Annotated in this window: 51 protein-coding genes (1 of these 51 running past the window's edge); 23 read left to right on the top strand and 28 right to left on the bottom strand. The window is 65.0% G+C overall.

Annotated elements, in window-relative coordinates; translation table 11 throughout:
• The 8 genes from B0E47_RS08735 to B0E47_RS08705 form a co-directional block, all read left to right on the top strand.
• Positions 1 to 371: the end of a type II toxin-antitoxin system death-on-curing family toxin gene (locus B0E47_RS08735; protein ID WP_077513722.1), read on the top strand. 514 nt of this gene lie to the left of the window's left edge; the window shows 371 of its 885 coding nt (coding positions 515-885); the start codon falls outside the window, past its left edge; its stop codon occupies positions 369 to 371.
• A gap of 71 nt (positions 372 to 442) precedes the next feature.
• A complete protein-coding gene (locus B0E47_RS16815) occupies positions 443 to 1096 on the top strand; it encodes a hypothetical protein (RefSeq protein WP_139351400.1) in 654 nt (217 codons plus the stop codon).
• The gene (locus tag B0E47_RS16810) at positions 1097 to 1858 is read left to right on the top strand and encodes a hypothetical protein (RefSeq protein WP_139351399.1); all 762 of its coding nucleotides are present in this window, start codon (positions 1097 to 1099) and stop codon (positions 1856 to 1858) included.
• Between the two features lie 98 nt (positions 1859 to 1956).
• On the top strand, positions 1957 to 2640 hold the full coding sequence (locus B0E47_RS16805) for a hypothetical protein (protein ID WP_139351398.1): 684 nt from the start codon (positions 1957 to 1959) through the stop codon (positions 2638 to 2640).
• An 811-nt stretch (positions 2641 to 3451) separates the two neighbouring features.
• On the top strand, positions 3452 to 3595 hold the full coding sequence (locus B0E47_RS17230) for a hypothetical protein (RefSeq protein ID WP_254422871.1): 144 nt from the start codon (positions 3452 to 3454) through the stop codon (positions 3593 to 3595).
• Entirely contained in the window at positions 3588 to 3941 is a 354-nt protein-coding gene (locus tag B0E47_RS08715; protein ID WP_254422870.1) for a hypothetical protein, read from the top strand. Before B0E47_RS17230 ends, B0E47_RS08715 begins: the two co-directional genes overlap by 8 nt.
• 182 nt (positions 3942 to 4123) lie before the next feature.
• A complete protein-coding gene (locus tag B0E47_RS08710) occupies positions 4124 to 4393 on the top strand; it encodes a YlcI/YnfO family protein (protein WP_077513714.1) in 270 nt (89 codons plus the stop codon).
• Positions 4390 to 4698, top strand: coding sequence for a type II toxin-antitoxin system RelE/ParE family toxin (locus B0E47_RS08705; protein WP_077513713.1), 309 nt, complete (start codon positions 4390 to 4392; stop codon positions 4696 to 4698). Before B0E47_RS08710 ends, B0E47_RS08705 begins: the two co-directional genes overlap by 4 nt.
• An 83-nt stretch (positions 4699 to 4781) precedes the next feature.
• On the opposite strand, the gene B0E47_RS08700 is transcribed toward B0E47_RS08705, so the two are convergent.
• Together B0E47_RS08700 and B0E47_RS08695 are read right to left on the bottom strand one after the other, a co-directional pair.
• Positions 4782 to 5141 (bottom strand): DoxX family protein, encoded by a 360-nt coding sequence (locus tag B0E47_RS08700; protein WP_077513711.1) that lies wholly within the window; start codon positions 5139 to 5141, stop codon positions 4782 to 4784.
• 124 nt (positions 5142 to 5265) lie between these two features.
• Entirely contained in the window at positions 5266 to 6138 is an 873-nt protein-coding gene (locus B0E47_RS08695; protein ID WP_077513709.1) for an NmrA family NAD(P)-binding protein, read from the bottom strand.
• Positions 6139 to 6274: 136 nt separating this feature from the next.
• Between B0E47_RS08695 and B0E47_RS08690 the strand changes: the two genes are divergently transcribed.
• Both B0E47_RS08690 and B0E47_RS08685 read left to right on the top strand, forming a co-directional pair.
• Positions 6275 to 6739: a helix-turn-helix domain-containing protein gene (locus B0E47_RS08690; protein ID WP_077513707.1), complete on the top strand. Its 465-nt coding sequence runs from the start codon at positions 6275 to 6277 to the stop codon at positions 6737 to 6739.
• Between the two features lie 307 nt (positions 6740 to 7046).
• Positions 7047 to 7994: an alpha/beta hydrolase gene (locus tag B0E47_RS08685; protein ID WP_077513706.1), complete on the top strand. Its 948-nt coding sequence runs from the start codon at positions 7047 to 7049 to the stop codon at positions 7992 to 7994.
• Between the two features lie 56 nt (positions 7995 to 8050).
• On the opposite strand, the gene B0E47_RS08680 is transcribed toward B0E47_RS08685, so the two are convergent.
• Entirely contained in the window at positions 8051 to 8518 is a 468-nt protein-coding gene (locus B0E47_RS08680; RefSeq protein ID WP_077513704.1) for a MarR family transcriptional regulator, read from the bottom strand.
• Positions 8519 to 8924: 406 nt separating this feature from the next.
• Here B0E47_RS08680 and B0E47_RS08675 point away from each other — a divergent pair, with 406 nt between their 5' ends.
• Positions 8925 to 10454, top strand: a complete 1530-nt coding sequence (locus B0E47_RS08675; RefSeq protein ID WP_077513702.1) for a DHA2 family efflux MFS transporter permease subunit — start codon at positions 8925 to 8927, stop codon at positions 10452 to 10454.
• 130 nt (positions 10455 to 10584) lie between these two features.
• Here B0E47_RS08675 and B0E47_RS08670 read toward each other — a convergent pair whose 3' ends face one another.
• Complete coding sequence (locus tag B0E47_RS08670) at positions 10585 to 11136, bottom strand: hypothetical protein (protein ID WP_077513700.1); 552 nt, start codon at positions 11134 to 11136, stop codon at positions 10585 to 10587.
• A 469-nt stretch (positions 11137 to 11605) separates the two neighbouring features.
• A complete protein-coding gene (locus tag B0E47_RS08665) occupies positions 11606 to 12472 on the bottom strand; it encodes a pirin family protein (RefSeq protein ID WP_077513698.1) in 867 nt (288 codons plus the stop codon).
• Positions 12473 to 12599: 127 nt separating this feature from the next.
• Here B0E47_RS08665 and B0E47_RS08660 point away from each other — a divergent pair, with 127 nt between their 5' ends.
• Positions 12600 to 13532, top strand: coding sequence for a LysR family transcriptional regulator (locus B0E47_RS08660; RefSeq protein ID WP_077513696.1), 933 nt, complete (start codon positions 12600 to 12602; stop codon positions 13530 to 13532).
• Here B0E47_RS08660 and B0E47_RS08655 read toward each other — a convergent pair.
• On the bottom strand, positions 13517 to 14413 hold the full coding sequence (locus B0E47_RS08655) for a LysR family transcriptional regulator (protein WP_077513785.1): 897 nt from the start codon (positions 14411 to 14413) through the stop codon (positions 13517 to 13519). The genes B0E47_RS08660 and B0E47_RS08655 overlap by 16 nt on opposite strands.
• Before the next feature lie 116 nt (positions 14414 to 14529).
• Between B0E47_RS08655 and B0E47_RS08650 the strand changes: the two genes are divergently transcribed.
• From B0E47_RS08650 to B0E47_RS08635, 4 genes are read left to right on the top strand one after another with little or no spacing between them, the layout of a single operon-like run.
• Positions 14530 to 15525: an aldo/keto reductase gene (locus B0E47_RS08650; RefSeq protein ID WP_077513694.1), complete on the top strand. Its 996-nt coding sequence runs from the start codon at positions 14530 to 14532 to the stop codon at positions 15523 to 15525.
• A gap of 24 nt (positions 15526 to 15549) precedes the next feature.
• Positions 15550 to 16533: an aldo/keto reductase gene (locus B0E47_RS08645; RefSeq protein WP_077513692.1), complete on the top strand. Its 984-nt coding sequence runs from the start codon at positions 15550 to 15552 to the stop codon at positions 16531 to 16533.
• Positions 16534 to 16576: 43 nt separating this feature from the next.
• Positions 16577 to 16984: a cupin domain-containing protein gene (locus tag B0E47_RS08640; protein ID WP_077513690.1), complete on the top strand. Its 408-nt coding sequence runs from the start codon at positions 16577 to 16579 to the stop codon at positions 16982 to 16984.
• Between the two features lie 34 nt (positions 16985 to 17018).
• Complete coding sequence (locus tag B0E47_RS08635; protein WP_077513688.1) at positions 17019 to 18071, top strand: NAD(P)-dependent alcohol dehydrogenase; 1053 nt, start codon at positions 17019 to 17021, stop codon at positions 18069 to 18071.
• A gap of 151 nt (positions 18072 to 18222) precedes the next feature.
• On the opposite strand, the gene B0E47_RS08630 is transcribed toward B0E47_RS08635, so the two are convergent.
• Complete coding sequence (locus tag B0E47_RS08630; protein ID WP_077513687.1) at positions 18223 to 19722, bottom strand: catalase; 1500 nt, start codon at positions 19720 to 19722, stop codon at positions 18223 to 18225.
• 361 nt (positions 19723 to 20083) lie between these two features.
• Entirely contained in the window at positions 20084 to 20578 is a 495-nt protein-coding gene (locus B0E47_RS08625) for a PepSY domain-containing protein (RefSeq protein ID WP_077513685.1), read from the bottom strand.
• A 467-nt stretch (positions 20579 to 21045) separates the two neighbouring features.
• Here B0E47_RS08625 and B0E47_RS08620 point away from each other — a divergent pair, with 467 nt between their 5' ends.
• Positions 21046 to 23565 (top strand): zinc-dependent metalloprotease, encoded by a 2520-nt coding sequence (locus B0E47_RS08620; RefSeq protein ID WP_077513683.1) that lies wholly within the window; start codon positions 21046 to 21048, stop codon positions 23563 to 23565.
• A 369-nt stretch (positions 23566 to 23934) separates the two neighbouring features.
• Entirely contained in the window at positions 23935 to 25320 is a 1386-nt protein-coding gene (locus B0E47_RS08615) for an FAD-binding oxidoreductase (protein ID WP_168171035.1), read from the top strand.
• 73 nt (positions 25321 to 25393) lie between these two features.
• On the opposite strand, the gene B0E47_RS08610 is transcribed toward B0E47_RS08615, so the two are convergent.
• Entirely contained in the window at positions 25394 to 27832 is a 2439-nt protein-coding gene (locus tag B0E47_RS08610; protein ID WP_168171034.1) for a winged helix-turn-helix domain-containing protein, read from the bottom strand.
• A 195-nt stretch (positions 27833 to 28027) separates the two neighbouring features.
• On the opposite strand from B0E47_RS08610, the gene B0E47_RS08605 reads away from it, so the two are divergent.
• Positions 28028 to 29269 carry a ScyD/ScyE family protein gene (locus B0E47_RS08605; RefSeq protein WP_139351397.1) on the top strand — a complete coding sequence of 414 codons (1242 nt, stop codon included), beginning with the start codon at positions 28028 to 28030 and terminating at the stop codon, positions 29267 to 29269.
• 187 nt (positions 29270 to 29456) lie between these two features.
• On the opposite strand, the gene B0E47_RS08600 is transcribed toward B0E47_RS08605, so the two are convergent.
• The 7 genes from B0E47_RS08600 to B0E47_RS08570 all read right to left on the bottom strand — a co-directional run bounded on the left by B0E47_RS08600 (position 29457) and on the right by B0E47_RS08570 (position 36367).
• Positions 29457 to 29885: a type II toxin-antitoxin system death-on-curing family toxin gene (locus B0E47_RS08600; RefSeq protein ID WP_077513677.1), complete on the bottom strand. Its 429-nt coding sequence runs from the start codon at positions 29883 to 29885 to the stop codon at positions 29457 to 29459.
• Between the two features lie 9 nt (positions 29886 to 29894).
• A complete protein-coding gene (locus tag B0E47_RS08595) occupies positions 29895 to 30116 on the bottom strand; it encodes an AbrB/MazE/SpoVT family DNA-binding domain-containing protein (protein WP_077513675.1) in 222 nt (73 codons plus the stop codon).
• A 234-nt stretch (positions 30117 to 30350) separates the two neighbouring features.
• Positions 30351 to 32123, bottom strand: coding sequence for an ABC transporter transmembrane domain-containing protein (locus tag B0E47_RS08590; RefSeq protein WP_077513673.1), 1773 nt, complete (start codon positions 32121 to 32123; stop codon positions 30351 to 30353).
• Positions 32124 to 32234: 111 nt separating this feature from the next.
• A complete protein-coding gene (locus B0E47_RS08585) occupies positions 32235 to 32831 on the bottom strand; it encodes a YigZ family protein (protein ID WP_077513671.1) in 597 nt (198 codons plus the stop codon).
• Entirely contained in the window at positions 32828 to 33832 is a 1005-nt protein-coding gene (locus B0E47_RS08580; protein WP_077513670.1) for a hypothetical protein, read from the bottom strand. The genes B0E47_RS08585 and B0E47_RS08580 overlap by 4 nt, the downstream gene beginning before the upstream one ends.
• Entirely contained in the window at positions 33829 to 34383 is a 555-nt protein-coding gene (locus B0E47_RS08575; protein WP_077513668.1) for an RNA polymerase sigma factor, read from the bottom strand. The genes B0E47_RS08580 and B0E47_RS08575 overlap by 4 nt, the downstream gene beginning before the upstream one ends.
• 166 nt (positions 34384 to 34549) lie before the next feature.
• Positions 34550 to 36367, bottom strand: a complete 1818-nt coding sequence (locus tag B0E47_RS08570) for a VWA domain-containing protein (protein ID WP_077513666.1) — start codon at positions 36365 to 36367, stop codon at positions 34550 to 34552.
• A gap of 114 nt (positions 36368 to 36481) precedes the next feature.
• On the opposite strand from B0E47_RS08570, the gene B0E47_RS08565 reads away from it, so the two are divergent.
• Entirely contained in the window at positions 36482 to 36955 is a 474-nt protein-coding gene (locus tag B0E47_RS08565) for a DUF1456 family protein (protein ID WP_077513783.1), read from the top strand.
• A 287-nt stretch (positions 36956 to 37242) separates the two neighbouring features.
• Positions 37243 to 37968, top strand: coding sequence for a hypothetical protein (locus B0E47_RS16800; protein WP_139351396.1), 726 nt, complete (start codon positions 37243 to 37245; stop codon positions 37966 to 37968).
• Positions 37969 to 38160: 192 nt separating this feature from the next.
• Here the strand turns inward: B0E47_RS16800 and B0E47_RS08560 are convergent, their stop codons facing one another.
• Positions 38161 to 41586 (bottom strand): glycosyltransferase, encoded by a 3426-nt coding sequence (locus tag B0E47_RS08560; RefSeq protein ID WP_077513664.1) that lies wholly within the window; start codon positions 41584 to 41586, stop codon positions 38161 to 38163.
• A gap of 96 nt (positions 41587 to 41682) precedes the next feature.
• Positions 41683 to 43116, bottom strand: a complete 1434-nt coding sequence (locus B0E47_RS08555) for a phospholipase (RefSeq protein ID WP_077513662.1) — start codon at positions 43114 to 43116, stop codon at positions 41683 to 41685.
• 83 nt (positions 43117 to 43199) lie between these two features.
• On the opposite strand from B0E47_RS08555, the gene B0E47_RS08550 reads away from it, so the two are divergent.
• Positions 43200 to 44102, top strand: a complete 903-nt coding sequence (locus B0E47_RS08550) for a YdcF family protein (RefSeq protein WP_254422869.1) — start codon at positions 43200 to 43202, stop codon at positions 44100 to 44102.
• Here B0E47_RS08550 and B0E47_RS08545 read toward each other — a convergent pair.
• The 3 genes from B0E47_RS08545 to B0E47_RS08535 all read right to left on the bottom strand — a co-directional run bounded on the left by B0E47_RS08545 (position 44089) and on the right by B0E47_RS08535 (position 48499).
• Complete coding sequence (locus tag B0E47_RS08545) at positions 44089 to 45525, bottom strand: aldehyde dehydrogenase family protein (RefSeq protein ID WP_077513779.1); 1437 nt, start codon at positions 45523 to 45525, stop codon at positions 44089 to 44091. The two genes, B0E47_RS08550 and B0E47_RS08545, sit on opposite strands and share 14 nt — an antisense overlap.
• 65 nt (positions 45526 to 45590) lie before the next feature.
• A complete protein-coding gene (xseA, locus tag B0E47_RS08540) occupies positions 45591 to 46940 on the bottom strand; it encodes an exodeoxyribonuclease VII large subunit (RefSeq protein WP_077513660.1) in 1350 nt (449 codons plus the stop codon).
• Positions 46941 to 47038: 98 nt separating this feature from the next.
• Entirely contained in the window at positions 47039 to 48499 is a 1461-nt protein-coding gene (locus B0E47_RS08535) for a phospholipase D-like domain-containing protein (protein WP_077513658.1), read from the bottom strand.
• A gap of 53 nt (positions 48500 to 48552) precedes the next feature.
• Between B0E47_RS08535 and B0E47_RS08530 the strand changes: the two genes are divergently transcribed.
• The gene (locus tag B0E47_RS08530; RefSeq protein ID WP_077513657.1) at positions 48553 to 50535 is read left to right on the top strand and encodes an acetyl-CoA hydrolase/transferase C-terminal domain-containing protein; all 1983 of its coding nucleotides are present in this window, start codon (positions 48553 to 48555) and stop codon (positions 50533 to 50535) included.
• On the opposite strand, the gene ccoS is transcribed toward B0E47_RS08530, so the two are convergent.
• The 7 genes from ccoS to ccoN are packed head-to-tail and all read right to left on the bottom strand — an operon-like array spanning position 50514 to position 56439.
• On the bottom strand, positions 50514 to 50729 hold the full coding sequence (ccoS, locus tag B0E47_RS08525) for a cbb3-type cytochrome oxidase assembly protein CcoS (RefSeq protein ID WP_077513655.1): 216 nt from the start codon (positions 50727 to 50729) through the stop codon (positions 50514 to 50516). The two genes, B0E47_RS08530 and ccoS, sit on opposite strands and share 22 nt — an antisense overlap.
• Complete coding sequence (locus B0E47_RS08520) at positions 50726 to 52984, bottom strand: heavy metal translocating P-type ATPase (protein ID WP_077513653.1); 2259 nt, start codon at positions 52982 to 52984, stop codon at positions 50726 to 50728. The genes ccoS and B0E47_RS08520 overlap by 4 nt, the downstream gene beginning before the upstream one ends.
• Positions 52981 to 53220 (bottom strand): hypothetical protein, encoded by a 240-nt coding sequence (locus tag B0E47_RS08515; protein WP_077513652.1) that lies wholly within the window; start codon positions 53218 to 53220, stop codon positions 52981 to 52983. Before B0E47_RS08515 ends, B0E47_RS08520 begins: the two co-directional genes overlap by 4 nt.
• Positions 53204 to 54112 carry a cytochrome-c oxidase, cbb3-type subunit III gene (ccoP, locus tag B0E47_RS08510; RefSeq protein WP_077513650.1) on the bottom strand — a complete coding sequence of 303 codons (909 nt, stop codon included), beginning with the start codon at positions 54110 to 54112 and terminating at the stop codon, positions 53204 to 53206. The genes B0E47_RS08515 and ccoP overlap by 17 nt, the downstream gene beginning before the upstream one ends.
• Positions 54109 to 54282 carry a cbb3-type cytochrome c oxidase subunit 3 gene (locus B0E47_RS08505; protein WP_305775351.1) on the bottom strand — a complete coding sequence of 58 codons (174 nt, stop codon included), beginning with the start codon at positions 54280 to 54282 and terminating at the stop codon, positions 54109 to 54111. The genes ccoP and B0E47_RS08505 overlap by 4 nt, the downstream gene beginning before the upstream one ends.
• Before the next feature lie 5 nt (positions 54283 to 54287).
• Positions 54288 to 54962: a cytochrome-c oxidase, cbb3-type subunit II gene (gene ccoO, locus B0E47_RS08500; protein WP_077513648.1), complete on the bottom strand. Its 675-nt coding sequence runs from the start codon at positions 54960 to 54962 to the stop codon at positions 54288 to 54290.
• 10 nt (positions 54963 to 54972) lie between these two features.
• Positions 54973 to 56439 carry a cytochrome-c oxidase, cbb3-type subunit I gene (ccoN, locus tag B0E47_RS08495; RefSeq protein ID WP_077513646.1) on the bottom strand — a complete coding sequence of 489 codons (1467 nt, stop codon included), beginning with the start codon at positions 56437 to 56439 and terminating at the stop codon, positions 54973 to 54975.
• Between the last annotated feature and the right edge of the window lie 132 nt (positions 56440 to 56571).

Genomic DNA, 56571 nt, shown 5'->3' with positions numbered 1-56571 from the left:
AGCGAAATTCAAGGGAGCGCGATAGTCGCTATTACACAATTACCTATCATGAATTAGATCGTCGCCTGCGTGATTTCGACCATTGCCTGTCCAATCCGCATAAGAATTTTATCGATGTATGCCGTATTCATCGCGTTCGTGAGTTTGGTTTATTTGGTAAGCGCATTGAGAAACTTGTTACAGTAGCGCAGATCGGATTCCCTGGATGGAAGAGCCAAGTCGGAAAAGGCGCCATTGCTACAGTCCGTCGGCAAACGCGACTCACGCCGGAGCATGGCGTAGACTCTGCTATGTTTTATCGTGGGGCAGATCCGCTAAATGCGTTGATTGCGCAATATGAAGGGCCGCTACAACGGTTAGCCTTCAGATAAGCGAAAACAACTCGTTCAAAGCGGACGGGTGCGCCGCCGCCTAACTGCAGGTGGGGTTACAAGGAGTTCTGTTGCACATCAATTTTCACAGGGGACATGTTATGGCTGGACCGGCAAAGATTCGGGTAGAGCTTGCGACGGGGACTATCGAGGTAGAGGCAGACGCATCGAACATCGATGCGATCTTTGACCGCCTTGACGCGTTCATTCCTCGCCTGTCTGAAGCGTATGGGCGTCCCACAACAGAGGGCAACGCTCCCTCATCTCCTGGAGGATCCGCGCAGACTAAGCAGAACTCAGATCATTCAGCGGATGAGTCACCTGTAAACGTGGTTGAACAAAAGAATGACGTCCGCAAGGCGGGCAAGAGTTCCAAGGGAAAAGAAGTCTATAGCGTTGTCGATCTTGGTTTGAGTGAAGAACAAAGGCAGCAATTGCGTGATTTCTACACGTCTAAGCAACCGCAGACCCAGAACGAAAAGATTGCGGTCCTGATGGACTGGTTGAAACGTGAGGGCAACAAGCTAACCGCAACTTGGAATGACATCTTCACGGCATTTCGCACGGTAGCTGTGAAATCTCCCGCCAAGATTAGCTCGGTGCTCGGCAATATGGTCGGACTGAGTTGGGTTAAGAATGTTGGCGGCGGGCAGTACGACCTGATCCACGTCGGTGAGGATTACGTGAAGTTCGATCTGCCAAAGGCACCGAAAAAGGCCAAGTAAATGGAAGCACTTAGCGCTGATGACTTCGTCCATTCGGTAAATGGCTTCGGAGACCTAGATTTGCCACTGCAGTGTGACTTGCTTGCTTACTACCTGCTCAATCACGCTCAAGTCGACAACGTTACCGGCACGAGCATCTGCTCGCTGAGAAGCGCTCTTCATTTAACACCGTACGCAAGAGCGGCTGCTTATCTTTCGGAGAATGCGTTCAAATCAAGGACTAAACCTCACCCCAAGTACGTAAAACTCTCAAGCGGCTATGCACTTGAACGCTCGTACGCATCATCATTGGCTGCAGAATATTTGGGTAGACCTGGGGCTAGACAGGTAGCCGCTGGTCTTCGTGCAACCCTGGCTGTGACCTCAGACCCAGCTATCACCGCTTACCTTGAGGAAGCAGTTTCATGCTTTGAGTTCAAGCAGTACAGATCAAGCCTCATCATGTCTTGGTGCGTGGCATATGGACTATTTCGCGCGTGGATCTATCGAAATCACCTCGCAGCCATGAACTCCGAGATATCGACTTGGAAGTCCCCAAAGAAAATCCAATCGCTTGATGATTTCCAAGAATTGACTGAAGGCACTGTCATCGAGACAGCGCGCAAGGCGGGAATGGTCACGAAGGAACAGTTCAAGCTGCTCAAACGCCTCTTGGATGATCGGAATTCCTTTGCCCATCCAACTACACGAACAATGACGCCCGCCATGGCTGAAGCATACGTTGAATCTGTCCTTAAAGAAGTCATTCCTTTTTTTGGGTAGCTAGTTACGGTGGGGTCGCCACCTACAATTCGTCCGAGTGGACGCACGAAAAGCTGCGCGCCGCTTAACTTAAGCGTTAGAACCCTTTGGAGTGGTTCGTGGTTGACGTAAGCACACGACATACGACAGCTCTAGGCCATCACTTGCGCCAAGGCATGGCGTGGCTCGCCGTAAGCGAGGGTGGTGAGAATAGTGCCGCAATTTCTTATGCTGCATTGGAGTTGAGATTTGCAGTAGAGCGCTTGGCGATCCACTACTGGGCAGCGCTGCTCGACCGTGAGCTCGAAGAAAAAGACCTTCGAGACATCAGGTCTTTCAAAAATATTGAGAATCGAATATACGAACTCGGCGGACACCAAAAGGAAATAGATGGCCACTTTGAGTTCATGCGCATCGTCAACGACGCGTTGAAGATCGATGCACCTTTTGAAACCCCCAAGATGGGAAAGCTATCTAATAACTGGCATTCATGCAGCGAGTATTGTCACGTGGCTTGGCCTTTGGCGTCAATGGCGCCAGAGGCTAGGAATGGCGCTTTTGCAGACCTCACTGAAATCTCAAGCTCACTGTCGCGTCACATTAAAAGTCTGGGCTGGCCCATTGTTAAGGACGCCGCCTTCGCAGACCTTAGGAACAAGTTTGTAAACGGCGAGATTTCGTCTCACGAGGTAATCCAATATCTTAGTAAGATCGGGATCTATGCAGTTGAGACTCCACCAGGCGGCGCACCGGCTAAATTTGTTGGCACTGTATTGCCACCACAATCGGAAGTAGGTCAATGATTCGTACGCAGGGGTCCAACAGTTAATCCGCCGTGAAAAGGTGTCAGGGACAATTTCTCAACTATCGGGGTCAGGTTCACTTACTACCGTGAGAAAATGAACCTGACCCCGATCTTTCTACACATGATTTCAAGGGACACCCATGACGCTCGCTGACAAAATTGCACTTTGGAGTGCTATCGGAACATGGGTCGCAGGCCTCGCAACCACGGGTGCAGTCATCTTCTCTCTGTACCTGCTACGACGCTCGGAGAAGGTGAGGCTTTCCGTTCATGCCGGTATGCGCATTCTGCTCGGGGATGGTCAGCCGCAGCGGGACGTCATGGTCATCGAGGTAACTAACTTGGGGGATCGGACCGTCACAGTGAACTCAGTGGGCTGGTCATTCGGAACAAAAAGGGATCGACGGTTCTGTCTTCAAATGCTTTCGTCGGACTCCCTGCAGTACCCGGCTGTACTCGCGCATGGACAGACAGGATTCTTTCAATATTCAGTGACCGATCACCCCAGAAGCATTGCAGAAATTCATTACCGGCTTTCTCCGCAGCAACCTAGCGGACTTGCCCACGCTACGCGCTCAGGTGCACACGTCGGTTAATCAGACCATCGATGCAAAGCCGGAAGAAAATTTGTTGGAGCGAATCCGAAATGTCGCCGCCACGGACTATCGGGGTTAGGTTCACTTACTACCGTGAGAAAGTGAACCTGACCCCGATCTTTGTGAGAGGTTCGAAGCCACACGGTCGGGTGAGACGGGCCAGTAGCCTGCGCGGGCCGGCAACCGGCCGGCTTGTCAGGGAAGGATGTTTGCATGACTAAGAATCTGGTCGATCTCGATTACACCGCCGATGCGCTCGCTGTCATCGCCGCCGCCCTTACCGCGCTGGAGGCTGGCTTCGCCGGTCTGCTGGCGCTGACGCCGGATCAGCGTCAGCGGTTCACCAAAGATGGGTGACAAGTCCGAGGCGTTCTGCCGCAAGGCGGACGCGGTGTTTGGCGAGAACCTCGGCATCCTGCCCGCGAATTTCGACCTGGCGGCCTACCGTCGCGATCTGGCCACGCTGGATGCACTGCGTCCGCGCCTGGCGCGGCTGTCCAAGTTGAGCCAGCGCGGGGACGACACGCAGATGGCAGTGGGCAGTGACCTGATGACCAATGCGCTGGAGGGTTACGCCGTGCTCAAGGTCACCGGCAAAGGGCAGGGCGTGGACGACCTGCGCAAGATGCTCGCCACCCGCTTCGCCCGCGGCCCACGCGCTCCCTCGACGCCGGTCATGCCGACCGAACCCGCGATCGCCTGATCGCTGGTCGCTTCCGTCGATACGTTGCAGAAAGCCCCGCATCGCGGGGCTTTCTCTTTCGCGCGTGGCCTGATTGACCTTGCGCTGCATCCAGGCGTCGTCCCGACATCTCCTCCGGTGATTTGCCGCTGTCGTTGGATGGTGCCAAAATGAATCGCAATTGCATCGCATTCGGAGTTTCCATGAAAACCGCAACCATCCCTTCGCTGCGTGTTGAACCGGTTCTGCGCCGTGCCGCAGAGGAAGTCTTGCGTGACGGGGAAAGTCTGTCCGGCTTTGTCGAGTACGCGGTGCGAGCACAAATTCAGCAGCGCCAGGAACAGGCCGCCTTCATCGCCCGTGGGTTGGCTTCGCGTGATCAGGCCAAGGCTACCGGCGTGTACTTTTCGTCGGCTGCCGTGCTGAAAAAGCTTGAAGCGCGATTGGCCAAGGCAAAGAAAGCTTCGGCATGACCTTCAAGATCCGCTTCACGGAGGAAGCGTTGGCCGACCTTGAACGGTTGTACGACTTCGCCTTGGTACGTGACGACGGCGACTGGACCACGGCCGAGCGTGCGCTGGACGCCATCCGCAATGGCCTGGGCTTGCTGGCGAATTCACCGTTCAGCTGCAGGAAGGCCGCGCCTGACAACACGTTTCTGCGCGAATTGATCATCGCCTTCGGTGCATCCGGTTATGTGGCGCTGTTTGAAATCGACGATGCGAAAACCGTCACTGTGCTGGCGGTGCGCCACCAACGCGAAGACGATTACCACTGAGCTTGGGAAAGCAGAGTCACGTTCAATGGCTTGCCGAAAAGGGGGCGAAGTGAGCTGACCCCGTTCCACTGTTCCTCTGTCAATCACGCTGAAACGGCCATCCGCTTGCGCCAGCTTATCCAACCGACCACGAGTGACAATGTCGCCGCGACGAGTGGTGGCACAGCGTGCCCGTATTCGCCGTGGATGATCACGGTCGCGAGGGCGGCAAACATGACGGTGCAGCCGAGCGCCGCGCCCAATAGGCGACTCGGCGCGCGGAAAAGCAGAATGGCAGCGGTGAGTTCCAGCGATCCGGTCACGAAATGGAACCAGTGCGGGTACCCCCACTTCAGGTATTCCTGGTAGATGGATCCCGGGGCGATGATATTGCTGAGTGAACCCACGACGAAGAACGCGGCGAGTGCGAAGGGCAAGATTTGGCGCCAGGAGATTTTAGACATGGGTCTGACCTTGGATTATGAGTTTGCTGCGGAGGAACGGTGTGACTACCCGAATCAGAATCACGATGGGAGGCGACCTCCGGAGCAGATTCCGAAACTCGTATCCCATCGCTGATCCGTGGGCCTACGCCGTGGCAGCCTTCTGGGCCGCCGCGAAGACATCGCGGGCGGATGTCGTGCCCGGGACGTGCTCCGTACCTTTGACCCCGAGGTCCATCCAGCCTGAGTTGACGGCGTCAAACATCGCCTCGGCCGGTCCCGTCTGGCCCTTCGGAATGCCGAACTGCTCGAACGCCGCCGGCCACCCGGCCCGCGGGACAGCAAACGCTTTGACGTCGACCTTCAGGACTTCACCCAGTTGTGTCGCTACGTCATCCGCGCTGACCATCGAACCGAGTTCGATGACCCGATGCCCCGACCATGCCGGCCCGGTCAGAAGCGATGCGATTTCGGCGCCGATGTCATGGGTCGCGACCATGGTCGATTTCCGATCTGTCGGGTTGTAGTAGACGGGGAGCGTGCCACCCTGGGCAACATGCAAGCCGTAGAGGAAGTTTTCGAAAAACCCGCCGGCGCGCACATAGGCGATCGGCAATGCCAGGTCGCGAAATCCTTGTTCCAGAAGCGACAGAGCCGTGATCATCCCCAGCCCGCTGGTTCGGTTCGCACCCATTGACGAGAGTGCTACCACCCGCGGCGGTGCTGCCTGGGCAAGCGCACTGACGTAGTTCGTAATCACGGCCTTTGCTTCTTTGTAATCAGGCGAAGGCGCCCATACCGCTGGCAACATGACAAACGCGCCTTCGACACCTCTAAGCGCCGTCTCAATGGCTGCCGAATCATTCCAGTCGCCGTCTACCAGCTGCACGCCTTCGTCGGCCCATTTCGCCGCCTTTCCACGATCCCGGACGAGGGCGCGTACTTCTTTGCCTTGCGCCAACAGATGTTTGGCCGTTGCGCCGCCAACTTTTCCGGTGATTCCCATGACTAAAAACATGAACGTTCTCCTGATCTGTGAGGTTTCTGTATGTAAAGGCCAACCAACAGGCCTGGGGTAGGTCTACTATAGAGACCACCTCCGCGTGCCGTAAGGAGGCAGTTTTTTGTAACCACCAGATCGCGAGGAATTCCGCATGAGCAACGCGTTGAGCGCCATCGAAAGATTCAGCCGATATCCGTTGGGCGAGTCGCAGTCCGTGCACTGCCCGGTGCGCGACGTGCTCGACCGTATCGGCGACAAATGGAGCATGCTGATGATCATGGCTCTGGCGATGCGACCGCACCGCTTCAGCGAGCTTCACCGTGCTGTCCATGACATTTCCAAGCGCATGCTCACCCAGACCTTGCGCGATCTGGAGCGCGATGGACTGATCACCCGCCATGTCTTCCCGACCAAGCCGCCGAGCGTTGAATATCGGTTGGCCCCGCTAGGCCAATCGCTGCTGGACCCGATGGCGGGCCTCATCGATTGGGCGGACCGTTGCCATGGCGACATCCATGCCGCACGCGCCCGCTTTGACGCCACGCACGGTGATGTCCCACGTCAGGTTTTTCCTGCTCGATCGAAGGTACCGCCTGTTCACAAGAAGATGGCGTGAGGCTTGGTTGGCCCATTTTTGCGTCCGTTAGCGCTCGAGCGCATTGGTCGAAGCTGGTTTTATCAGCAAATCGAACATCGCCTTGGCTTCGAAGCTGAAGTATCCGTGCAGAACACGTTGATCGTTCGGCTCAAACTCCTTCGTTTTTAGTCAAAGGGGGCGATCGACTGCAGCAGGCTTGCCCGAAGAAATCCACGGAAGCGGCAGCAGCAGGCCCGATGCGGCGTGCAGCATCGGGAAGTTGCAGCAGACCTGATTTCCTGCCTTGATCGCACAACTTTGGCGAGCGCCAAAACGGAGGAGCGTCATGAAGCTTTGGGCGATTGCCCTGTGTCTGCTGGCCACATGCGCAAGCGCGCACGCAACGACGGCGGTTTGGCAACCCGCAGCTGGAAACACGCAAATACCGATCTGGCCGGGAGCGGCGCCTGGTGCGCAACAGGTTCCTGGCTCGGAAACTGCGAAGGTGAGCGACAAGTTGTTGGCCGGCAAGCCGGTGACCGCGGTGACCAATGTGACCCAGCCCACGATGACGGTGTATGCGCCCACCGGGGAAAATACCGGGGCCGCCGTTGTCGTGATTCCGGGTGGCGGGTTCGAGATACTGGCCATCGATCTGGAGGGCACCGAGGCCTGCGACTGGCTGACGTCCAATGGCATCACCTGCGTGTTGTTGAAGTATCGGGTGCCTAGCAAGCCCTACGATTGGAAGTGCGATTGCCGCCCACACAACTTTGCCCTATCGGTGCCATCGCTGCAGGACGTGCAGCGAACGATGCGGCTGGTGCGCTCTCATGCGGCGCAGTGGCATGTCGATCCACACAAGGTAGGCGTGCTGGGATTTTCGGCGGGCGGATTCCTGGTGGCTGAGATCAGCACGAACTTCGATCGACACCTGTATGCGCCGGTGGATGCGGCTGACAAGGAGAGTGCGCGTCCGGATTTCGCCATGCCGATCTATCCGGGGCATCTCACCAAGGGTGACGGCAAGTTGAATCCAAACGTGCCGGTCTCCGGCAAGACGCCACCCACCTTTCTGGTACAGGCGGAAGACGACTACGTCGATGGCGTGAACCAGTCGCTGGTCTATTACAACGCGCTGGCGAAGGCACGTGTGCCAGCGGAAATGCACCTGTATGCACACGGCGGACATGCGTTCGGGCTGAGGTCAACGTCGAATCCGATCACAGGCTGGCCAGCCCTGGCCAAGACATGGATGAGCACCATCGGGATGATTCCCACGGCAGGCCCGTAGTCCGTTCGGGCCCATCGAGCGTGCTGCGCATCGACTGCAGACCCCGCATGCCCGTGTCACTTGTTGCCGGCACGCTCCTGCGCCACGTATCGGCGGGCCTGCTCTTCGAACCGCTGCAGGACACGGGTCGCCGTCTCGATATCCTGCCTGGGGATGTCTTTCAGGAAGGCGGCACGCAAGGCTTTCACCTGGGTCTCCAACACACCGGAGAGTCGGCGCCCTTCGGGCAGCAGATGGATCGCCCGCTGGCGCCGGTTGCCGGGTACGACGCGGCGCTCCAGCAAGCCGGCCTTTTCGGCCTGGTCGAGTTGGCGCACCAGTGCCGCCGGGTGGACACCGATCCGCTCGGCCAGTACGTGTTGCAGCACGCCGTCGCCCATGCGTGACACCAGCAGTACCGGCATTGCCACGGACATCGACAGGCCCGAGGCCGACAGCGCCGAACCCACGGCGAGCTGCCATGCTTTTCTTGTCGGCTGAAGTTGACCGGTCAGCGCGTAGTAGGCGTTGTGCGGAAGGGGCATGGCGGGGGCTCTCGGGTGGCTGGGCTCGGGTCACTGTATCCGACGAGCTGGCATCCATCGCCCAGCCAACTCCGCCGTCCGGCAGCCGCTGGTGACAGGGATCGTCAGCGCTGAAACTATGCAAATGCAACTATTGCATTGACAAAAATAGACATGGTAGCCAAAATCCCGCGGCCATGGATGCCACCCGCTGCCGCACTCCGCGGGCAACGTCTCCGGACGAGCTTCGGGGCGCGGGGCTCACCGCAAACATCCACTCGGCACCGTCGCAGAACACAGGCAATCACAGAAACAAGGCCACGCGACAGATGCCGTTTCCCATCCCCCCGTTTCCTCCTGGCCGAAGCCGGCAGGCCGCGTGGCACCAGCCCCACGCGGCGATTTTCCCGGTGCCGAAGGCATGGCCATGAGCAGCCAGTTCCGGCCGCCCAACCTGGCACTGTCCACCATCGGCCTGTCGCTGGCGATCTTCATGCAGGTGCTGGATTCGACCATCGCCAACGTGTCGTTGCCGACCATCGCCGGCAACCTCGGCGTCAGCAACGACCAGAGCACCTGGATCATCACCTCGTTCGCGGTGAGCATGGCGATCTCGCTGCCGCTCACCGGCTTCCTCACCCGCCGCCTTGGCGAGGTGAAGCTGTTCATCGGCTGCACCCTGCTGTTCGTGATGTCCTCGTTCCTCTGCGGTATCTCGCAGAGTATGGGCATGCTGATCCTGTTCCGCGCGGTGCAGGGCGCGGTGGCCGGCCCGATGTACCCGGTCACGCAGAGCCTGATGATCGGCATCTACCCGTCACACAAGCGCGGCATGGCATTGGCGCTGCTGTCGATGGTGGCGGTGGTCGCGCCGATCGCCGGGCCGATCCTCGGCGGCTGGATCACCGACAACTATTCGTGGCCGTGGATCTTCTTCATCAACGTGCCGATCGGCATCTTCGCCAGCGTGGTGGTGAGCCGGCAGATGAAGGAGCGGGTCGAGAAGATCGTCCGCTCGAAGATGGACTACGTCGGACTGATCACCCTGGTCATCGGCGTGGGCGCGCTGCAGATCATGCTGGACAAGGGCAACGACGAGGACTGGTTCAATTCCAGCTTCATTGTGGTCACCTGCATCGTGTCGGCGATCAGCCTGGCCGTGTTCCTGATCTGGGAGCTGACCGACAAGGACCCGATCATCGACCTGCGGCTGTTCCGCCACCACAACTTCAAGTTCGGCACGCTGGCGCTGGTGCTGTCCTTCGCCGCCTACTTCGCGATCAACCTGCTGTTGCCGCAGTGGCTGCAGCGCAACCTGGACTACACCGCCACCTGGGCCGGCTTCGCGGCGTCACCGCTGGGCATCGCGCCGTTGCTGCTGACCTTCATCGTCGGCCGCTACGCGATGCGCTTCAACCTGCGCCTGCTTGCTTCGGTGGCCTTCGTGATCATGGGCGTCACCTGTTTCCTGCGCTCCGATTTCTATATCGGCATCGACTTCTACCACGTGGCCATGATGCAGCTGATGATGGGCCTCGGCGTGGCGTTGTTCTTCATGCCGGTCACGGTGATGCTGCTGTCGGACCTGGAGCAGAACGAGATCGCCGCCGGTTCCGGACTGGCCACCTTTCTGCGCACGCTGGCCGGCAGTTTCGCCGCCTCGATCACCACCTTGCTGTGGGATCGCCGCGCGAGCGTGCATCACGCACAGCTCGCCGAAAGCATCAACGCCTACAACCCGATCGCGCAGCACGCGATCGCCCAGCTGGGCAACGGCGATCCGCAAACCGGCGCCAGCCTGATCAACAACATGATCACCCAGCAGTCCTACCAGATGGGCTTCAACGAACTGTTCCATGCACTGGGCTGGATCTTCATCCTGCTGATCCCGGTGATCTGGCTGACCCGGCCGCCGTTCACGGCAAAATCCAGCACGGCGGCCGCGGGCGGGCATTGAGGCCTGAACGGGGTCACCACTTCGCCGTCCGTAGTCAAGAGACGTGCACCTGCTCTTCCACGGCCACGCCGGGGAACATGTGCCTGTCTCGCCGCTGATCACCCGCCGCTGCGTTCAATGCGGCTTTGGGTTACTGAATGGACGAGGTCGCGTGCAAGCAGTCCATGACGGTGTCGGAGTATGAGGAATCCACTCCCGGCTTCGAATAATATTTGGCCGTCGTGGTGGCTCCGGTGGCGAGGATATCCACCAATGCGACCATCTTGCCGCCTGCACCATCGCCGAGCTGGATGCTCGTTCCGCCGAGCAGCGGAACAACGTTCACGGGTAGCGGCTTCTTCGACCAGTCGGAGGAGACGCAGGCAGCGGCATCTTCGACGCTTGTGTCACCCACGTAGTAGCCGGTTGCAACCGTGTCGCGCAGGCTTTGCGCCTGGGTGCAGGCGGTGAGCAGGCCGGCAAGTGCGATGCAAGCCAGATATCGTCGTGTGCTTCGCATACGGGTCGTGTCCGCAGTTACGTCGAATAGAGGCGTCGCGCGGAAAATGCCGGAACCCTCCGCCTCCATTCCCTTTGCCACCTTGCCGGCAGTACGAGCCCTGGTGCCCGCGCGAACGTCGTCTGCGCGGCGATGAAAAAAGATGACGGCCGCGAAGGCGGCCCACAGTGAATGACGCATCATGAACAGTCCTTGCGGGTAGACGCCGCCGAGTGCTGACGGAAGGGGCGCAGATAGTTCAGCACATCATTGCCCCGTTTGCATGTCGATTGACTACCTGCAGCGCGCGCCGGTCAGCTGTAGGGGCCCCTCGATACCGGCGTGCGGATGCGTCCGGTCACCGATACCGCGCTGACTGTGGTGGCGGTAATGGTCGATGAAGACAAACGGTCCCGGCGCCGCGCGCTGCCGCAGGAGCAGCGCACGGCGACAGGTGCATGTCGCCGTCGTCGATGGGGTCTTGCGCAGGAATGATCTGTGTGACGTTGCGATCCAGGTAGATACTCCTTCAGAAGTGTATTCAACGGAGGTTTCGGTTCCACGTGCAGAAAAGCGCGGCTCAATCTCGATCGTAGGAAAGCTGGATGCCCATGGTGCCGCCGATTCCATGGCCAAGCTGACGGCTCCCGCCCGAAGGCGGGAGCCACCCGATTCACTGCGCCATCCGACCGAACTTGCCGCTGTTGAAGTCGGTGAACGCCTGCTGGATTTCTTCCTGGCTGTTCATCACGAACGGGCCATAGCCGACCACCGGCTCGTCGATCGGTTCGCCGCTGAGCAGCAGCACGGTCGCGTCGCTGTTCGCCTCCAGCGAGATCTCGTCGCCGGCGCGATCGAACGTCACCATCTGCGCGTCGCGGGCCACCTGGCTGCCGTTCACCTGCACGGTGCCGCGCAGCACGATCAACGCCACCGTACGACCTTCCGGCACCACGAAATCCACCGCGTGATCCTGCTTCAGGCGCACGTCCCACACGTCGATCGGAGTGAACGTGTGCGCCGGACCGCGATGGCCGTTGTACTCGCCGGCGATCACGCGCAGCTTGCCGGCGCCGTCGGGCAGGTCGACCGCCGGAATGTCGGCATCGAGCAGGTTCTGGTAGCCCGGCGCGGCCATCTTGTCGCTGGCCGGCAGGTTCACCCACAGCTGCACCATCTCCAGCGTGCCGCCGTTGCGGGTGAACTCGTGCGAATGGAACTCCTCATGCAGGATGCCGGACGCCGCCGTCATCCACTGCACGTCGCCGGGGCCGATCTTGCCGCCGGCGCCGGTGGAGTCGCGATGCTCGACCTCGCCTTCGTAGACGATGGTGACGGTCTCGAAACCGCGATGCGGATGCTGGCCGACGCCGCGCGGACGCGCCGCCGGCTGGAACGCCATCGGGCCGGCATAGTCCAGCAGCAGAAACGGGCTGAGATGCTGGCCGTGGCTGTTGTACGAGAACATCGAACGCACCGGAAAACCGTCACCCACCCAATGCTGTTGCGGGGCGGTGTACACGCCAAGAATCTTTTTCATGGGATCTCCTTCGCTGCGAGCCGGAGTGGCTGCAGACATGGCCGCCATGGTGAACCCGGGTCACTGCCGTCGGTAGCCGGCGTGGCTTATCCTCAGTGTCCTATTCGTGGAACACCGGAACACTGCCATGCAGGATCTCAACGACCTGTACTATTTCGTTCAGGTGGTGGAGCATCAAGGCTTCGCCCCGGCCGGGCGCGCGCTGGGCATTCCCAAATCCAAGCTAAGTCGGCGCGTGGCGATGCTGGAGGAGCGTCTTGGCGTGCGCCTGGTGCAGCGTTCCACCCGGCGCTTTTCGGTCACCGAGCTGGGCCAGAACTATTACCGCCACTGCAAGGCGATGCTGGTCGAGGCCGAGGCGGCGCAGGAGCTGATCGACCTCACGCGCGCCGAGCCGCAAGGCATCGTGCGCGTGGCCTGTCCGGTAGCACTGCTACATTTTCAGATCGGCGCCATGCTGGCCCGGTTCATGGCCCGTCATCCACGCGTGCAGTTACGGCTGGAAGCCATCAATCGCCGCGTGGACGTGATCCAGGAGGGATTCGACATCGCCCTGCGCGTGCGCTTTCCGCCGCTGGAGGACAGCGATCTGGTGATGAAGGTGCTGGGCGAAAGCCCGCAATGTCTGGTCGCCAGTCCTGCGCTGCTGGAGCAATACCCGCCACTGCGCGTTCCTGCCGATCTGCATGGCGTACCCAGCATCAGTCTCGGCCTCGATCTGGCGCGCACACGTAGCGAACATGTGTGGCAGCTCAACGGCCCGGACGGCCGCAGCGTCGTGGCGACGCACACGCCGCGCCTGGTCACCGACGACATGATGGCGCTGCGGCTGGCGGCACTCGCCGGCGTGGGCATCGTGCAACTGCCCACCATGACGATCCGCGACGAATTCCGCGCCGGAACCCTGCAGCGCGTGCTGCCGGACTGGGCGCCGCAGAGCGGCATCGTCCATGCCATCTTCCCGTCGCGCCGCGGGCTGCTGCCGGCGGTGCGTCAGTTGATCGATTACCTGGCTGGGGAGTTCGAACAGCTGGCGAGCGAGGATCAGCCGCCCCGATAGCGCAAGGCTTCGAGCAGCAGCGAAAACGCCGGCGAAGGTTGCCGCCGGCTCGGGTAGTAGAGGTGGTAGCCGGGGAAGGGCGGGCACCAGTCGGCGAGCAGGCGCTGCAGCTTGCCGCTGGCGATGTCGGCCTTGACGATGTCCTCAGGCACGCAGGCCAGGCCGAAGCCGTCGCGCGCCGCGGCAATGATGTGGCGGGTGTTGTTGAAGGTCAGCCTGCCCTCCACGCGCACGTTCAGCGCGCGGCCCTTCTTCTCGAATTCCCACGCGTACAGGCCGCCGCGGGTGAGGAAGCGCAGGTTGATGCAGTCGTGGCCGGTGAGGTCGCGCGGTGTTTTCAGTCTGGGGTGCGACGCCAGATAGTCCGGCGAGCCGACCACGGCCATGCGCATCGGCGGCCCGATCGGCAGGGCGATCATGTCGTTGGCCACCTGTTCGCCGAGGCGGATGCCGGCGTCGAAGCGCTCGGCCACGATGTCGGTGAGGCTGGAGTCGCTGATCACCTCGACGCGGATGTCCGGGTACTGCGGCAGCAGCTTGCGCAGCACTGGCCACAGGATCGTGCTGGCGGCGTGTTCGCCGGTGGTGATGCGCAGGTTGCCGCTGGGCTTGTCGCGCAGTTCGCTGAGGTTGGCCAGGGCCGTGTCGATGTCCTCGAAGTTCGGCGCCAGCTCGTTGGCCAGCCGCTCGCCCGCTTCGGTGGGCGCCACGTTGCGCGTGGTGCGGGTGAGCAGGCGCAGGCCGAGTCGTGCTTCCAGCCCGCGGATGGTGTGGCTGAGTGCGGATTGCGACACGCCGAGTTGCGCGGCAGCGCGCGTGAAGCTGCGCTCGCGCGTCACCGCGAGGAAAGCGAGCAGATCGTTGTAGTTCTCGCGTGCCATGGCCATGAACTCATTGATGAGCATGGATCATAAGTGCATTCGGATTGCGGGGCCTAATCAAATCAAACCGCGACGCTCAGACTAGGCGCATTCCCACTCCCCATCAGAGCAACACGATGCAAACCCGGATACTTGGAAACAGCGGTCTCGAAGTCTCCGCCATCGGCTTCGGCTGCATGGGCATGACCTCCGCGTATGGGCAGCCGGGCGACCGGCAGGACATGATCGCGCTCACGCGAGCCGCCGTGGAACGCGGCGTCACCTTCTTCGACACGGCCGAAGTGTATGGCCCGTTTGCCAACGAGGAGCTGGTGGGCGAGGCGCTTGCGCCGATGCGCGACCGGGTCGTGATCGCGACCAAGTTCGGCTTCGACATCGACCTGCAAACCGGTGAACGGCGCGGCGGCGTCAACAGCCGCCCGGAGCACATCAAGGCAGTCGCCGAGGCGTCGCTGAAGCGGCTCAGGACCGACCGCATCGACCTGTTCTATCAGCACCGCGTCGACCCCAGTGTGCCGATGGAAGAGGTGGCCGGGGTGGTCAGGGATCTGATCGCGGAAGGCAAGGTCAGGCACTTCGGTCTGTCCGAAGCGAGTGCCGGCAGCATTCGCCGCGCCCACGCGGTACAGCCGGTGGCTGCTGTCCAGAGTGAGTATTCGTTGTGGTGGCGTGGGGTGGAGGACGAGATCCTGCCGACCTTGGAAGAACTGGGCATCGGCTTTGTGCCGTTCAGCCCGCTGGGTGCCGGCTTCCTCACCGGCAAGATCGATGAGAGTACCCGGTTCGAGAGCACCGACTTCCGCAACGCGGTTCCCCGGTTCTCGTCGGAAGCACTGAAGGCGAACATGGCGCTGGTCGATCTCGTGCGCGGCGTGGCCACGCGCAAGGGCGCCACGCCTGCCCAGGTCGCCATCGCCTGGCTGCTGGCGCAGAAGCCATGGATCGTACCGATTCCCGGCACCACGAAACGGCATCGGCTCGACGAAAACCTTGGCGCGCTGGCCGTCGAGCTCACTGCCGGCGATCTTCGCGAGATCGACGAAGCCGCTTCGAAAATCACGCTGCAGGGAGCCCGCCTGCCCGAGAGCGTATTGAAAATGACCGGACTGTAATCCTGGACCATCGGAGTCAATGAAATGCAAAAACGCACATTGGGAAACAGCCAGCTCGAAGTCTCCGCGCTCGGCTTTGGCTGCATGGGACTGAACCACGCCTATGGCGTTGCGATGGAGAAACAGGACGCGATCGCCCTGCTGCGGCAGGCGGTCGAAGTCGGCGTGACTTTCTTCGATACCGCCGAGGCCTATGGCCCGTTCACCAACGAGGAACTGGTTGGCGAGGCGTTGGCGCCGTTCCGCGACAAGGTGGTCATCGCGACCAAGTTCGGTTTCAAGAATGGCGATTCGAAGACCGGCGTGGACAGCCGACCAGAGCGGATTCGCGCGGTGGCTGAAGCTTCGCTCAAGCGACTGAAGACCGACCACATCGACCTGTTCTACCAGCATCGCGTCGATCCGAACGTACCGATGGAAGACGTCGCTGGCACGGTCAGGGAGCTGATCGCGGAAGGCAAGGTGAAACACTTCGGCCTGTCGGAAGCCGGCGTGCAGTCGATCCGTCGCGCGCATGCGGTGCAGCCGGTCGCCGTGCTGCAAAGCGAGTATTCGCTGTGGTGGCGCGAACCGGAGCAGGTAGTGCTGCCGACCTGCGCGGAACTGGGTATCGGCTTCGTGCCATTCAGTCCGCTGGGCAGGGGTTTCCTCGCGGGAAAGATCGACGCAAGCACCTCGTTCGCCAAGGACGATTTCCGCAACAACGTGCCACGCTTCTCACCCGAGGCGCGCCAGGCCAATCAGACGCTGGTCGACCTGCTGGGGCGCATCGCGGCCGGCAAGCAGGCCACACCGGCGCAGATCGCGCTGGCGTGGCTGCTGGCGCAGCAGCCGTGGATCGTGCCGATTCCTGGCACCACGAACCTGCATCGGCTGAAGGAGAACATCGGCGCCGCGGATATCGCGCTGAGTGCGGATGATCTTCGGCAGATCGCCGAATCATTGGCACAGATCCGGGTGCAGGGTGACCGCTACCCGGCGCACTTGGCAGCGCAGGCGGGCAAGTGATAGGCATCGATCGGCCTTTCGATCAATAACAGGAACGTTGACCATGGAAATCATACGCAACGGCTCGCAACCCTCCGTCACCGGTCCGGCCGAATACTTCACCGGCAAGGTGCGCATCGATGCGCCGTTCAAGGGCATCGGTGGCGCGAATGTGTCCGGCGCCATCGTGACCTTCGAGCCGGGCGCGCGCAGTGCCTGGCATACCCATCCGCTGGGGCAGGTGCTGATCGTCACCGCCGGCAAGGGCTGGACCCAGTGCGAAGGTGGCCCGGTCGTGGAGATCAACGCCGGCGACATCCTCTGCTGCCCGTCCAACCACCGGCACTGGCACGGCGCCACGCCGACCACCGCGATGACCCACATCGCCGTGCAGGAGGCGAAGGACGGCAAGGTTGTCGAGTGGATGGAGAAGGTGACCGATGAGGAATATCTTGTAGGACCGGCACACTGACCCCATCCCTTCAATCCCCAGCAAGGAAAACCCCATGACCACCAAAGCCTACGGCGCACATGCCGCCGACAAGCCGCTGCAATCCATCGACATCGAGCGCCGCGCACCCGGCCCGCAGGATGTGCAGATCGAGATCGCCTATTGCGGCGTCTGCCATTCCGACCTGCATACCGTGCGTTCGGAATGGGGCGGCACGTTATTCCCCTGCGTCCCGGGCCACGAGATCGTCGGCCACATCAGTGCCATTGGCAGCGGCGTGACCGGCTTCAAGGTCGGCGACACCGTGGGCGTGGGCTGTCTGGTCGGCAGCTGCCAGCATTGCGCGGCCTGCGACGAGGGGCTGGAGCAGTACTGCGAGAACGGCTTCGTCGGCACCTACAACGGCCCGACCAAGGACGCGCCCGGGCACACGCTGGGCGGCTATTCGCAGCGCATCGTGGTCGACAGGAAGTTCGTGCTGAAGATTCGCCACCCCGAATCACAACTCGCCGCGGTCGCGCCGTTGCTGTGCGCGGGCATTACCACCTACTCACCGTTGCGACACTGGAAGGTCGGCCCCGGCAGCAAGGTCGGCGTGGTCGGCATCGGCGGCCTGGGCCACATGGGCGTGAAGCTCGCCCATGCGATGGGCGCGCACGTGGTGGCGTTCACCACCTCGGACAGCAAGCGCCAGGCGGCGCTGGACCTCGGCGCGAACGAGGTAGTGGTGTCGCGCAACGCCGACGAGATGAAGGCGCATGCCAACAGCTTCGATTTCATCCTCAACACCGTGGCCGCCAGCCACTCGCTGGATGCCTTCACCAGCCTGCTCAAGCGCGACGGCACCATGGTGCTGGTCGGTGTGCCGGAGCATCCGCATCCGTCGCCGAACATCGCCAACCTGATCTTCAAGCGCCGCGCGATCGCCGGCTCGCTGATCGGCGGCATCGCCGAGACCCAGGAGATGCTGGATTTCTGCGCCGACAAGGGCATCGTCTCCGACATCGAGATGATCCCGGCGCAGAAGATCGACGAGGCCTACGACCGCATGGTGAAGGGTGACGTGAAGTATCGCTTCGTCATCGACAACGCGACGCTAGCCAGCTGATCACTCGTGTAGGAGCCCGCTCGCGGGCGATGCTCTTCCGAATTCCGAACTCCGTGAAAAAGCATCGCCCGCGAGCGGGCTCCTACGCGAGGTTTGTTCGATGCGGTGGGGTTGACCGCGGTTTCTCCGCCGCGGCCAATCTGCATTCGCGTCAACCTTCGCCCATGCCCTCTGCCGGCTCCGCTGCTTTGCCGGCGCGCACCCTGTCCTCGATCTGCTGGCCGACCGTGGCATCCACGCTTTTCCAGTACGCAAAGGCGCGTTCCAGCACCGGGCTGCGCACGCCGCCGAGCAGGCTGCCGGCGACCTGGTCGACGAACTGCGCGCGCTGGGCGTCGTTCCACACCTTGCGCACCAGGGTGCCGGCCTGGCCGAAGTCATCGTCTTCCGCGTGCAGGGTGTAGGCGCTGCGCACCATCGCGCCATCGGTTTCCCAGCCATCGGCGACCGCGCCGGTCTGGTCGGACCAGGGGCGGCCGCCGCTGTTGGGCGCGTGCACCGGCGCGTTGCCGCTGTGGTGGTAGGCCATCTGACCATCGAACATGTACGTGTTCACCGGTACCTTGGGTTGGTTCACCGGCAGCTGGTGGAAGTTGGTGCCGATGCGATTGCGCTGCGCGTCGGCATAGGCGAACGCGCGACCCAGCAGCATCTTGTCCGGCGACAGGCCGATGCCCGGCACGGTGTTGCCGGGCGAGAACGCGGCCTGCTCGATCTGCGCGAAGAAGTTCTCGGGATTGCGGTTCAGCGTCATCGTGCCGACCTTGATCAGCGGGTAGTCCTTGTGCGACCAGGTCTTGGTGAGGTCGAACGGGTTGAAGCGGTAATCCTTCGCCTCTGCATACGGCATCAGCTGCACCGACAGATCCCACACGGGGTAGTCACCGCGCCTGATCGCGTCGAACAGGTCGGCGCGATGGAAGTCGGCGTTCTCGCCGGCCATCGCCGCCGCCTCGGCGTTGTTGAAGAAGGCCATGCCCTGGCGGGTATGGAAGTGGTACTTCACCCAGAACTTCTCGCCGGCGGCATTGATCCACATGTAGGTGTGCGAGCCGTAGCCGTTCATGTGGCGCCAAGTGCGCGGCAGGCCGCGCTCGCCCATGACATAGGTGACCTGGTGCGCGGTTTCCGGGTTGCTGGTCCAGAAGTCCCACTGCATATGGTTGTCGCGCAGGCCGGAGTCTGGCAGGCGCTTCTGGCTGCGGATGAAGTGCGGAAACTTCATCGGGTCACGCAGGAAAAACACCGGCGTGTTGTTGCCGACCAGGTCGTAGTTGCCTTCGTCGGTATAGAACTTCAGCGAGAAGCCGCGCACGTCGCGCCAGGTATCCGGACTGCCGGATTCGCCGGCCACGGTGGAGAAGCGCGCCAGCATGTCGGTGCTCGCGCCTTTGCGGAACAGGGCGGCTTTGGTATAGCGGGAGACATCTTCGGTAACCTGCAGCACGCCGAACGCGCCGGCGCCCTTGGCATGCGGCTGGCGCTCCGGCACCTTCTCGCGGTTGAAGTGCGCCATCTGTTCCAGGAAGTGCACGTCGTGCAGAAGAATCGGGCCGTCGGCACCGATGGTCAGCGAGTTGCGATCGCTGATGGCGGGTGCGCCGGAGCCGGTGGTCGAGCCGCCGCTTGGCTTGTTCGTGGAATCTGACATGGCTGGTTTCCTCGTGGGGTGGCTGGCGGGGGAGGTCGCCTGGATTGATCGAGTCTGCCCGCAAGGCGACGCACAAGCCATTCGGTTTTTCCAATCGCCGCGATAGGCGGTGCCTCGGGCGTGTTGGTTGCAGGTATTCGGTGCGCATGGTCCGGTTGCCCGGATGCCTGGCACGGCGTGCGAGCCTCGGCGGCGGCGAACAAGATTGCAGCACGACGATGTGGCGGGCTATTGCACGAAAGTGTCGCTTTTTGCGCCTTTCGTTCCGTAACCTCAAAGAGAGCGGGCGTGGAATGAACCAAACCAGGGACCCGGTGCATTTTTGCGCGGGCCCCTGCCGATCAGGATCGATCTGGAACGGTCAGTCGTGCGATTTCGCCACCACGGCGCCATTGTTCGGATCGACCAGCAGGTCGACATCGGTGCCGTACGGCGTCTTGGCTTCGGCGCTCCACAAGCCACGGTCGAATTCCACGCCCTTGATGTTCTGGTAGCCGGCGGCCGCCAGCTTGGCATTGACTTCATTCTTGTTGAGCCTGGACGGTGCATCGGCCGGATACACCACGCCGTTGACCGGCCCGACTGCGAGCTTGACCCACTTGTGGTTGCCGCCGCGTGCCTTGCTGCGCCACACACCGTTCTTGAATTTCAGGCCCTTCACTTCCTTGTAGCCGGCGTTGGCAATCGCGGTCTTGATGGCATCTTCGCTCAGCGCACCGGCGGGTGCCTGGGTGGTCGAGGTGGTCGTGGTTTGGACGGCACGAGCAGTGGACGTGCTGGTGGTTGGAACCACCTGCGCCGCGACGGCAGCGCACACCGACAGACCGATCAACAGGGGAAGCATGCGCTTGATCATCGTGAACTCCTCACAGTGCGGATACGAACGGATGTGAGCCGGTGATGTGAACCGGCAAGGGCTGCGGGTCTCCACTCAGGCTGTTCCGATGGGAGCACGGCGCTGCGGACGAGCGCGTGAAATCACCTGTCACTCGCCGGTTCGAGTGGAGTGCGGTTCAGCAATGTCGACAATGTGTCGACTCGGCCCTGGTTCGGGCCCCCGCGACGCAAGCCGCCGGATTTGCGGTGCTGTCCCCCTCAAGTGGCACTGGAGAAGTGTCGGCGTGCCATGCGCCTGACGAGGTCGGGAAGTTTTGGGCGCTCCGTCCGGGGTTGGCACGCCAGTCTCTTGAGGGTCGCCATCGCCTGCCGGCGTGGAAATCCCCTAGTATTTGTCCGATAGGGGAGCAGGGGCGAAGGCGTTCGGTGACGACACCGCCTTCGGCGAATTTCCAGTCGTGCATCAACAGTCCGGGGACATCATCCATGTGTCGATCTGCCGCCAGGTTCATCGCCGTGTCATTGCTGGCCACCGCGCTGTTCGCCGGTTCGCCCGGGCTGGACGCCACCGCCGCCACGGCGCAGAAGAGCGAGGTTGCCGGGGCCAAGGTCTTCCAGCACACAACGGCAATGAACGGACTGCTGTCGGTGCATGTGGACCGGCACGACGGGCGCATTCTCGTCACCTTGCCGGCGGCGCAGGCCGATGGTGTTTCGGCGCGATTCCTCTATGCCACGGCCTTGCGTACGGGCCTCGGCGCCGCGCCGACATTTCTCGACCGTGGCCGGATCGGCACGACGCAGCTGATCGCGTTTCGGCGCTACGGCAACAAGGTCGCCGCCGTGTTCGAGAACCCCCGCTTCCGGGGCGCCGGCAGCACCGCGTCGACGAGTCCGGATTTCGTGACCTCGATCGTGTGGATGGGCGATATCGCGGCCACCCTGCCTGACGGTGAGATGGTGGTGGACCTGTCCGGCTTTCTCGCCACCGACACCCTCGGCATCGCCAATTCGCTCGACCAGAGTGGCGATACCTTCGGCGTGGGTGGTGCGCAGGGGGCTGGCAAGGGCTTTGCGCTCGATCCCAAGCTGAGTGCTGCCGACCCCGCATCGGTGAAGCTGTTTCCGGACAACCTGGAAGTCGACGCGGTGCAGACCTACCGCTCGAAGTCGCCGGGTGCCGAGGTCTCCAACATCGCGCCGGATGCGGAGCAGGTCAGCTTCACCGTGCATCACAGTTTCGTGCGTTTGCCGGCGCCGGGTTTTCACCCACGCCGCTTCGATCCGCGCGTCGGCGGCTTCTCCACCCAGGTGGTGGAATTCGGCACGCCGCTCGGTGGCGACGTGGTGCGCGACTATGCCAATCGGTTCCGGCTGGACAAGATCGACCCCGCCGCGACGCGCTCGAAGGTGCGCAAGCCGATCGTGTTCTACGTCGATCGCAACGCGCCCGAACCGATCCGTTCGGCACTGATCGAGGGCATCGGCTGGTGGAGCAGGGCGTTCGATGCCGCCGGCTATATCGACGCGTTCCAGGTGAAGCTGCTGCCGACGGACGTCGACCCGATGGACGTGCGCTACAACGTGGTGAACTGGGTCGATCGCGCGACGCGTGGCTGGTCCTACGGGCAGGAGATCGTCGATCCACGCACCGGTGAGATCGTCAAGGGCATGGTGGTGATCGGCTCGCTGCGGGTGCGCCAGGACATCCAGATCTTCGAAGGGCTGGTCGGTGCCGACAGGGTCGGCAAGGGCGGCCCGAACGATCCTGCACAGGTCGCGCTGGAACGCATTCGGCAGCTCGGTGCACACGAGGTGGGACACACGCTGGGCTTTGCGCACAACTTCGCCGCCAGCACCCAGCAGCGCGCCTCCGTGATGGATTACCCGCCGCCGCGCATCGGCCTGGTCGATGGTCGCCCGGATCTCACCGGTGCCTACGCGAGCGGCATCGGTCGCTGGGACATGGCCACGGTGGATTGGCTGTACGGCGAACCGGCGCCCGAGCACGATGCCGGGCAGGCGGCACGCGCCAAGGCCGACGAGATCGTGGCGTCGGGCCTGCGCTACGTCGCCGACCACGACGCCCGCGCCGACGATACGGCGCAGCCTTGGGCATCGCTGTGGGACGACGGCGCCGACCCGACCGCCGAACTGGTGCGCCTGATGGGTGTGCGTCGGGTCGCGATCGACCGCTTCGGCCTCGACGCGCTGGCTCCCGGCGAGCCGATGGCCGACCTGCGCCGACGTTTCGTGCCGATCTGGCTGCTGCATCGCTACCAGATGGTCGCTGCGGCGAAGGCGATCGGCGGCGTCGATTCTCGCTATGCCGTCAACGGCGGTGGCCGCGAAGTGTCGGCGCCGGTGTCGCCAGCGGTTCAGCGTGCTGCACTCGACGCCGTACTGGGTACCTTGTCGCCCGACCAATTGCGTGTGCCACCAAAGCTGTTGCCGCTGCTGTCGGCGGCGCGCAACGGCAGCGCGAACCGGCAATACAGCATCGAACTGTTCGCCGGTGCCGGCGGCACCGTGTTCGATCCGCTGGTGGCCGCCGACGGCGCCGCGACGCTGACCCTGGATACCGTGCTGGCGCCCGCACGGCTGGCCCGGCTGGACGCCCAGCACGCGGTTGATCCCAAGGCGCTCGGCGTTGATGAAGTGCTCGACCGCCTGATCGCGGCCACGCTGCCCGACGACACCGATGCACTGACCCGGCGTATCGGTTATCGAACCCTGATCACCCTCGCCCAAGTGGCGCACAACCCCGCCACCACGCCAGGCGTGGCCGCATTGCTGGATGAACGTGTGCATGAGACCGCGCTTGCGCTGGCCCGGCGCCATGGCAGCGCCGCAGACCGCACCTGGGCCAGCAGCCTGTCGCGCCAGCTGCTCGACCCCCGGCAGCTCGACAAACTGCTGGCCACGCATGCGCGAAGCGTCGTGGTGCCGCCGGGCGCTCCCATCGGCAGCGAGGCTGACTGGATGGGGATGCCGGGAGAGCCCTGAGCCGGGGTGTCCTGTCAGTCGGGATCGGAGGCGATGTCGGGGACATGCTCAATGTGCCCAAGCGGCAGACGTGGGCAGCTTGAAACCGCCTGCAAGCCAAGCGCTGCCGGTGGCGAAAACGCGCGGACAGCCACCATCCGGCGGCACTGGCTCGGCGATCAGGCGAAAGCGCATGCTTGCGTCGGAACCAGCCCATTATCGAATCCTCACCATACGCTCATGAAACGAAGTCGGTGGTGAGGTCATAGTGAGCACAGGACCGCACCAGGTGTGTGCAGGTGAATGCGGCGGGCGACCTCTGTCGAGTCCTGTTTCCAGCATGGACCTCGTTGCAGGAATGCGGTTTGCGACGTCAAGTGGAGGGCGCTGATGGGCATCGAATCGAGTCAAGCCACATCGCACGCGTGGCAGCGACTGGCTGCGGCCATGCGCGGTGCCCTGTTGCTTCCCGGCCATCCGGACTATGAGGAACGTCGGCATGTCTGGAACGGCGCCATTGACCGCCGGCCGTCCGGCATTGCGCGTTGCGCCGACGCCGAAGACGTCAGCATTGCGGTCAAGTTCGCGGCCAGCGAACACCATCCGCTCACCGTGCGCGGCGGTGGCCACAATGTGGCGGGGCTGGCGGTGCGCGACGACAGCCTGATGCTGGATCTTGGCGCGCTGAATCGCGTCGAGGTGGATGCGCAGGCGCGCATCGTGCGGGTCGAAGGCGGCGCCTTGTGGCGCGAGGTGGATGCCGCGACACAGCCGCACGGTCTTGCCACCACCGGCGGTTTCGTTTCGAGCACCGGCGTCGGAGGTTTGACCCTGGGTGGCGGTGTCGGCTGGCTGATGCGGCGTTGCGGTCTGGCGATCGACAATTTGATCGCCGCCGACGTCGTCCTGGCGGATGGCCGTTGTGTCGTTGCCAGCGCCGACCAGCATGCCGACTTGTTCTGGGCATTGCGTGGCGGCGCCGGCGGTTTCGGCGTGGTGACGAGGTTTGCCTTTCGCCTGCATGCGATCGGCGAGGTGCTGGCCGGAGCCGTATTCCATCCGGTCGAGGCGGCGCCCGCGCTGCTGCGCGCCTTTCGTGCATTCACCCCGTTGGCACCGGAGCAGGGCACGCTCATGCTGGTGTTCACGACGGCGCCGCCCGCGCCGTTCCTGCCGGCACAGGTGCATGGTCAACGTGTCGTGGCGTTGGCCTACTGCTGGAGTGGCGACCCCGCGCATGGCGAGCAGGCACTCGCGCCGCTCACCGGTTTCGGCGAGCCGCTGGGCCGGGTCGGCGGCGTCATGCCGTACGCCGCCTGGCAGCAGTCCTTCGACGCGCATGCCCCTGCCGGCGATCACTACTACTGGACGACCTCGATCTTCGACGCGCTCGATGACGCCCTGATCGATGCGCTCGTCCCGGATGCCGCCGCGCCACCCGATCCCATGTGCGAAGTGCATGTGCACCATCTGGGCGGTGCGGTCGCTGCGATGCCGGCCGATGCCAGCGCGTTCGTGCATCGTGATGCGCCCTTTTTCATCAACGCGATCGGCCGTACGCAGGCAGCGGGCAAATTCACCGAGGTACGCGCGTGGGCGCGGGGACTGCGGTCTTCGCTGGCGCCTTGGGCGCGTGAGGGAATGCAGCCGAATTTCGCCGGTGAAGTCAGCGATTGGCATGCCAAAGCGCATGATGCGCTCACGAGCAAGCGCTTGGAGAGCCTGCGCCGGAAGTACGATCCGGCCGGATTATTTCTGCCCGTACGCAACGATTAGCAGAGTGTTGTAGACACCCTGCTGATGCGGGCCACGGATGGCTCGCCACGAATCAGGCACGCCTAGCAGCCTGTCAGGCGGCGAGTTCGGTCAATAACAGGCGCGCCTGCTCGACTACATCCTCGAGCCGCGTAGTGGCACCCTGTTGCCGGGCGGCCTCGAACGCCATGCCGAGCATTTCACGCGCACTGGCTTCGGCTTCGGCGTGAGCAGAGATCCATTGCGGGAACAGCGGCGCAGCGGTCAGCTCGCGCCCGCGCGCGGCAGCGGCGAGCAGCCGCGCTGCGCAGTCGGCATCGCCTTGCCTGAGCGCAAGATAAGCTGCGCCTTCGACACAACCAGCGATGCCGCGCCGGCTCTGCAACCCGATGCACACGTCCAGATTGCGCAGCCAGTCCTGCGCTGCACCGCGTACATCATCGAGCTGGAACCTCTGCAAGGCACGATTGATCAACACGTAACCGTGCTGGAAGACATCGTCACCAGGCGATGAGGTCAGTTCGGCGGCTTCGCTCATCCACGCCTCTGCGTCACGATGCTGACCACGCATCGCGCACCCAATGCCCCGGCTCAGCAGCGCCACCGACCGCAGCCAGCCTGAAGCACGCTCCCTGGCCACGGACAGGGCCGATTCCACACACTGTTCCGAGCCGTCGAAGTCACCGCAGCCCGCAAGCACGAACGCAAGCATGCCTTGGCCTGACGCGGCGAGCACATCGTCGCCGAGCTGCACGGCGAGGCTGATGCCCTCCTGCAGTAACACGATGGCGCGTTGGTGCATCGAGCGATGGTGATAGGCGATGCCATTGGCGATGAGCGCACGCGCACGATGCAAGGTTGGTGCGTGCGATGCCTCAAGCGCCGAGTCCAGCCAATGGCTTGCCTGGTAGTACTCGCCTTGTACCCTGAAGTACCAGCACAGATTGGCGCAGAGCATGAGCGCGCCCTCGGCGAGATCCGCCTGCGCCAGTGCGTAGTCGAATGCCGCCTGCAGGTTCGCCTGCTCCCGCAGCACCCGCTCGTTCCAGAGTTGCTGGCGTTCACCACGTATTTCTGCATCCACGCGTGTCGTGAAATCGATGCAATGCGCCACGTGCGCCCGCCTGACGCGCGCCTCGTCGTCGCTTTTGCCGAGGTGCGCCAGTGCAAACAGGCGCACGCTGTCGAGCAGGTTGTAACGCGGTGGATTGATGCCGGCATCGACCACAACCAGCGATTTGTCGACGAGTCCGCCCAGCAGGTCCAGCGTCTGTTCACCGTCGAGTTCGAAAGCTGCACCGATGGCCATGGCACCATCCAGCGTCCATCCGCCAGCGAACACGCCCAGGGCGTACAGCAACGCCTGCTCCCGCTCTGACAACAGCGCGAAACTCCACTCGATCAGTGCACCCAGTGTTTGGTGGTGGGCCGTTCGTCCGGTTGGCGCATCCGCCAGCCACCGGAAACGATCTTGCATGCGCAGCAGCAATTGCTCGGGACTCAACAGGCGCAGGCGCGCCGCGGCCAGTTCCAGCGCGAGCGGCAAACCATCCAGGCGGCGGCACACCTCGGCTACGGCGCCGGCATTCGTCGGCGTCAGCGTGAGTCCTGAAGCCAGCGAACGCGACCGTTCCAGCAACAGTTGCACGGCAGGCACCATGGCCAGACGCGCGACTTTTTCGGCGGTGGCCCAGGCTCCCGATGCGGGCGCTTCCAAAGGAGGCAGCGAATAAATTGTTTCACCGGTGCAATGCAAACACTGCTGACTGGTTACCAGCACGCGCAGCTCAGCGCACAGGGATAGCAAAGGCGCGACGAGGTGACTGAGCGGTTCGGCCACCCGCTCACAGTTGTCGAGCAGCAGCAGAACACGGCGCGTCCGCAGTACCTCGGCCAGTCTTTCGAGGAGATTGTCCTCGTCAGGCGCTTCACGGATGCCGAAAGCATCGGCCAGTGTGCGTGCCAGCCTTTCGCCACCTGTGTGCAGGGTGTAGTCGAACAACCAGACCCCATCCGGAAATGCCTGCGCGCACACACGCGCCGTTTCCAGCGCGGCTTGCGTCTTGCCGATGCCGCCGGGTCCGGTGACCGTCACCAGCCGCACACTGCCGAGCAACCCCCTGAGCTCGACGATCACTCGCTCACGCCCGATCAGCGTGCCGGTACGCTCAGGCAAACGAGCGTGCGCGGGCGGAGCAAAACTCAACACGGGTGGTGCTGCGCCCGACGTGCTGGTCAGTGGCGCGATGAAGCGGTAACCCAGGCCGCGCACGGTCTGGATGTAGCGTGGCGACTTGATGTCGTCGTCTAGCGCGCGTCGTATCTGGACAATGAGGCGATTGAGCGTTGCCTCGGTGACATAGGTATGGCCCCAGACCGCATCGAGCAGCTGGTCGCGGTTGAGCATCTGGTCCGGATGAACCAGAAATTCGAGCAGCACCGCGAAAGCCTTGGGCTCGAGACCAACTTCTGTCCCGGCGCGAGTCAAACGATGCGCACCGACATCCACCTGCACGTCGGCGAAGGAGAACACGCCAACTGCAGTCGCAAGTCCTGTAGGTCTGCCGGTGCCCATCGCTGCATTATCACCCCGATCAGCGACACGCGATCACGTGAGGTTGGCGCGATTTCTCACGATTTCCCTATCGCTCCCTCATGAATCCAGGTTCGGTGAATAGCATGCTCCTACGCGAGCCGCTGCGGACTGGCGGTCGGATCGTCCTCGACGTTGTCGGGCGGTTTGTTACTGCGAGGCGACGCGGCACCGCCCGATCTGCCGCATTCTCCCTGGAGGGGATTTCCCATGATTGCTCACAAGCTTCTCCTCGCCAGTGCCTTGGCGCTTGGCCTCAACCTTGCGGTATCGCCGACCATTGCCGCCGCTGCGCAGACGGCGCCGCCCAATGCGAACGATATCGCCAGTCTGGTGCAGACCCATACCGGCTATCCGGTCAAGATGTCGATCTACGCCACCGGCCTCGATGACCCGCGTGGCTTGAAATTTGGCCCCGACGGTGACTTGTACGTCGCTGAAGGTGGCGGCGGCGGCACCCTCTCGACCACGCCGATGCAATGCGCACAGGTGCCGAATGTCGGCCCGTACACGGGCAGCCGCACGGGCGGGCGGATCTCGCGGATCGACCATCACGGCCACCGCATCACCGTCACCGACAAGTTCCCGTCCAGCCAGACCAACGCGCAGCAAGGTTCGCTGATCAGCGGTGTGGCCGATGTCGCCTTCATCGACGATACCTTGTACGCAATTACCGCTGGAGCCGGCTGTTCCCACGGCGTTGCCGGCACGTTCAACGGCGTGGCGCGGATCGGCCATGACGGCTCGATCCACTGGATCGCCAACCTCAGCGAATACCAAATGCACCACCCCGTGCAGAATCCCAATGCGGGCGATTTCGAGCCGGACGGCACCTGGTATTCCATGGTGGCGGTGCGAGGCAATCTCTACGCGGTGGAGCCCAATCATGGCGAAATGGTGAAGATCACGCCCTACGGCGAGATCCGACGCATCGTGGATATCTCGGCCCTGGAGGGACACATCGTGCCGACCGCACTGGCGCATCACGGGCAGTTTTTTATCGGCAATCTCAACACATTCCCGATCGTGTCCGGGTCGTCCAAGGTGCTCCAGCTCACATGGAACAGGCAACTCTGGCAGGTGGCAGGGCAGTTGACCACGGTGGTCGGCATCGCCTTCGACAAGTGGGGGCGGATGTATGTGCTGGAGAACACCACCGGCCAGGGCAACTTGTTCCCGACGCCGGGCACAGGCGACGTGGTGCGCATCGAATCGTCGGGCGCGCGCAAGACCATCATCAGCGGCCTCGTGCTGCCCACCGCCATGACCTTCGGGCCGGACGGCGCGCTGTATGTCTCCAATGGCGGGTTCGGCTTGCCGCCCGGCATGGGCCAGGTATTGCGATTCGACCTTGACGGCTGGCGCCATGCGCCGTAGCCGATGAAGGCAGGGCGACCCGCAGTCCGCGGCGGGTCCGTCCCCCGGGAGCGCACGGCGCCGCCCGGTTCACCCGCCGGTGAGGCGAACAACGGTTGCGGGTTGTCGGGAAAGGTGCCGGGGACAATTTCCGGCACGTTGTCATTGGCGGTCCCGGGAATGAGCGGAAGCATCGCCGTGCACGGCTTCAGCGCCGGTAGCGTGCGCGCGGCTCGTTCACCCGCTTGCTGCTGTCCAGGCTGATGTGCTGGCGCAGCCAGTCGGCGAACTCGGCTTCGGACAGGCTGCCTTCGGCTAGGGCGAGATACCGCAGATACAGTTCGGGGTCGTCGGCGTTGAGTGTGCCGCCGTTGAGCATGATGAAGGCTTCGCATGCCACGGCTGCCGTGCGCTTGTTGCCGTCGACGAAGGGGTGGTTGCGTGCCAGGCCGAAGGCGAGGCTGGCGGCGAGGTCGGCAAGATCGGGCGGCGGATCGCCGTAGGCGTGCAGCTGTTGCGGGCGGGCCAGCGCTGAATCCAGCAGGCTTTCGTCACGCACGCCGCTGCCGCCGCCGTGCTCGGCCAGCTGGCGTTCGTGGATGGCGATGGCCAGTTGTTTCTCGATCCAGGCAATCATGGCTGCCCTCTACTGTGCCAGTTTGCGCAGCAGGGCACGCCGCTTGCGCATGACTGCCTCGGCCACTTCCATCTGCTTGGCCAGGGTCGGGTCGTAGGTCGTGAGCCGGATGCCGTCGGGGGTTTCCAGCGCGAACAGTTCGTCGCCTTTTTCCAGGCGCAGGCGCGCCAGCAGTTCGCGCGGCAGGATGACGCCGGCGGAGTTGCCGATGGTGGTGATTTTCAGCTTCATGGTGGCCTCCGGAGCATGTTATAACGTATGTTATACGCCAGGATAGGCTCAATGCAATGCGTTCGCGAGCCGGCGCGGCGAGCAGGGGTTGGCAACGTGGCAGGCCTCCCCGACGTTCGATCGCCACCGCGCAGTTTCAAGCTGATGCGGCGCGACGAGTCTTCAGCGCGCATTTTCGATGGCCGTGCGTTGACCAAATGAGCGGCGGGGAAAACGAACAGCCGCAGCAGGCCCTCACGCCACAAACTGCAACCGCGCCAGCTCTGCATACAAGCCACCTTCGGCCAGCAGACTCTCATGCGTGCCTTGCGCCACGATGCGGCCACCATCCAGAACCACGATGCGGTCGGCGCGTTGCACGGTGGCCAGGCGGTGGGCGATGACGAGGGTGGTGCGGCCTTTCTCCAGCCGCTCCAATGCCTGCTGGATGGCCGCTTCGGATTGCGCATCGAGTGACGAGGTGGCTTCGTCGAGCAGCAGCAGCGGGGCGTCGCGCAGGATCGCGCGGGCGATCGCGATGCGCTGGCGCTGGCCGCCGGAGAGGCGCACGCCGCGCTCGCCCATTTCGGCCCGGTAACCGTCGTTGAGCGCGCTGATGAAGTCGTGCGCTTCGGCGGCGCGGGCCGCTACACGCACTTCCTCGTCGCTGGCGCCTTCGCGGCCGAAGCGGATGTTGTCGGCGGCGCTGCCGCTGAAGATCACGGTTTCCTGCGGCACCAGCGCGATCGCGCTGCGCAGGTCGGCCAGGGTCACCGCGCGCAGGTCGATGTCGTCGATGCTGATGGTGCCGCTCTGTGGATCGTAGAAGCGCAGCAGCAGCGAGAACACCGTGCTCTTGCCGGCGCCGGACGGGCCGACCAGGGCGACGGTTTCGCCGGGGCGCACGTCCAGGGTGAAGTCGTGCAGGGCGGCGGTGTCGGGTCGGGTCGGGTAGTGGAAGCTCACCCGGTCGAAATGCAGCGCGCCGCTGACCGGGCGCGGCAGCGCCAGCGGCTGTGCCGGTTCGACGATTTCCGGGCGCTCGTCGAGCAGTTCGCCCAGGCGTTCCATCGCACCGGCTGCTCGCAGCACGTCGCCCCACACTTCCGACAGGCCGGCGACCGAGCCGGCGGCGAATACCGCGTACAGCACGAACTGGCCCAGCACGCCGGGGTCCAGTGTGCCGGCCAGCACGTGGCGCGCACCGGCCCACAGCACCAGGGTGATCGCGCCGAACACCAGCACGATCACCGCCATGGTCAGCAGGGCGCGCATGCCGATGCGCCGGCGCGCGGTGGCCAGCGCGCGCAGGATCGCGTTGCTGTAGCGGGTGCTTTCGATGTTTTCGCGGGCGTAGGCCTTCACCGCGGTGGAGGCGTTCAATGTTTCGTTGGCGATCGCCGCAGCATCGGCGAGGCGGTCCTGGCTGGCGCGCGAGAGTTTCTGCACGCGGCGGCCGAACACCAGGATCGGCAGCATCACCGCCGGGATCACCAGCGCGGTGAGTCCGGCCAGCGACGGCGCGGTCCAGATCATCATGGCGCTGGCGCCGATCAGCATCACCGCGCTGCGCAGCGCCACCGACACGCCGGAGCCGATCAGCGCCTGCACCACTTCGGTGTCGGCGCTGAGCCGCGACAGCAGTTCGCCGACGCGGCTGCGCTCGAAGAAACCGACGTCGAGCCGGATCACCTGCGCGTACAGCGTCTGCCGCAGCGAGGCCAGCGCGCGTTCGCTGAGCAGGGTGATGCAGAAGTAGCGCGCGGCGGTGGCGACGGCGAGCACCAGCGCGACGCCGAACAGGGCGATGAAGGTCTCGTTGATCACCGCCTGGCTGGAATGGCCGAAGCCCTTGTCGATGATATGACGGAACGCCAGCGGCAGTACCAGCGAGGCGCCCGACGAGAGGCCGAGGAACAGCAGCCACCCGAACGCCAGCGCGCGATGCGGTTTCAGGAATGGCCACAGTCCGCGCAGCGCGCCGATGCGACGGGAAGAGCGGGGTTTGTCGGGGCTGGCGGCGCTCATGGATTCTCGCGGGATCGATCGGATGGGCGCACGGAAGCGCGGACGCGGGCAATGCCATCCAAGGTGGGGCGTGCATGGGCCGATTCAATCCTTGCCGAGGCGATCGAGCGGTCAGTCCATCGGTCTTGCCACGCTGCGGCCACGGCTGATGTCGCCGACCAGCTGGATCGCTTCGTCCACGCGATCGCGCGGCAGGCGCAGTTGCAGCTCGACGCCATCGGCCGCGAAGTGCTCTTGTTCGATTTCGCCCTGCAGCTCCTTGAGGCGCGCCTTGAGCAGGGCCAGCTCGGCAAATTCGCAGCGCACCTCCAGGCGCGTCATCGCGACGAGGGCAACGCGCTCGGCTTGGCGCAGGCACTCGGCCGTGGTGCCGCCATACGCGCGCACCAGGCCGCCGGCGCCGAGCTTGATGCCGCCATACCAGCGCGTCACCACCACCGCCACGCCATCCATCTGCTGGCCGTCGATCGCCTGCAGGATGGGTCGCCCGGCAGTGCCGCCCGGTTCGCCGTCGTCGTTGAAGCGGTAGCCGTCGCCGATACGCCAGGCCCAGCAGTTGTGCGTGGCGGCGGGGTCGGCGACTTCGCGCAAAAAGGCCAGCGCCTGTTCCGCCGAACTGACCGGGGCGGCGATGGCGAGGAAGCGGCTTTTCCGGATTTCCTGCTGATGGCGGCAGCGCTGGACCAGGGTGGACAGCGTGTCGCTCATGGTTCCTGCAGCTGGGCCTGCAGCGCGGGCGGCAGCGGCCATTGCGGATGCGCCTGCCGGAACGCGCGCAGCCGCGGCAGTGCCTGATCGCGCTGACCCTGGTCGAACAATCGCCGGATCTTCTCCAGCTCCTGTGCCGGCGTATCGCCCGGTTGTTGCGCGGTGCCGTTGTCGCGGGCGGCTTCGTTCGTTGCCACGGGCGCCGAGGCCGGCATGAGTTTCGCGGCGCTCGGCGCGGCGGCTGCCCGATCGACCATGCCGCTCACGGCGTTGGCGGAAACTTCCTGAGGCGGCGCGGGCGGCGCAGGCGGGGGTGGTGGCGTCGATGGAGCGGCTGCGGCGAGCTCGGCGACCGGTGGTGGCGCAACCACCGACCTGGCGGCAGCCTTGCGTCGGGCGAACTGCAGCGCGTCGTTCTGCTTCAGTTTCTTCGCGGCAGAAACTTGCATGACGATCTGCCGATCGGCGGATGGCGGCGCCGACCGCGCAACAGGCTCGGGCAAAACGGTGGGCGTCAGCGGCGCGGCCAGCGGTACCACCGCGGGGCTGGCTTGGTCCGCCGCTGCCGGGGTGCGGGCGGCCGTTGCCTCTTCATGCGCGACCGGCGCCGACTGGGGCGGGCTCGATCCGCGCATATGCCAGGCGAGGCCGGCCACCAGGACCAGGCTGGCGGCGCTGCCCAGCGCGATCAGCCAGGATGGCGTTCGGCGCCGCCGCGCGCGGGCGGCGGATTCGATCGAACGGAGCTGCTCGACGTTGCTGTCGGAAACAGGCTTCGGATGAACCCAGTCGCCGGGCTCGCGCGGCCCCTTGCGCCGTTCGACCCGCGCCTCGTCATCGGCGCCTTCCAGTGCCTGCGCCGCAGCACGCAGCACGGCGGCGTCCAGTTCGGGGCTGGGCGCGCTCTGCGGCAACTGACGATACAACGCGGCCAGCTCGGCTTCGCCGGGCAGCTTGTCGTCCCTGGTGGACGGATCGGTCGGTGGCAGCGGCGTGGTCATTCGGACAGCACTTCACGTAAGCGGGTCATGGCGTAACGCAGGCGCGATTTCACCGTTTCGCGGCCGGTGCCGGTCACGCTGGCGATCTCCTCCAGGCTGAGTTCCTGTTCCAGTCGCAGCAGCACGACGGTGCGTTGTTCGCGCGGCAGTTGTTCGATCGCGCGCTGCAGGTTGCGACGACGCTCGAACTCGGACAGCGTGTGATCGGGCTGCTCGCGGTCCGGGCTGGCGACTTGCGCCAATGCCACCTCGGCTTCGTCGCCGCCGGCCATCGGTCGCTGCCGACGCAATCCGTCGATCATCAGATTGTGCGCGATCTGCAGCAGCCAGGTGCTGAATTTCGCCTGCGGCTGGTAGCGCGCGCGGGCGCTGATCACCCGGCTCCAGGTTTCCTGGAACAACTCGTCGGTACGATGCGGGTCGCGCAGGCTGCGCAGCAGGAATCGATACAGCATGCCACGGTGTTTTGCGTACAACGCCTCAAACGCGGCCAGGTCGCCGCGCGCGTAGGCCAGCATCAGCATCGCATCGGGGTCGACCGCAGCATCCATGGGATGCGAGGGTAAGCCAAATTGTCGTGGATCGGGTAAACCGTGTCGTCCGGATGTCCGGGCATGCACCGGTTCCGGCCCCGTCGAGTGGCCGCAGCAGGGGAAGACGGCAGCGGGGAGGCTGGCTGCGGTCATCGCTGCGATCCACGCGACGGGGCCGGAATGCTCAACGGGCGGCGGTGTCGCGCGTCGACTGGCCCGGTGTGGCCAGGCCCTCGGCCAGCCTGACCAGTTGCACGAAGCCGGCCCGATAACCGTCGACGTCGCTGCCGCGTGCGCCATGGGCGAGCCGGGCGATCCGTTCGTAATCGAAGCCATCCAGGTACTTGCCGCCGCGCAGGGCGTCGGCAAACGCCGCCACGGCAGCGGCGTAGCGCAGGCGCTCGCTCGGCTGCGCTTCGGCTTGCGCGGCGATCGGCTGTTCGATCAACCTGCTTTGCGCCTGCCCCGGCAGCTTGTAGCGCAGGCGCAGGAAGGCCAGTTCGTCGCCGCGCCTGGCCGGCTCGGCGTGGCTGCCGTAGCGCAGCGGGTCGATGCGCGCCGCTTCCGAGCCGGTCGGCGTGATCTCGTAGATCGCGGTGACGTTGGCACCGGCACCGATCTCGCCGGCATCGACCTTGTCATTGTTGAAATCCTCGCGCTTGAGCATGCGCTTCTCGTAGCCGATCAGGCGGTATTCCTGCACCTGCGCCGGATTGAACTCGACCTGGATCTTCACGTCTTTCGCGATCGTCAGCAGGGTGGCGGACATCTCGTCGACCAGCACGCGACGGCCTTCGGCCAGGCTGTCGATGTAGTGGTGGCTGCCGTTGCCCGCGTCGGCCAGCATCACCGCCATGGCATCGTTGTAGTTGTCCTGGCCGAAGCCCAGCGTGGTCAACGCCACGCCGCTCTTGCGGTGATCCTCGACCATCGTCTTCAGCGCTTCCTGGTCGACCGTGCCGACGTTGAAGTCGCCGTCGGTGGCCAGGATCACCCGGTTCACGCCGCCCTGGATGAAGCCCTGCTCGGCCTGCGCGTAAGCCAGTTCGATGCCGGCGCCGCCATTGGTGGAGCCGCCGGCACCCAGGCCGTCGATCGCCGCATCGATGGTGGCGTGCTGGTCGCCGGCCGTGGAGGGCAGGGCGACGCCGGCGTAACCGGCGTAGGTGACGATCGCCACATGATCCTGATGGCGCAACTCGCGCACCAGTTGTTTCAGCGAGGCCTTGAGCAGGGGCAGCTTGTCCGGTTCGTCCATCGAGCCGGAGGTATCGATCAGGAACACCAGGTTGGATGCCGGGATCTGTGCTTTCGGCACGCGATAGCCCTGGATACCCACCAGCAGCAGCTGGCGTTTGGCGTTCCATGGCGCCGGCGCGAGTTCGGTGGTGACGCTGAAAGGTTGCTCGCGATCGGCCGGCGGCGTGTAGCCGTAATCGAAATAGTTGATGAATTCCTCCGCGCGCACCGCGTCGGCCGGTGGCAGCCGACCTTCGTTCAACATGCGCCGTACATTGGTATACGAACCCGTGTCGACGTCGATGCTGAAGGTGGACACTGGTTGCTCGCTGACCAGCTGCACGGGGTTGCTGTCGCGATGGGTGTAGTTCTCGCGGTTGATGTCGCCCGGCATCGGCCGAAGCAGGATCGGCATCGGCATGTAGGCCATGCGCTTCGCACTCTGCGCGTTGTAGGACATCGCGGCGATCTCGGCCACCGCCGGTGGTGCGGGCGGGGCGGGTGCTGCCACCGGCTGGTGTTCGACCCGGCCCGATGCGGCTGGCAAGGTCGGCTCGGCCAGGTTGTCAGTCTTGCCCACGCGCTTGTCCTGCGCCAGCGTGACCGGTGCCCGTTTGGCCAGCGGCTGTTCGACGGGCGGCAGCGGGGATGCGCTTTCGTTCTTGCGCACAGCGGTGTCGGTCGCAGGCTTGGACACGCTGCAGCCGGTGACGATCACCAGCAAGGCCAGCAGCAGGCTGCGCAGCAGGGCTTTCAGTTTCATGGGGCGCTTCTCCTCTCTCGTGGTGAAAGGTGAAACGCGGCAGGCACGCAAACGGGGTCAAGGCGGGCGCGGCGCGGTAGCATGGCGCTCCTGGGCGACACCCATCGGAACGACATGATCAACAACGACGTATTGCGCTCCATCCGCTACATGCTCGACCTGAGCGACGGCAAGGTGGTCGAACTCATCCATCTGGCGGACGCAAGCGCTCCGATCGGGAAAGAAGACGTGCAGGCGTTCCTGAAGAAGGATGGCGAGCCGGGCTACGCGGAATGCAGCAACAGGACGCTGGCGCTGTTCCTGGACGGGCTGGTGTTCCACCGCCGCGGCAAGGACGACAGTCGCCCGCCGCGGCCGCCGGAGAAGCGCGTCACCAACAACGTGGTGCTGAAGAAGCTGCGCGTGGCGTTCGAGCTGAAGGACGTCGACATGCACGAGATCCTCGAGGCAGCCGGCTTCCCGATCTCCAAGCCCGAGCTCAGCGCGCTGTTTCGCCAGAGCGACCACAAGAACTTCAAGCTCTGCGGCGACCAGCTGCTGCGCAATTTCCTGAAGGGGCTGACGATGCGGGTGCGTGGTTCGCAGTGAGCTGTTGATGTGGGCTTTGGCTGGTCATTGCTTGCACGGTCCATCGATGTATTCCAACAGACAACTTCGCCGGGAGAGCGATTGAATCCATGCTGCGCCGGCTACTGATACTTGCCATTTTTCTAGTCATCATGCTTCTGATCTATTTTCGATCAAGCGGCGATGTAACCGTTGCTCGGAGAGGGGTTTCAACGCCGTCAGTTTTGTCAAAATCTGAGTATGTGAACAGTCCCGGCCCGAGAACGCCACCACTCTGGCAACCTCTGCAAGTGAGCCAGGCGACTCTCATGGAACTGGCGAGCTCGGGCGATCGAACTGCCGCCGACAGGCTCTTTGCCGAGTCGATGCGCTGCCTCAAGGCAATTCGTATGAAGGACTTTTTCAAGGGCATGGACTACGCAGCATGGCTAGCTGAAAACCGAAAGCTTCTGGAAGCCATGGATCCACCAACTCGTGCCCGTACAATGACTACTGTGAATGCCAATATCGAGTTGATAGAAACCTCGAGTCGGCTCTGTGAAAATGCAAAAGCCGGCCTTTCTGACGGACAAATTTACGGCATCGCATTGGCTGCGGCGCGACTGGGAAACGATGATGCGACTGCTTGTCTTTTGGGTGGTTTCTATGATCCGCCAAAGATGAATCCTGAGCAGGCACAGGCATTCGATACCGAAGCCATGGAGCTTGGCCGGCGGGCACTAAACAACGGAAACTGGAATACGGTGCTGGCGCTGCAAACGGTTTACGCAACCGTAGGCGTCGAAGGTCAGACAGGACCGGTTTCCCATATCAGTCACGCTGACTACTTGAAAGTCCTCAGTCTTCTGCTTCGAGGAACGCCGCGAAATGCATCAGGGCTCTTGCCGCTTGAGCAACAGGTCAAGGCGTTGAAGCCGACGTTAAGTCCAGCAGATAGATTCGCAGCCGAGCGGTGGGCTGACGATATGTATGCGCGCGTATTCTTTGCCAGCGGTCCGGCACCAAGCATGAATTCCACGGGCTGTGATTACTAACCTGCCGTTAGGCGCCTTTGTCTGCCAAGCCTGTAAAGCCGCGTTGCTCAGATGCTCACCGCTGAATTGTTGAGCGGCTTGCTCCAGCGCAACTGTTACGCAGGCGATGCGCCGCGAGCGTGGTCCGATCTGGCTGTTCCTCAAACGACGCAATAAATCCTGCGGATAGGTGCTGTCCACGTGAGGCCAGCCTCAGTGCTCTGGATTTCCCCCCGAGTTCACCGTCGCCTTGCGCTCCTGCCGTCCCCAGCCAACCGATGGCCCGCGAATAGCCGTCCATACGGAGCGCACCACTACGTAGTACATCAGCTGGCGGTAGCCGAAGCGTTGCAGGACGAGCCACCACATCAGGCTCCAGCGTTCTTTCTTTTCCATCGCGAAGGCGAGGGCGGCGGCGCCGAGGTCGACGGCCATGAAGGCGGCGTAGAAGATCAGCATCTTCATCAGGTTGGTGTCGTTGAACTGGCCGCGGTGCTGCAGGTAGTCCAGGCCGGTGGCGACGAGCTGCCAGACCAGCACCAGGTCGATCAGCGGCGAGACCACCGAGAACAGGATCTGGAACAGCCACACCTGCGGCAACGCGACCATGCCCAGCGCGCGATAGCGCGGGCGGAAGGTGGCATCGCGATGTTTCCACAGGCACTGCAGGGTGCCGTAGGACCAGCGGAAGCGCTGGCGGGCCAGGCCGCCAGCGGTATCCGGTGCTTCGGTCCAGGCGATCGCCTCGCTGTCGAACAAGGTGTGGTAACCGGCCTTCTGCACCGCCAGGGTAAGATCCTGGTCCTCGGCCAGCGTGTCGGCAGGAAAGCCACCGAGTTGCTCCAGCACCTCGCGCCGCCACGCGCCGACCGCGCCGGGCACCACGGTGATCGCACCCAGCGCGGCCAGCGCGCGGCGCTCCAGGTTCTGCGCGGTGATGTATTCCAGCGCCTGCCATACGGTGATCAGGTTGATCCGGTTGCCGACCTTGGCATTGCCGGCGACGGCACCGACGGTTGGGTCGACGAACCAGCGCACCAGTCGCGGAATCGTCTCCGGCTCGAACTGCGTATCGGCGTCCAGCGCCACCACCACCGTGCCATGCGATTCGTGCAGCGCGGTGTTCACCGCATGCGCCTTGCCGCCGTTGGGAATGGTCAGCAGGCGCACGCGCGGTTCATCGGCGTAATGCTCGCGCACCACTGCCGAGGTGGCGTCGACCGAACCGTCGTCGACCACGATGACCTCGAGGTTCGCGTAGCGGCTGCGGAGGATCTGGCGGATCGAGCTGGCGATCACCTTCTCCTCGTTGTAGGCGGGAATCAGCACCGAGACCCGCGGCGGCTCGTCGCCGAGCACCGGCGCCGCGCGACGGCGTTCGCGCAGGCGATTGAGCAGCGCCAGGCCGCCGAGCAGCAGCAGCCGGCCGACGCCCAGCGTGATCGCGGCCACCAGCAGCCAGCGAATGACATGGCCGAACAGGCCCAGGGCCAGGAACACCGAGCGATCCGCCCAGCGCGACAGCGAGCCGGGCGGCAGCGCCGGCATGGTCTGCTCGCGGGTCAACCCGGCCAGGGTGGATACGGTGACGAAGTCGTAGCCCCGCGCGCGCAAGCCGTCGATGATGCGCGGCAGCGCGGCCACGGTCTGCTCGCGGTCGCCGCCACCGTCGTGCAGCAGCACGACCTGGCCCTTGCGCTCGACATTGGTGGTGTCGATGCCGTTCAGCACGTTGTTGACGATGGCGTCGACACCCGGGCGCTGCCAGTCTTCCGCGTCGACGTGCAGGCCGACCGAGATGTAGCCCATCTTCTGCGCCAGCTCGATCGGCACCAGTTCGTCGGCGGTGGTCGGTTCGGCATCGCCGAAATATGGCGCGCGGAACAGCCGCATGGAACGGCCGGTGAGTGCCTCGAACAGGCGCTGGGTGGCATTGAGTTCCAGCGCCACGATGCCGGGCGGGCTCTCGCCCAGGTTGGGATGGGTGAAGGTGTGGTTGCCGACGTCGTCGCCCTCGTCGACTTCGCGCTGGACCAGCTTCGGCGACATCTCCGCATTGGCGCCGATGATGAAGAACGTCGCCGGCACCCGTTTGGCCTTGAGGATGTCGAGGATCTGCGGCGTCCATTCCGGATCGGGGCCGTCGTCGAAGGTCAGCGCGATCTTGTGCGGCAGCGTGCCGGCGCGCCTGATCACGTAGGTGCTGGGCAGGCTGACATAGGTCTCGTCGTCGATGCTGCCGTCGTCCTTGTCCAGCGTGACGGTGCGTGCGCCGGGCGACGGTTCGGCGGCGATCTCCAGCACCTCGCCCTGGCCTTCGATGTCGATGTCCTCGCCCTGGCCGATGGTCTGCAGTTGCGTGGGCGCGGCGGCGCCATAGGGGCGACCGAGTGCCGACCATGTCGAGGGATCCTCCGAGCCGAGACGCCACAGCGCATAGCCGTAGGGCTTGTAGTCGTCGGCGGCGTGGATCTGGTTGTACGCGGTGACGCCGTCGAGGAACCAGACCTGGTGCGTGGTGCCGTCGTCGTCGCTGTAGGAGTAGTGCGGGTTCTGCGAATCCTGGTCGAAGCCGATCTCCGCCTGGGCGTCGGATGCGCGATCCATGGCGTCCTGGAAGGTCAGCGCCTCGGCCGTGCGGCCCTTCGCCCAGTCGTAGCCATAGCTGCCGATGGCGACGATGGTCTGATCCGGGTCGAGCACCTTCATGCGCTGCGCCAGCGTGCGCTCGAACCAGTCCTGGCCGGCGATGCTGCCCGGGTCCTTGCCGGCCCAGTGCTGGTCGTAGGCCATCAGCAATTCGAAGTCGACGATGTCGGCATAGCCGGCGTAGTCCCAGCCCGGGTCGTCGAACGGCACCGACAGCGCGATGCCCCAGCCATGCGGGTCGAACGCGTCGTTCAGTTCGGACAGGAATACCTTGAGGTCCTTCTGCGCCGCTTCGGGCACTTCCTCGAAATCGATCGTGACGCCCTGGAAACGGTTCGCCGCGATGAAGGCGACGATCTGCGCGATGCGCGCCTGGCGCTGCGCGGGATCGACGAGCATGCGCGCCAGGCCCTTGCCATCCCAGTTGCCGCCCACGGCATTCTGCAGCAGCGGCAGGATCGGCGTGGAAGGTTTCTGCGTGCGGATGAGGTTCAGCGCCTTGGCGTCGACGCTGGTATGCAGGGCCATGTCCGGCCCGCTGATGTTCATCCAGGTCGGGATCACCCAGTCCAGGGTCGGTAGCGCACGCTTCAGGGCCGGATAGCTGTTGTCGTCCCAGTTGACGTAGAAGCCGATCGCCAGCGGACGTCCCACCGGCTTGTCGAGCGACGGTGGCGGGATGTGCAGCGCCGCCGGCTTGCTGGCATGCGTATGCGGTGCATGCAGCAGTTTCTGCCGTGCGCGCACTTCTGCCGCCAGCCTTGCCGCGGACTTGAGCAACTCCGGGGCGGCAGCCTTCACGTTCGCCAGGGCATGCCGGGTCTTGGCCTGTTCGCCGATGTGCAGGCCGCTCATGTTCGGCCGCACGAACAGGCTGATCGCACAGGCGAGCACGAACAGCGTGCTGATCACTCCGGCGCTCAGTGCCAGTCGCGACACATGGGTGGCACGCCGGCCGGTGGGGTCGAAGAAGATCGGTTTCTTTTGCATGCCTGTCGGGAATGGCGAACTTACGGAGTCGCCCGGGGATGCCCCGCATCTTAATCGGGTCGGCGCACCGGGTGAGGCTGTCGACCCGGCGACTGTTCAGCTGATCACGGGCCCCGGCTCGGGCTGGCTGAAGTCTTGCGGCACCAGGTTCTGGGTCAGCCGGAACACGCCTTCCTGGATCTTGCGCGACAGCACCACGTCGAGCACGGTGGTCTGGTGGGCGCCGAACATGGGGAGCAGGTCGTCGCCCGTCCGGGTGGCCGCCAGCGCGTGGTGAACCAGGCCGCCCAGGTCGACCGGTTGCACGCTGGCGCCATAGGGGCCGTGGCTGACCACGGCGGGACGCAGCGTGTTGCGGTTGTTGCGGGGATCGGCTACGCGGGCGTCGCCGACAAGCAGGCTGTAGTCGAGCAACAGCGAAATGGTGGCGGCCTGCTTCGAGTTGGCCTGGCGATCGAGCATGAACCCCGCGGGCATCAGGTTGGCGCTGGCCTGGGCGCCGGCGGTGAGCAGGAAGCCGGCACCGGTCAACGGTTCGCCGGCCTGGTCGGTGAGCCGCACGATGAGCATGCTGCGCGGGTCGTGAATGTGCACGCGCGGCGCGAACGGGCCGGCCGGTTCCAGTTCCACCTTGTTGGCGTCGCGTGCGGCGTTTTCGGCATCGAATGCATCGCACAGGGTCGTGTAACCGGCGGCATCGCGGATCGACAGGCAGCGCAGGATCGCCTGCACGGTAGCGGGCGCCGCCTGCGCCATGATGCCGTGCGCATCGCCGGAGTGCGACGCATCGGCGATCAGCTTGAACGCACAACGCGGGCCAGGGCTGAGGTTGAGCACCAGCGTGTCGCTGTCGGTTGCGCCGTGCGGCGACAGCACGGCGTGTCGCGCATTGAGGTTGGCGGCCGCGATGCGTACCACGCCATCGGAGCCGTCCTCGCCGGTATAGCTGTTGAGATGATCGTACAGCGCACGGTCGGGGCGATCGCCGATCAGCACGAACAGGAATTGTCCGCGCGCCAGCGGACTCTCGCTGTGGATGTAATCCAGGTTGAGCGACAGCGACGCGGCGCTGCCCAGCTCCAGCCAGTCGAGGATGCGCTGGCCAGGCTCCACCCCGGAGAACCACGACTTCAACCGGCCGAACACGCTCTTGCCCAGTTGCGCCAGGGCGGAGCCGAAGTTGGCGGGCGCCAGCATCACCAGATGGCTGAGGCGGATCGTGCTGCAGATGCCGGGTTGGTCGCGTTGCGCGCGCAGCCATTCGCGCACCACCGGGCCGCCGGTGGAATGTGTGACGCAGGCGAAGCTGGCGTCGAGCAGATGGAGATCGCGCAGGGCGTGGTCGAAGCCGCGCACCAGGTCGGCCATGGTCACGGCATCGTCGAAGCTGACGTATTCGGAAAGCCAGATGTCGGCCAGGGTCAGCGCCAGGCCCGCCGCGGCCGCCTGCTGCTGCAGCTGCTGCGGCATCTGGCCGTAGGTCGAGGTGTTGGTGGCGCTCCAGCCGTGGACGAACACGAGGGTGGTCATGGTTGCGCTCCCGGGTGAAGCCTGATCGACCCTCGCCGGCATGCGCGCCGTGGTTCGAGGGCAACTGGATCCGTCAACCGCAGATGGCGCCGATCGTCGCGCAGTTCGCGTCGTCAGGGAAGCCTTCGGACCCGCGGCAGGGATTGCTGGCGCGCCGCATGGGTTACGCTGCGCTCCTCGCCGCGGTGGTGTCGATCATGATTTTTTCGGTCCTTGCGCTGTTGATCCTGCTGGGCTGCCTCGCCCGTTGGCGCGGCATGCGCTGGCTGAGCGTCGGAGCGGGAGCGCTGGCCGTGCTGCTGTTCCTGCTGACGGGTTGCGGAGTGCTGCCGCGCGTGCTGCTGCAGCGGCTGGAGTCGCCTTATGCGTTGCGTCCGGCGCTGGATTGGGCTCCGCACAATGCGATCGTGCTGCTCACCGGCGATTCGGTCTACGTGCCGCACGACAAGGTCGAACCGAGCATGAGCGCCTATGGCCGGATCACCGAGGCGGCCGTGCTGTACCGCGACTGCCGGCAGGCGCAGGTTGCCTGCAAATTGCTGGTCAGCGGCGGCGATCCGTCGCACATGGACACCACGCTGGCGGCGTCGTACGGGGCGGTGCTGGGTCAGCTCGGGGTGCCGGCCGAGGATCTGATCCTGGAGACGCGCAGCAACACCACCTGGCAGAACGCGCAGTTCTCCCGCCCGCTGCTGGCCCGGCTGGATGCACCGCGGGTGTGGCTGGTCAGCTCGGCCTGGCACCTGCGCCGCGGCGTGCTGTATTTCGGCCACTTCGGCATCGTGGCCACGCCGGTACGCGCCGATTACCTGCGCGGACAATTGATCGGCTGGCCGTCGGCATCGAACTTCGTGCTCGCGGACATCGCGCTGCACGAATACCTCGGCATCGCGCGCTACCGCGTGTATAACCTGCTGGGCTGGAACGCGCCCGGCTTGCCGCCGTTGCCGCAGAGCGCCGCGGCCGACGCGGTCACGAAGCGCTGAGGCGCATCACCATCAGCCGCGTCTCGGTCATGTCCTCGATCGCGTAGCGCAGGCCTTCGCGGCCCAGCCCGGACAGCTTGACGCCGCCGTAGGGCATGTTGTCGACGCGGAAGCTGGGGATGTCGTTGACGATCACGCCGCCCTGTTCCAGTTCGTTCCACGCGCGCATCGCGTGGTCGAGGCTGTCGGTGAAGATGCCGGCCTGCAGGCCGTAGTCGGAATCGTTGACCATCGCGATGGCGTCGTCGAACGTCGTGAACGGGGCGAGCAGGGCGAACGGGCCGAACGCTTCCATGCGGTTCGCCTTCGCGTCGGCCGGCACGCTTTCCATCAATGTGGCCTCAAGCATGTTGCCGTCGCGCCCGCCGCCGCACAGGATCCGGCCGCCCGCCTTCCTCGCTTCCATGATCCAGCCATGCAGGCGCTCGGCGGCGGCCTCGTCGATCATCGGGCCGAGGAAGACGGTCTTGTCCTTCGGATCGCCGGCCTTGAGCTTCCTGGTGGCCGCGACCAGCTTGCGTTTCAGTGCTTCGTAGATGTCCGCGTGGGCGTAGATGCGCTGCACGCCGATGCAGCTCTGGCCGGACTGGTAGAACGCGCCGAACACCAGCCGCTCGACCACGTGGTCGAGATGGGGATCCTGGTCCGCGTCGACGATGCAGGCCGCATTGCCGCCCAGTTCCAGCACCACCTTCTTGCGTCCGGCGCGCGCCTTCAGCTCCCAGCCGATCTGGCCGCCGGTGAACGAAAGCAGCTTGAAGCGTTCGTCCTCGACCAGTGGCGCGGCATGCTTGCCGTCCAGCGGAAGGATCGAGAATGCGCCGCGCGGCAAGTCGGTCTCGGCCAGCACCTCGCCGATGATCAGCGCGCCGATCGGAGTCTTCTCCGATGGCTTCAGCACGAACGGGCAGCCCGCGGCGATCGCCGGTGCCACCTTGTGCGCCACCAGGTTCAGCGGAAAGTTGAACGGCGTGATGAAGGACACCGGCCCCAGCGGCACCCGTTTGGTGTAACCGTGATAGCCGTCCAGACGGCTGGCCAGTTCCAGGTTCAGCGTTTCGCCGTTGATCCGCACGGCCTCTTCGGCTGCGATCCGGAACGTCTCGATCAGGCGGGTCACCTCGCCGGCGGAATCCTTGATCGGTTTGCCGGCCTCGATGCACAGCGCCTCAGCCAGTTCGTCGCGGCGCTCCACGAAGCGCTGCGCGCAATGCTGCAGCACGGCCTGGCGCGCCCACGGCTTGAAGTCTCGCATCGGCTTGGCGGCTTTCACCGCCGCCGCGATGGCTTTCTCGACGGCCTTTGCATCGGGTAGAGCGACCCGCGTGGCAAGCTTGCCGCTGTACTTGTCCAGCACCGCAAGATTGGTATTCGGCTGTTGCGGCCGGTTGGCGAGGTAGTAAGGATAGGTTTTCCTGAGCATGGCGCGGGTCGCTGGTGAGGTCGCACCAAGCATAGACGCGCTGCGTGTTCAGTGAATGTGTTCGATCAGTCCTTGCCGACCTTGAGCGGCAATTCGCCATCGATCAGGCGCGCGCGCAGCGGGGTGCCGGCGGTCACGTTCCTTGCCGAGCGCAATACCTGTCCCTGGCTGTCGAAGATGATCGCGTAGCCGCGCTCCAGCGTGGCCAGCGGGCTCACTGCGTGCAGCGCGTGGCCGGCATGACGCAGCGCTGTCTGCCGGCGTTCGAGGATGTGTGTGATCGCGCGGCGCAAGCGCTGATCCTGTTCGGCCAGCCGGCGCGCCAGCAGCGGTAGTTGCGCGCGCGGATGCCGGGCCAGCAGACGCGCTTGCAGCCGTTCCAGCCGGGCATGCCGCTGCTGGCCTTGTTCGCGCAGCACGGCACCGAGGCGGTGTTGCAGGTGCTGCAGGCGCTCGCGATCGCGTGCCAGTCGCGCCTGCGGTCGCTGCGTCTGCAGTCGCGCCAGCAGGTGGTCGACGCGCTGCGCGTGGGCCTGCAACTGGCGTTGCTGCAAGGTAGCCAGGCGGTGCTGCAACTGCTGCAGGTGGCGATCGATCGCCACCGCGTCCGGCACCAGCAATTCGGCGGCGGCCGAGGGCGTGGGCGCGCGCAGGTCGGCGACGAAGTCCGCGATGCTGAAGTCGATCTCGTGCCCGACGGCGGAGACCACCGGCACCTTGCTCGCGTGGATCTGCCGCGCCACCGCTTCATCGTTGAAGGCCCACAGATCTTCCAGCGAGCCGCCGCCGCGGGTCAGCAGCAGCACGTCGTAGCGGCCGCTGGCCGAGGCCTTGCGCAGCATGGCGACGATGGCGGGCGGCGCTTCGCGGCCCTGCACCGGCACCGGCAGTACCTCGACGTCGGCCAGCGGCCAGCGTCGCGCCAGCACGCTCAGCACATCGCGTACCGCCGCGCCGGTGGCCGAGGTGATCACACCGATGCGCCGGGCAAACCGGGGCAGGGCGCGCTTGCGCGTCTGCTCGAACAGGCCTTCGGCATCCAGTCGCGCCTTCAGTTGCTCGAACTCGCGTTGCAGGGCGCCTTCGCCGGCCGGTTCCATGTACTCGGCGACCAGCTGGAACTCGCCGCGCGGCTCGTACAGCCCGACCTTTGCGCGCAGCAGCACCTGCATGCCATCGGCTGGACGAAAACGCAGCAGCGAGGCCTTCATCTTGAACATCGCGCAACGCACCTGCGCGCCGCTGTCCTTCAGGGTGAAGTACAGATGCCCGGAGGCGGGCTTGGCCACGTTGGAGAGCTCACCCTCGATCCACACCTGCGGCAAGGCATCGCCCAGCAGGTCGCGCACCAGCCGGTTGAGCGAACTGGGGGTGAGCACATGCCGCGGCGCGGCGTCGTCGGACAGGTCTGGCATAGGGCTGGGAGCCTAGCATGGCGGAATGGCCAAGTCTTGGAAAAACATCCGCTTGGAACACCAAGCGCATGAAGAGCCTGAGGTGGCGTTGCCCGCCGTCAGGCTTCTTCGGACTCGCCCTGGCCGCGCTGTCGGCGCTGGCGCACGCGCCAGCCACGGATGCCCAGATTGAGGGCGAACCAGGCGCACAGCAAGGCGACCGGCCAGCCGATCCAGGCTGGCCACAGGATCGCCACCACGGCCAGTGCGGCGAGCACCAGCGTGGCCAGGAACAGCGGCATGGCCGAGGTGTCGCCAAGCACCCGCCGCTGGGTCAGCGCGGCACCCACGCTGTTGGCGATGCGCAACGCACCGGCGGCAGCACGGCCGGAACTGCCGCCGCCATGGCGCACGCGGGACGGTCGCGTTTCGCTGCTGCGCACCTGCTCGCTGCGACCGGCGCGGCGGCGCGGCGCCAGCACGATCTCGGTGGCATTGGCCAGATCGCGTTCGTACTGGGCGGCGAGCTGGCCGGCAAAGCCGGCATCCTCGATCGCCACATCCAGCTCCTGGTTGCCCAGCCAGCTGGCGATATTGAGATTGGACGAGCCCACCCGTGCCCACTGTCCGTCGGCCACCGCGGTCTTGGCGTGCAGCATCGAGCCGTTCCATTCGAACACGCGGATGCCGGCCTTCAACAGCGGCCGGTAGCCCGCACGCGACATCCCTGCCACGGCGGGGATGTCGCTGCTGCCCGGCACCAGCAGGCGCACGTCGACGCCATCGCGGGCCGCCGCCACCAGCGCCTGCACGTAAGGTGCCATGCCCACGAAGTAGGCGTCGGTGAGCCACAGTGTCTTGCTCGCCAGCGAGGCGACCAGCTGGTCGAGCCGGTACATGCCGGCGGTGGCGGGCTGGGTGGCGATCAGGCGCAGCGATACGTCGCCCGCTGCCGTGGCCGATCCCGACGGGGATGAAAACTCGCGCAGCGCGGCGCCGGTCTCGCCCCAGCTTTGCGCGAACGCAGCTTCCAGTTCGCCGACCACCGGGCCGCGCAGCGCCACGCCCGTATCGCGCCAGGGCGGTACGTCGCGTACGGGATCGCCCAGCCATTTCGCGCTGATGCACACGCCGGAGAGGAAGCCGGTCACGCCGTCGACCGTCAGCGACTTGCGATGATCGCGGCTGAGCCAGCCGAACGGCTGGCCCAGTTGCAGCGGGTTGTACACGCGCACCTCGCCGCCGGCCGCGCGCAAGGGCGCCCAGAACCCGCTGCGCGACTGGCCGAGGCAGCCCATCCAGTCCACCACCACGGCCACGAACACGCCGGCCTGCGCGCGTTCGACCAGCGCATCGCGAAACTCGCGACCGACGGCATCGTCGCGGATGATGTAGTTCTCCAGCAGCACGCGTTGCCGGGCGCCGCGAATCGCCTCAAGCCACGCGGCGTAGTTGGCGGCCGCATCGATCAGCAACTCCACCGCATTGCCGCCGAGCAGGGGCGCACCGGCGGCGCGGCTGAGCGCCTGCTGCGCCAGCAGGCGACTGGACGAGGATGACGGCAGCAACGGCGTAGGCATGTGAAGGAGTGTAGGCGATGGCCCGTCGGTGCGCCGTCGTGGCGGCTTCTGGCATGATCGGGCGCATGCCCGCCAAGCCGCGCCATAGCGATACCGAAGCCTGCGCCAGCGATCTCGCCGATGCGCTCGGTCCGGATCTGCGCATCGCCGCGCCGCTGGGCCTGGGCAAGCCGCACGGCCTGCTCAATGCGCTGTACCGGCTCACCGCGGCCGATCCGACCCGTTCGATGCGGCTGTACACGGCGCTGTCGCTGACCCGGCCGCAGCCGAAGCCCGGGCTGGAGCAGCGATTCCTGCAGCCGTTTCTCGATCGCCACTTCGGTGCCGACGCGGTCGATCCGCAGTACACGCTGGATCAGGCACGCAACGCGCTGCCGGCGAACGTGGCCGTGCACGAGTTCTACCTGCAATCCGGCGCGCTGCTGCATTCGGGCAGTGCCCAGCGCAGCTACATCAGCCAGAACTACACCCATGTCGCGCGCGACCTGGCAATACAGGACATCAACCTGCTGGTGCAACTGGTGGCACGACGCGAAGGTCCCGACGGGGTGCACTACAGCCTGTCCTGCAATCCCGACCTGACCCTGGATTTCCTGCGCCAGGTACAACTGGCCGGCACGCCGCGGCCGCTGTGCGTGGCCGTGGTGCATCCGGACCTGCCCTATCTGGGGGGTGACGCCGAGGTGGCGGCGGACTATTTCGACGTGGAGTTGTGCCCGGAGGCCTCGCCACGCCTGTTCGCGCTGCCGCGGCTGCCGGTCGACCTGACCGAATACGCGATCGGCCTGCACGCCAGTGCCCTGGTCAGGGATGGCGGCTGCCTGCAGGTCGGCATCGGCGCGCTGTCCGATGCCCTGGTCAAGGCGCTGCTGCTGCGCCAGCACGAGAACACCGCGTGGCGCTGCATGCTGGTGGCGCTGGACCCGGTGGGCAGCACCCATGCGCAGGCCGGTTGGCTCGGCGGACTTGCCCCGCTGAAGGCTGGCCTTTACGGCGCCAGCGAAATGGTGATGGACGGCTTCATGCACCTGCAGCGCGGCGGCATCCTCAAGCGCCGCAGCTGGAACAACCTGGCGCTTGAGCGCGCCTCGATCTCCGGGAGGCTGAACCCGGACACGCCGGGCGGTCACTATTTGCGTGGCGCGTTCTTCCTGGGTTCGCAGGAGTTGTACGAGTGGCTGGGCCGCACCGAGGCGGCAGACCCCGACGCGATCGACATGTGCGCGGTGTCCAACGTCAACCAGCTTTACGGCGATCATCAGGCGCTCGCCATGTTGCAACGTCGCGACGCGCGTTTCTTCAACACCTGCATTATGGCGACCCTGCTCGGCGCCGCGGTGTCCGACACGCTGGCGGACGGCGCGGTGGTCAGTGGCGTCGGCGGCCAGTACAACTTCGTGGCGATGGCGCACGAGCTGCCGGGCGGGCGTTCGGTGCTGCTGCTGCGCGCCACCCGCATGCGTGCTGGTGGCATCGAGAGCAATATCCGCTGGGACTACGGCCAGACCACGATTCCGCGCCATCTGCGCGATATCGTCGTCACCGAATACGGGATCGCCGACCTGCGCGGCAAGAGCGACAGCGAGTGCATCGAGGCGATGCTGTCGATCTGCGACGCCCGTTTTCTGGATGCGCTGTGCGCCGAGGCCAAGTCGCACGGCAAGCTGGCCGCGGACTTTGCGATACCGCCGGCATGGCGCCTGCACCAGCCGCACCGTCTGCACGAGTCGCTAGGGCCGTTCCGGCGCAAGGGCCTGCTGCCGGTGTTCCCGTTCGGCAGCGATTTCGACGAGGTCGAGCAGCGCCTGCTGCCGGCGCTGGAATGGCTCAAGGCCGGCGGTCAGCGCTGGCGCGGACGTTGGCAGTTGCTGCGCGCGGTGTGCCGGCCGGGGGACGCCAGCCAGGGCGAGGAGGAAGCGTTGCGGCGGATGGGATTGGATGCGCCGGCCACGCTGAGCGAGCGCGTGCAACGCCGCTTGTTGCAGGCGGCATTGCGGCGACGCTCGGGCGAAACTCAGGGATCGGCCGCGGGCTGACCGGTTTTTCCCACGGTCGTCGCCGACGGTGTTTCTGGTCCGGTTGCGGATGCTGGCGCCTCGTCCATCAGCGGCAACACCGCGGGACTGTCGAGATCGTCGAACTGCTGGTGGTTCACCGCCCAGAAGAACAGGGCCACCGCCACCACGATCACCAGCAGGGTCACCGGGATCAGTACCAGCAGGATGTTCATGCGGACACCGCTGCGGCGCTGCCGGAGCCGGGCCGCCCCGGCGTCGCGTCGTCGGTTCGATCGTGGCCCACCCGCAGCGCGTTGAGCACCACCAGCAGCGAGCTCAGCGACATGCCGATCGCAGCCAGCCACGGCGGCACCAGCCCGAACGCAGCGAACGGTACGGCGAAAAGGTTGTACAGCAGCGCCCAGCGCCGGCTCTGTCCGATCACCTTGTGCATCCGCAGCGCCGTCGCGCGGGCCTGCAGCAGGCCGTCCAGACGGCCATCCAGCAACAGCAGATCGGCCTGTGCCTGGGCCAGGTCGGTGCCGCTGGTCAGCGCGGCGGATACATCGGCGGCGGCCAGCAGCGGTGCATCGTTGCTGCCATCGCCCACCGCCAGCACGGTGTGCCCATCGGCCTGCAGCGAGCGCAGCCGCGCCAGCTTGTCGGTGGGCAGCTGGCTTGCGTGCCAGTCGCCGATGTCGAGCCGTGCGGCGAGCGCCGCCACGCGATCGGCATGATCGCCGCTGGCCATGCACAGGCCAACCCCTTCGCGACGCAGTTGCTCCAGGGTGGCTGCCGCGTCGGAACGCGGCTGCTCATGGAAGTGGAAGCGCGCCAGCGGACCCGCATCGTCGGCGAGTACCAGGGCGTCATCGGCCAGCTCCGGATCGATCCGGCCTTCGGCCAGCGCGAAACGTGCGTGGCCGAGGCGCAGCGCGCGGCCCTCCACGGTGCCGGCGATGCCGGCGGCCAGCGTTACCTGCACATCCTGCGCCTGCGATGGCGTCACCTTTCCGCGTGCGGCTTCGGTCAGGGCACGCGCGAGCGGATGCGAGCTCTGGCTGGCCAGGGCCATCGCCCACGCCAGCACCTGCTCGCGCGAATCGCCACGCAGGGGTTCGGTGGCGGCGGCATCCAGCCGCGGCACCGCAAGCGTGCCGGTCTTGTCGAACAGCGCGCGGTCGACGCGGGCCAGCGCGAGCAGGGCGTTGCCATCGGTTACCAGGACGTGGTGGCGCGCCAGCTGGCCGAGCGCGCGGGTCAGCGTGACCGGCACGGTCAGCGCGAACGCGCAGGGACAGGCCACCACCAGTACGGCGATGGCGGCGTCGAATGCGCGCGATGGGTCGACCAGCAACCAGCCCAGCGCGGTCAACACAGTCAGCAGCAGGACGCGGCGCACGAAGCGCGCCGCATCGCGGTCGCTGCCGGCAAGCGATGCACGTGCCTGGCGCGCCCGCGCGGCGAGCGTGCCCAGCCGCGCCACCCCGGTGTCGGTACCGCCGTGCTCGACGCGCAGCTCCGCCGGCCCGGTCAGCAGCACGCTGCCTGCCGCCAGTCGCTCGCCGCGCTGACGCTGCTGCGGGCGCGATTCTCCGGAAAGCAGCGCCTCGTCGACCTGCACCGAAGCGCTCTCCAGCACGCCGTCGGCCGGGACCATGCCGCCGTCATCGATGTGCACGCGGTCGCCGGGGACGAGGCTCAGGGCCGCCACCGTTTCCAGTTCGCCATCGGCGCGCCGGCGCTGCGCCAGCAGCGGCGTCGCGTCGATCAACGCGTCACCCTGCGCGCCGCCGCGATGGCGCGACCGCAGTTCCAGGTAGCGTGCGCCGAGCAACAGGAACACGAACATGCTGACCGAGTCGAAGTAGACCTCGCCGCTGCCGCGCAGGGTATTTATCACGCTGGCGGCGAACACCAGCACGACCGCCAGCGCCACCGGCAGGTTGATGCCGAACCGGTGGCCGCGCAGTTCATCCGCGGCGCCGCGGAAGAACGAGCGCGCCGAATAGAACACCAGCGGAATCGTGGTGAGCAGCCCCAGCCAGCGGAACAGGTTGCGCGTGCTGAAATCCACGAAGTCGACCACGCCGATGTAGATGACGAAGGCATAGGTCATCACCTGCATCGCGCACATGCCAGCGACCAGCATGCGCTTCAGTGCGTCGTGCATCTCGGCGGCACGCGCATCCTCGATCTCGTCATGGCGCAGCGGCCGCGCCGGGCAGCCGGCGGCGGCGAAGTTCTCGAGCAGGGTCGGCAGGGAAGTTCGCCGGGTCTGCCACACCACCCGCACGCGCCGGGCCGCACGATCGATGGCGACCCGGCGTACCCCGGCCAGCGCGTTGATGCGCTGCTCCAGCCAGAGCACCTGGCGCGGGTCGTGCAGCGCCTCGACGTGCAGCGCGATTTCGCTGCAACCATCGCGCCGCTCGCGCAACACCTGGGCGGCGAGCCGCGGGTCAGCCCATGTCGCCGCGGTGCTCATGGCGTCGGCTGGGGTGGCGGCCCGGGTGGCGGTCGCGCCGCGCTGTGCGCACTGACCGGCACGCCGAACACCGCATGCGAGGTGGTCAGCGGCGTATCGGCGTAGCGGGCGCTGACCGTGATGAGCCACACGCAACCCGCCAGCGACGCCACGAAGACGGCGATGCCCAGCCACGCCACCGGCTGGTGATACCACGCCGATCCGGTGCGCAGGTGGTGGTCAGTGCTTGTCGTCATCAGTAGGGTGCGACCAGTGATAGACATAGGCCGCGAGCACGTGGATCTGGTCGGCGGTCAGGCGCGTGCCCCATGCCGGCATGTGGCCCTGGCGTCCGTCGTGCACGGTCTGGTGGATGTCCGCGACCGTGCCGCCGTACAGCCAGATGTGATCGGTGAGGTTCGGCGCGCCCAGCGCCTGGTTGCCCTTGCCGTCGGGCCCGTGGCAGGCGGCGCAGGTGGCGAACAAGGGCTTGCCGGCGGCAGCCTTGGCCGCATCGTGCGGTGACCCGGACAGGCTCAGCACGTACTGCACCAGGTTGTCGACGTTGTCCTCGCCCAAGCTGGCCCATGGCGGCATCACGCCGCTGCGCCCGTCGTGGATCGAAGTGGTGATGTCGTCGCCGCTGCCGCCGTAAAGCCAATCGTCGTCGGTGAGGTTGGGCGCGCCAAGCAGGATGTTGCCCTTGCCGCTGCGCTGGTGGCAGGCGGCGCAGTTGTCCTCGAACAACACCTTGCCCATCGCCCTGGCTTGCCGATCGCCGGCCAGCTGCTCGACCGGATACAGCCGGAAGCGCTCCAGCAGCGGGTCGAGCCTGGCATCGTTGGCCGCCACGGCGCGGGCCAGTTCGCCGTGCGAGGTCCAGTCGAGCAGACCCTTGAAGCTGCCGAAGCCGGGGAACAGCGCCAGGTAGGTGAAGCCGGCCACGAACATGGCGCCGGAGAACAGCACCCACCACAGCGGCAACCTGCGCACGCCTTCGCGCAGCACGCCGTGCGCCCAGACGTGGCCGCTGGTGCCGTCAGGCAGGGTGGGGATCTTCGCGCGCGGTCCCCACAGATACAGGAAGAACGTGATGCCCATGTTCAGCACCACCAGGAACATCACCCAAAGCGACCAGCCCGTGCTCATGGACGATCCTCCTCATTGTCGTTGCCAGCCTCGTCTTCCATCGGCAGGCGTGCCATGCGGTTGAATGTCTTCTTGTGATATTTGCGCCAGGCCCAGATCCAGATGCCGATGAAGCTGACCAGCATCAGCACGATGAAGACGCCGGCGATGTGGCCCCAGACGGGATTCATCGGTGTCATGGCGTGCCCCCGTCGCTGGCCGGCGCGGCGCCTGCCGCGGCGGCACCGCCGACTGGCGGCCTGGGCTCGTTGTCGATGCCCAGGCCCTGCAGGTAGGCGATCAGCGCATCCATCTCGGTCTTGCCGGCCACGGCGGCCGGCGCGGCGGCAATCTGCGCGTCGGTGTACGGATCACCGAGCCGTCGCAAGGTACGCATGCGCGCCTGCACGTCGGCACCATCGAGCTTGTTTTGCGCCAGCCACGGGTAGCCCGGCATGTTCGACTGCGGCACCAGCTGGCGCGGAGCCATCAGGTGCAGGCGCTGCCACTCGTCCGAATACTTGCCGCCGACCCGCGCCAGGTCGGGCCCGGTGCGCTTGGAACCCCATTGGAACGGGCGGTCGTAGACCGATTCGGCGGCGGTGGAGTAGTGGCCGTAGCGCTCCGTTTCGAAACGCAGGGCGCGGATCATCTGCGAGTGGCACAGGTAGCAGCCGTTCTCGACGTACACGTCGCGGCCCATCAGCCGCAGCGCGTCGTAGGGCTGCACGCCAGGCGGCGGCTTCACCGAGTGTGCCTCCATGAACAGCGGGGTGATCTCGGCGAGGCCGCCGAGCGAGACCATGATCGCGATCAGGACACCGAGCAGCCCGGCGTGTTTCTCGATTGCTTCGAAATGCTTGTAAGCCATGACGCCCTCCTCAACCGGCCGCAGGCAGCGGGGCGGGTACCTGATGCGGCACCGGCTCGGGAATCGGCACCGGGATCGGCTTGATCAGGCGCGCGCGCGCGTCGGCGGCGGTATGCCACAGGTTCCAGGCCATCACCCACATGCCGGACAGGATGAATACGCCGCCGGCCCAGCGGATCAGGTACATCGGCCTGATCGCGATCAGGCTGTCGAGGAAGCCGTAGGTCAGCGCACCATCCGGCTGGGTGGCGCGCCACATCAGGCCCTCGGTGACGCCGGCGGTCCACATCGCGCCGACATAGAGCAGGGTGCCCACCATGTGCAGCCAGAAGTGCCATTCCATCGCGCTGCGCGAGTGCATCTCCGGGCGACCCAGCGCGCGGGGGGCCATCGCGTACAGCGAGCCGATGGTGATCATCGCCACCCAGCCGAGCGAACCCGAATGCACGTGGGCGATCGTCCAGTCGGTGTAATGCGACAGCGAGTTCACCGTCTTGATCGCCATCATCGAGCCTTCGAACGTGGCGGCGCCGTAGAACACCAGCGACATCACCATGAACTTGGCGGCCGGGTCGGTCTTCAGTCGATGCCAGGAGCCGTTGAAGGTGAGCAGGCCATTCGCCGCCGAACCCAGGCTGGGCATCAGCAGCACCAGCGAGAACGCCATGCCGACCGACTGCACCCAGTCGGGCAGGGCGGTGTACATCAGGTGGTGCGCGCCGGCCCACATGTAGACCGAGATCAGCGCCCAGAAATTGACGATCGAGAAGCGGTAGCTCCAGAGTGGCTGCTTGGCCTGCCGCGGCACGAAGTAATACATCATGCCGAGGAAGCCGGCGGTGAGGAAGAACGCCACCGCGTTGTGGCCGTACCACCACTGCACCATCGCGTCGACCACGCCCGAGTAGATCGGGTAGGACTTCCACATCGACACCGGCAGGGCCAGGTTGTTGACGATGTGCAGCAGGCCGACGGCGATGATGAACGCGCCGTAGTACCAGTTGGCCACGTAGATGTGCTTGATGCGTCGGCGCGCGAGGCTGGCGAAGAACACCACGCCGAAGCTGACCCAGACCACCGCGATCAGGATGTCGATGAACCATTCCGGCTCGGCGTATTCCTTGCTCTGGGTGATGCCCAGTGGCATCGTGGTCATCGCCAGCACGCAGATCAGCTGCCAGCCCCAGAACGTGAACCCGGCCAGCTTGCCCAGCGCCAATCGGGCATGGCCGGTACGCTGCACCACGTAGTAGCAGGTTCCCATCAGCGCCGAACCGCCGAACGCGAAGATCACGCCGAACGTGTGATCCGGACGCAGCCGGCTGAAGGTGATGAACGGGATATTGAAATTCAGCGCCGGCCACATCAGCTCGGCGGCGATGTAGACGCCGACCGACATGCCGATGATGCCCCAGACGGCGGCGGCCAGCAGGAACTGGCGCACTACCTTGTCGTTGTAGTACTCGGTGTTAGGCATGCAGGATTCCCGATCAGGTTTCCGAGTATTGTCGAGGAAGAACCGGCCCGCATTGACGGCGATCAACCGGATGCGGCAATTCGTCCCGTTACCGCGCCCGCGGGGGCCGGGTCTTCATCGGCCGGAGCGCCT

This window comes from Rhodanobacter sp. B05, assembly GCF_002001085.1.
Taxonomy (GTDB): Bacteria; Pseudomonadota; Gammaproteobacteria; order Xanthomonadales; family Rhodanobacteraceae; genus Rhodanobacter.
This window is presented reverse-complemented; position numbering and strand designations above follow the sequence as displayed.

Bases quoted from the DNA above. Each gene is read 5' to 3' on its own strand.
- B0E47_RS08655 (WP_077513785.1), bottom strand. From the start codon at position 14,413: ATGGCACGCGAGAACTACAACGATCTGCTCGCTTTCCTCGCGGTGACG.
- B0E47_RS08555 (WP_077513662.1), bottom strand. From the start codon at position 43,116: ATGACCACCCTCGTGTTCGTCCACGGCTGGAGCGCCACCAACACCTCG.
- B0E47_RS08645 (WP_077513692.1), top strand. From the start codon at position 15,550: ATGCAAAAACGCACATTGGGAAACAGCCAGCTCGAAGTCTCCGCGCTC.
- B0E47_RS08570 (WP_077513666.1), bottom strand. From the start codon at position 36,367: ATGAAACTGAAAGCCCTGCTGCGCAGCCTGCTGCTGGCCTTGCTGGTG.
- B0E47_RS08705 (WP_077513713.1), top strand. From the start codon at position 4,390: ATGACCTTCAAGATCCGCTTCACGGAGGAAGCGTTGGCCGACCTTGAA.
- B0E47_RS08625 (WP_077513685.1), bottom strand. From the start codon at position 20,578: ATGATCAAGCGCATGCTTCCCCTGTTGATCGGTCTGTCGGTGTGCGCT.
- B0E47_RS08515 (WP_077513652.1), bottom strand. From the start codon at position 53,220: ATGACGACAAGCACTGACCACCACCTGCGCACCGGATCGGCGTGGTAT.
- B0E47_RS17230 (WP_254422871.1), top strand. From the start codon at position 3,452: ATGACTAAGAATCTGGTCGATCTCGATTACACCGCCGATGCGCTCGCT.
- B0E47_RS08620 (WP_077513683.1), top strand. From the start codon at position 21,046: ATGTGTCGATCTGCCGCCAGGTTCATCGCCGTGTCATTGCTGGCCACC.
- B0E47_RS08680 (WP_077513704.1), bottom strand. From the start codon at position 8,518: ATGCCCCTTCCGCACAACGCCTACTACGCGCTGACCGGTCAACTTCAG.
- B0E47_RS08650 (WP_077513694.1), top strand. From the start codon at position 14,530: ATGCAAACCCGGATACTTGGAAACAGCGGTCTCGAAGTCTCCGCCATC.
- B0E47_RS08580 (WP_077513670.1), bottom strand. From the start codon at position 33,832: ATGACCACGCCGCTGCCACCGACCGATCCGTCCACCAGGGACGACAAG.
- ccoO (WP_077513648.1), bottom strand. From the start codon at position 54,962: ATGGCTTACAAGCATTTCGAAGCAATCGAGAAACACGCCGGGCTGCTC.
- ccoP (WP_077513650.1), bottom strand. From the start codon at position 54,112: ATGAGCACGGGCTGGTCGCTTTGGGTGATGTTCCTGGTGGTGCTGAAC.
- B0E47_RS08700 (WP_077513711.1), bottom strand. From the start codon at position 5,141: ATGTCTAAAATCTCCTGGCGCCAAATCTTGCCCTTCGCACTCGCCGCG.
- B0E47_RS08710 (WP_077513714.1), top strand. From the start codon at position 4,124: ATGAAAACCGCAACCATCCCTTCGCTGCGTGTTGAACCGGTTCTGCGC.
- B0E47_RS08535 (WP_077513658.1), bottom strand. From the start codon at position 48,499: ATGCCTACGCCGTTGCTGCCGTCATCCTCGTCCAGTCGCCTGCTGGCG.
- B0E47_RS08675 (WP_077513702.1), top strand. From the start codon at position 8,925: ATGAGCAGCCAGTTCCGGCCGCCCAACCTGGCACTGTCCACCATCGGC.
- ccoN (WP_077513646.1), bottom strand. From the start codon at position 56,439: ATGCCTAACACCGAGTACTACAACGACAAGGTAGTGCGCCAGTTCCTG.
- B0E47_RS08660 (WP_077513696.1), top strand. From the start codon at position 12,600: ATGCAGGATCTCAACGACCTGTACTATTTCGTTCAGGTGGTGGAGCAT.
- ccoS (WP_077513655.1), bottom strand. From the start codon at position 50,729: ATGAACATCCTGCTGGTACTGATCCCGGTGACCCTGCTGGTGATCGTG.
- B0E47_RS08595 (WP_077513675.1), bottom strand. From the start codon at position 30,116: ATGAAGCTGAAAATCACCACCATCGGCAACTCCGCCGGCGTCATCCTG.
- B0E47_RS08685 (WP_077513706.1), top strand. From the start codon at position 7,047: ATGAAGCTTTGGGCGATTGCCCTGTGTCTGCTGGCCACATGCGCAAGC.
- B0E47_RS08615 (WP_168171035.1), top strand. From the start codon at position 23,935: ATGGGCATCGAATCGAGTCAAGCCACATCGCACGCGTGGCAGCGACTG.
- B0E47_RS08520 (WP_077513653.1), bottom strand. From the start codon at position 52,984: ATGAGCACCGCGGCGACATGGGCTGACCCGCGGCTCGCCGCCCAGGTG.
- B0E47_RS08630 (WP_077513687.1), bottom strand. From the start codon at position 19,722: ATGTCAGATTCCACGAACAAGCCAAGCGGCGGCTCGACCACCGGCTCC.
- B0E47_RS08695 (WP_077513709.1), bottom strand. From the start codon at position 6,138: ATGTTTTTAGTCATGGGAATCACCGGAAAAGTTGGCGGCGCAACGGCC.
- B0E47_RS08590 (WP_077513673.1), bottom strand. From the start codon at position 32,123: ATGAGCGCCGCCAGCCCCGACAAACCCCGCTCTTCCCGTCGCATCGGC.
- B0E47_RS08690 (WP_077513707.1), top strand. From the start codon at position 6,275: ATGAGCAACGCGTTGAGCGCCATCGAAAGATTCAGCCGATATCCGTTG.
- B0E47_RS08600 (WP_077513677.1), bottom strand. From the start codon at position 29,885: ATGATTGCCTGGATCGAGAAACAACTGGCCATCGCCATCCACGAACGC.
- B0E47_RS08560 (WP_077513664.1), bottom strand. From the start codon at position 41,586: ATGCAAAAGAAACCGATCTTCTTCGACCCCACCGGCCGGCGTGCCACC.
- B0E47_RS08715 (WP_254422870.1), top strand. From the start codon at position 3,588: ATGGGTGACAAGTCCGAGGCGTTCTGCCGCAAGGCGGACGCGGTGTTT.
- xseA (WP_077513660.1), bottom strand. From the start codon at position 46,940: ATGCCAGACCTGTCCGACGACGCCGCGCCGCGGCATGTGCTCACCCCC.
- B0E47_RS08585 (WP_077513671.1), bottom strand. From the start codon at position 32,831: ATGAGCGACACGCTGTCCACCCTGGTCCAGCGCTGCCGCCATCAGCAG.
- B0E47_RS16810 (WP_139351399.1), top strand. From the start codon at position 1,097: ATGGAAGCACTTAGCGCTGATGACTTCGTCCATTCGGTAAATGGCTTC.
- B0E47_RS08545 (WP_077513779.1), bottom strand. From the start codon at position 45,525: ATGCTCAGGAAAACCTATCCTTACTACCTCGCCAACCGGCCGCAACAG.
- B0E47_RS08640 (WP_077513690.1), top strand. From the start codon at position 16,577: ATGGAAATCATACGCAACGGCTCGCAACCCTCCGTCACCGGTCCGGCC.
- B0E47_RS08665 (WP_077513698.1), bottom strand. From the start codon at position 12,472: ATGAAAAAGATTCTTGGCGTGTACACCGCCCCGCAACAGCATTGGGTG.
- B0E47_RS08530 (WP_077513657.1), top strand. From the start codon at position 48,553: ATGATCGGGCGCATGCCCGCCAAGCCGCGCCATAGCGATACCGAAGCC.
- B0E47_RS08565 (WP_077513783.1), top strand. From the start codon at position 36,482: ATGATCAACAACGACGTATTGCGCTCCATCCGCTACATGCTCGACCTG.
- B0E47_RS08550 (WP_254422869.1), top strand. From the start codon at position 43,200: ATGGCGCCGATCGTCGCGCAGTTCGCGTCGTCAGGGAAGCCTTCGGAC.
- B0E47_RS08635 (WP_077513688.1), top strand. From the start codon at position 17,019: ATGACCACCAAAGCCTACGGCGCACATGCCGCCGACAAGCCGCTGCAA.
- B0E47_RS08670 (WP_077513700.1), bottom strand. From the start codon at position 11,136: ATGATGCGTCATTCACTGTGGGCCGCCTTCGCGGCCGTCATCTTTTTT.
- B0E47_RS08505 (WP_305775351.1), bottom strand. From the start codon at position 54,282: ATGAATCCCGTCTGGGGCCACATCGCCGGCGTCTTCATCGTGCTGATG.
- B0E47_RS16800 (WP_139351396.1), top strand. From the start codon at position 37,243: ATGGAACTGGCGAGCTCGGGCGATCGAACTGCCGCCGACAGGCTCTTT.
- B0E47_RS08575 (WP_077513668.1), bottom strand. From the start codon at position 34,383: ATGGATGCTGCGGTCGACCCCGATGCGATGCTGATGCTGGCCTACGCG.